Genomic DNA, 57,671 nt, shown 5'->3' with positions numbered 1-57,671 from the left:
ATGAGAGTCTGGTTTGGAACACTATTTATCTCCGGTACGTACCACTACAGAGAGAGTACTGCACGCGGTTATTTTCGAATTTGCTGCTAATGTGCTGGTTTTTATTATCCTGATTAGCTGGGCTTCTGCAGCGCCTGCGCAATCGGCACTTTTAACTATAATCTCATCAACGCTGGCTATGGGCTGGAACTATCTGTTCAACCTGATATTTGACAGTGTTCAGCTAAGAACAGGATTTAAAAAAGACTGGCGAATGAGATGCCTCCATGCCGTTCTGTTTGAAGCCGGTATTTTATTAGTGTTGATCCCATTTGCAGCATGGTGGCTGGATATTACGCTACCCGAAGCGCTGAAACTGGAGTGTGGACTGGTGATCTTTTTTCTGGTCTATGCATATCTTTTCAATCTGATATGGGATTACGGCAGAGCCACACGAAAAAATAAAAATAAATTCATTAAGTTATGAACATTTCAAGGTGGCAATACTGATTTATTAACCTTCCGCTTAGCCGGGTAAGTGAAGCGTCAGATGCAACATTGTGCATCTGAACGCATCCAGTGCGTAAGGATACACGTATATCTGTTGTCAGGATCTTAATTATTTCTCCTGACAGCATCGATATCATAGCGAGTCAGCTTAGATAAAGTTAAGACCGCGCATAAGCCCATTTTAACAGGTTAAATTCAGCAAAAATTATGAATAAGATCTATTATCTGAATAAATTAAGAAACTGCCCATCAACCGATATTCTCGATATAGTGACAAGTTATATGCGAAAAAAACTTCCTTCTGACGATCTCTCATCATTTGAAGGCGCATATGATCATCGCAAAGCCGAGTTGATAATGAATGAGACCTATAGCGAAGTGCCTGCTGAAGTGTGGCGACTGGTATGCTAATCCAGTGAAACTGGTGTCTGGATTAATGACGTTAAATTAATGTTCAGGCGTTAACGTTCCTGTATCTCATTAATAACGATTTCAGATAATATATTTCTGAAGATTACTGCTGAATGATACCGTGCGTTAATAAACAGAGCATCACGCTTTATAACAGTGATGCTCTGTTGTTGAACGATATCAGAAGTGCCAGGCGAAACCGACCTGACCGCTGTAATCCGTTTTAAACTCACCACCAAAACTGGTATCGACTTTCGCGATGAGTGAGAGGTCAGGCGTAATGACACCCTGCAGACCCACGCTGCTGCGATAGCGGTTGTCAGACCAGGCGCTGTATTGGCGATTCGACTGACGGTCTGAAAGCGTCGTGGTTGAGCCGTTTTTACCCGGCGAATATTGATACTCAATGCTCGCGCTCAGGTTCACGTTTGGCAGCCACACACCCAGACCGCGCTTCTGCGCCATAATGCCGGTGGTCGTGAAGTAAGGCGTCGCTGAGCTCAACGCCACTTCTGCATCCTCTCCTTTCAGGGTGTAACCTGACATGATGCCACCGCTGACTCCCACGTAGGGTGAAATAAACAGCGTATCGTCAGCCAGACCGAACTGATATCCCGTCCGCAGACTTCCTGCCAGCATCTGACTATCCTTTTTAATGCCGTTGATATGCAGGGCAGGATCCAGCGTTAGCTCCTGGTTCAGATACATATAGCGACTGGCAGCATCAACAAACCATCCGGCATCAGACTGCCATGAATAATAGGCGCCAACCGTGGCCAGTCGATGTTTTTCACTCCCTCCATCTTTGACTTCGCCCTGGGTATAGCTGGCACTGAAACCGACTGTTTGCGTGTCGCTGCGGGTATCCCAGCCCACATTCAGCGTCTGCTGGTTAGTATTCAGACCCAGAAAACGTCCTTTCCTCTGCTCAATGGTTGCCCATGAACCGCTACTTTCTGGCGAGGCGCGCAGACTGTCGGTGCGGTTATGCAACTGGCTGACCGTTTCACTGAAAATGTACTGCCGCGAGGCGAGTAAGGCTCGTGTACGCTGGATTAGTGGCAGGTTGTCGTAAACAGAGAACCAGTCATCCGGGTTAAACGCCGGTTTTTTGGCTTCATCTTCAGCTTTCGCGGCCTCCTCTTTCGCTTTTTCTTCAGCTTCGGCCTCTGCTTTCGCTTTTGCATCGGCTTCGGTTTTTGCTTTCTCAGCAGCAGCCTGATCAGCAGTACTATCATCCACCGGGTTTTCAGCAGGTGTTACTGGCTCAGGTGTTACTTCCGGCGTCGGTTCTGGTTCAGGCGTCACTTCCGGTGCGGGCGTCGGTTCTGGTTCAGGCGTCACTTCCGGTGCGGGCGTTGGTTCTGGCTCAGGCGTCACTTCCGGCGCGGGCGTCGGTTCTGGTTCAGGCGTCACTTCCGGTGCGGGCGTTGGTTCTGGCTCAGGCGTCACTTCCGGTGCGGGCGTCGGTTCTGGCTCAGGCGTCACTTCCGGTGCGGGTTCTGGTTCAGCCGATTTATTACTTTCGAGCACCCACAGCACGCGGTCGTTATCTTCTTTCACCTGATAATTTGGCGTGTAAACACTGAATCCGCTATAGCTGTCTGCAAAAGAGAAATAGCTGTGCGACGTGCCGACTGGTGCATCAACCATCACCAGATCCTGGGTTAGCGCAACCTGCTCTTCGCTGCTCACTAACAGGCTTACATCCAGCAGGTTATCGCCACCACGCACCGAGTTTTTTACAATCAGTTTGTCGCTCTCCAGCGTTGATGGTTTGACGCCTAACATCAGATTCAATCCGGTCGCATCCAGTGAATCAACGCTCAGCGTTTTAGCGCTCCAGCTGCCTGAAGGAACCATCGAAAGTGTTGATCCACGTTGCGCCAGTAGTGAGGTGACATTACTGTTGCCAGTCATGGTCCAGTTCGCATTAGCATCCAGCGTCATCAGGCTGCTACCGGTAGAAGTCACCGCCCCCTGATAATTAACCTTGCCCAGATAAAGTGAGGCGTTGTTTGCAAGCTGAACGTCCCCTTCCACTTCGCTGGCGGGTAACAGCGCGAGATCATCCGCGTTGCGCACCGGCTGACTGCAGGAAACATCATCAGAATAGATCGCAGAATAGCAGCGCCAGCTCTTCTCCCCTGCCTGAGTGCTGTCGTTATAGCCCAGAGAGAGGGTTGCTGATTCAGCGGCGACAATATTTGCTTTGACACCCGCGTATTCTCCCACCTGGAAATGCGCACCGGTGCCAACATTGATCTGATCGGCTTTGAACAGTGAGGTGTTCCAGTCGTCATCAACGACAACGCCACCTGCATGTGGAACTGGCTGCCCAGAAAGGACTACAGTACCGCTGGCAACATCCAGATTACCATTCAGATTCATACCACCGGTGAGTGCGGTAATAGCCGTGGCGTTGCGTGGCAAAATATTAACGTTCATGACGCCGTTCAGCGCATTCTCCAGCGTTTCACCCAGAAAACCGCGGAACACCTGAATGTTTAGCTGCGTCAGCCGATGATTAATGGCTTCATCGGCATCAGTACCCAGGTAAGTCCAGGTGGACGTCGAGGATTTATCCGTAGGGAAATACCAGTATGACGAGGTATTTAACTGAAAGTACTCGGTATCTTTCGTATAGGGGTTGTTATAGACATAGATTGAACCCGGAGTGCCTTTGGGATTGCTACCCTGGAAGGTATTAAAGGGAACGTCAGCGGCGGTGTAGCCTGTAATATTCAGCGTTGCCGCGGTATCACTGTGGTTGACCAGCGTAGCGCCACTGTCGGTATGATTAATTTTCCTGAAGCTGAGCGCATTGCCATTCAAATCTAATCGGCCACCACGATAGCCAAAGAAGATTTGGTCTGTACTCACCTGAGTGGCATCATTCAGTACTACGGTTGGCCGGCCACTCACTAAAGTGACTGAAGAAAACGCCTGTTTATTGCCTGAAGCATCAGCCTGCTGATCGAGGATAACCGTACCCTCTCCCACATTCAGTGAACCCGGGTTTTTGCCAGTTGCATTGATATGCAGTGTTCCCGCGCCGATTTTATGCATGGCATCGCTGGCCAATCCATTAACCTGCCACAGGACTTCTTTATCTGCGTCAACTTCGATGCCGCCACCTGCCCAGGTCGCATTCACACCCTCGGCTGAAGCCACGGTATAGTTGTTAGAAAACTGAAGTTTGCCTGCGCCCATATTGATAGTTGCATTCAGCGTGATCAGTCCGCCAGCCCCGTTAAAACGGAGATCTTTGGTGGCATCAAGTTCTGCAGTGGTGGCTGTAGAGGGTGCGACTGAGGCGTAAGCCGAACCCAGACCAGCCCATGACCAGGAGGAGCCGTACTGCGTGATTGCACTATCGTCCCAGAAAATCGTGCCGTTGCCTGCCATATCAACGACGTCAGCTGAAGTATTGGCAGCCTGCACCGAAGCAATGAAATCACCCGGGATATAGCCTGCAATTGCACGTTTTTTGTAAAGACCGCTGTCCAGGTCGTAACCAACATGAACCGCGACGAGTTTCCATTGCTGCTCAATGTCATCCCAGGCAAATACCGGGCTGCCGCTATCTCCGGCGTTAGCACCGATTGAAAGAGGCGTGGTATTAGCATCATCAGGACCCAAATTGTAATAACGCAGATAGGTGTTATAAGATATGTCTTGTACGTTAGTTGCGCTGATAGTACCGCCAGTCTTCCAGTCATAAGCACCCGTCAGCCGGACACGCTCAGTCTGGTCATCATTGATTTGCTCCTGCGTACCGGTACCTACTCGGGTATACCATGAATAGCGGGATTTATAATTAGCGATAAAGTCTGATTTGGTCACGTAATTGTAAGGCGAAGCCTCCGTAACCACCTTATTTAACCGCGGCGCATGGAAATCTTGTGTGCTGAGTTCGTTACGATTGATAAGATTGTAGGTTGTGGCATATTGAGCACCATTGCCAAATGCCACCGTTTTATAACCGGAGTTGTGTTTTACACTGACAATATACGAAGGTGAGATAAGCGTTGCGTAGCCCATAGAAGATACGCCGCCAAAATCAGGCATGGGAAAATCAAGATAGTCAGATTGCGATCCATCTTTTCTATAAACTGGGGCATTGATTCTACCCACATTATAACTACCCAGATTTTCTGCAAAATCGCGATAATCCTGAACATCAATGTCGTTAAGCATGATGCCCGCATAAGATTTGGTGCAAATAAAGAAGGTGCAACATAGCGCTGCGCTTCCAAAATATTTCAATGGATTGCCCTCATGATACTTTTATTATTTAAGAAAATACCTTAATTAATTAAATAGTATCATTATGACAATCGGTAACAGAATCTGATTTTTTTATATAAATTGACTCAGATCAAAAAAAAGAGGGAGGTTAGCGCAAAAACCGTGATAACTATATGTATTATAAGATAATAAAAAACCATTGCCAAAATGGATTGAATATTTATTATTTAAAGAACCTCAAAAGCAAAATCAGGTTTATTGCCAAATGAGATCAAAATAAATTGGCAAGCACACACATTGATAAAAAATAACTTATTAATTCGGATTGAAAATATTTTCGTACATCATGCATTTGCATTTACTTAAACACACCTGTGATTGCTCTTATTAAATAACAGTCAAAATCATTCATGCGATTAAAAAATTTAAGATCTGCTGATAAGAAATAGCAAGACTAAGCCTCATTTTCCGGGGCAGGAATGAAGCCACAAAGCCGAGGGCGTACAGAAAAAAGACTGTAATAAAAGAATGAGGTTTTTATCAGTACCCGGACGGGATTGGACGCAAAAAGTGATAGTTAACAATGACCTTCAATTTCATAGACTTCACTCACATCCCGCCTGCTGGCTGGCGAATCGCAAGAAGATTATTTCGGGTGATCGCGATGAAACAATGCCCACTGCTCAATCTTTTCTCCGGATGGTAACAGGCAATAGAGTGTATTTCCGTTCGATGATGCCTCCTCTACCTGCTGTCCGCCACGCTGAGCACACCATTCGCTTGCGGGATTACGCATTGTAAGGCGCGGTGATTCAGCACTATGGGGCGTGCAGGCACTCATTTGCAGAGTAGCCAGCATCAGGGAACAGACCGTTATTCGGTTTACTATTTTCATTTAACCCTCTCTCAACATTAACTTCAGGTCGGTGAGACTACGTTTCTCATGTTCACCAGGCTATGACTCAGCGCGCAATAACGATAATTGTCTTAATTAAGGGGCTCTTAACCACACGTTTGTCAGAAAACCTTTTAGGCCAGTTCACTTCTGAAACCGGGCAGTGTATCTGAGCGTGCAATAATGATAGCAATAACTCGCTAAACTCTCTCTGAACAAGCCGTATTGCTTCTGATAATCTGATAACTTCCGGACAGGAGAGAATAAATAACTCTCAAATGAGAATGACTGTAATAATAAATAACAAACCCTCCCGAGTTACAGCTAACTCATAAGCTTAATTTTCAATGAAAATTCCCGCAGAATGCCGCATACCTTTTAACCTAAAGCTAAAAGATACACACTTTCACTCTCTTTACACAATTCACTTCCACGCTGCATAATCCTGCCACCTTTAGTAAACATGCTGTTATTAATGGATTTAATAAACAATACACTTAATTCGTATCGGGCTAAGACAAATTATGAAGTGAGAGGTAGCAAGCCTATTTAGCGCTATTCATAGGCTATTAGCCCTTTAATAAAACCTTAAGGAAGAGTTACTGATATGAATAAAAATCCTGATAGAAATAAACGCGTAAAAGCGATGATGCTGGCTGGCGGAATGGGTATGTTGCCGCTGGTCAGTTCTGCTGCTGTTGTCGGAAGCCAGAGAGGGGGAGATGTTACTCTGGCTGATGGCACTACATTGATCGCCGATCAGTCAACTGGCGATGGTTATTATGGGATCCTGGTAACAGGTGCAACTGCCGCTGAAATCACTGCCGGTACAGGCAGTACGGTTACCGTGAAAGATGCTGAGCACTATGCTAAAGGCATTTTCATCCAGTCTGCGGGCAGTCACTTTACTGCTGATAAATTAGTGCTCAATGCTTCAGGGATAACCGCAGTCGCTTTTGAGTTGAGCGGAAAACAGGTTTCTGCCAATTTAGGATCGGGCAGCTCTGTCACATCGATTGCGTCAGGTATTGCTTACGCAGAAGGGGTGGTTGTGAGCAATCAGTCCTCACTGCAGGCCGACGCATTACAAATCAGTACTCAGGGCACCAACGGTATAGCATTGCGTGTCAGCGGTTACGGCTCGAACGTTGATTTAGGCAACGGCAGCAATATACAGACCAATGGTATCAACAGTCATGCTGTGCAGGTGGATACGCTGACCGGTGATTCCGGTAATGGCGACGCAACGCTAAAAGCAGATGCGCTGACCATTAATACGCTTGGCAGAGCTTCTCAGGGCATCAACATTCAGGATAACGGCTCAGTTGATCTGGGCAGCAATTCAACCATTATCACCACCGGTGACATTTCTGCAGGCATCTGGAGCTGGGGTAAACTGGTCGCCGATCATCTGACTATCAGTACCTCCGGCGCGACGTCACCCGGCATTTCAGCCCGGGAAAATAGCCTGATCAATATCGGCGCAGGTAGCGTAATCTCTTCAGCACAGACGGGCGGTATTGTTGCGATGGATGATAACGTCACCGTCAACTTTTCAGGCACTGAAGAGGAACGCAACACTATTCAGTCAGTAGGCTATGGTGCATCCGCCCAGTCGGCAGGTGCAGTCATCAACCTGGCAAACACAGATGTTGTGATTAAAAACTCAAACATGGTTGGCAGGGGCCTCTGGTCTCTGCAGGGCGGCATGATCAATGGTGAAGGAATCAGCGTTACAGGCCCTGATACAGCAGCAGGTGCTTTAGCCTGGGATGGTGGCCAGATCAGCCTGACAGGCGATCTCTCTATCAAAATGGATTCTCCGGCTGGCGTAGCCATTGCCACCCTTTACAGCGCAGGTTTTGCGCCGGGCGTTATCACTTCCGAAGGTAAAGCGGAGATCACCGGCAGTGTCATGTCGATGGGCGGACTAATTGATCTTAACTTAGCGCCGGGTTCACTCTGGTCCGGTAGCGCCGCCAGCGATAATGTAAATGGCGGCCATTTAAACGTTAGCCTTACCGACAGCACATGGAACGTTGGTCAAACTTCTAATCTCGATAACCTGACATTAAATAACTCACTGGTAGACCTTTCTGCCGCCACCGACAATACAACCTACTCCACTCTCACCATCGCAAACCTCAGTGGTAGTGGTAACTTTTCCCTGCGTACCAGTCTGGCTGGCGATGGCGAAGGTGTGAACAACATTGGTGACAAGATTGTAGTGACGGGAAGCAGCGCAGGTAATTACGGTCTGAACATTCTGAACCGTGGCAGTGCCGTCACCACAGGTAATGAAGTACTGACCGTTGTTGAAACTGCCGATGGCATTGCGACTTTCAGGGGCAACACCGACGTTGAACTGGGCGGCTATGTTTATTCGGTCAATAAGCAGGGCAACAACTGGGTGCTCTCATCGCCGAAAGCACCTGAAACGCCCCCGGCGGATGAACAGTCCGTAACACCTGCGGATAGTGACGCTCTCCAGCCTGCTTCAACTGAGGATGCCGGGATACCTATCCCCTCAGCAGAACAAAGTAATAATTCAACCATCACCAGCACCGCGAATGCCGGCGCTAACTTTCTCAATGTCGGCTATCTGATGAATTATGCCGAAATGCAGACGCTGATGCAGCGTATGGGAGATGTGCGTCAGGGGAAAACGGCCGGAAATGTATGGCTGCGTGGGATGGATGGCCGATTCAGGGGTTTTGCCAATGGTAAGCTGAGTCACTTCAGCATGAACTACACAGGCTATCAGTTTGGGGTAGATAAACGTCTGTCAGATGAGATGCCGATCTATCTGGGCTTGTTCATGGGTGCAACAGAGGGCTCACCTCATTATCGGGCTGGCGATGGCACCACCAAATCTGAACATTTTGGTATTTACGGCACATGGTTGAATGACGCCGGCTTCTATATGGACGGTGTAGTGAAATTCAACCGTCAGAGGAATCAGTTTGATGTCAGCGATACACAGAATAACCGCATATCCGGCAATGGTGTCTCATCGGGTCTGAGTGGGTCACTCGAAGCAGGGAAAAAATTCAGCTTCTCTGACGATCTCACGGGTTTTTATCTGGAACCGCAGCTTCAACTGACCGCAGGTCATCAGGATGGATCCTCTGTACGGGCGTCAAATGGCCTCAATATTACTCTCTCAAGTTATAAATCGATGATGGGACGAGCAAGTGTACTGGCAGGTTATGAAGTCAATCAGAGCAATTACAAACTCAACACTTATCTCAAAACAGGTGTTTTACGCGAGTTTGAAGGTAACGCTGCGTATGCTCTGAATGGCTCAGATGAGCGTCTCTCGTTTAAAGGCAATGGCTGGAATAACGGTGTCGGTGTCAGCGCGCAAATCAGCAGCCATACCCTTTTTATCGAGGCCGATATGGTTGATGGAAATCGCTTCAACCAGCGCCAGGTGAACGCCGGCTACCGCTTTAGTTTTTAAAAAATAAACGCAGTAAAAGATGCGTGTTAAAGGAGACGAGAATGAAGAAAATATTATGGATGATACTGACCTTGCTCAGCTCGGGCTCGGCGTATGCTCGTCAGGAGGTCACCGTTGCAGAGGCGAAAACGATGCACGACGATCGACAGGTTACGCTCACAGGGACTATCAGTGGCAGGGCCGATGATGATCACTACTGGTTAAAAGATTCGACTGGCCGTATTCGTGTCGATATAGATGATGACGACGATGATGATGACGATCGTTATCTGATTGGCAAAAAGGTCCGGGTTACCGGTGAAATCGACCGCGATGATGGCTATAGCGAAATCAATGTAGATCGAATTTTTATCCTGAAATAATCCTCTACAAAAACACAAAAAGCCAGCGATGACGCTGGCTTTTAAGTTCATCAGCCTATCAGACGGTTCATGTAACTTCGGGCAACTCACCGGCGAAAAGATAAGTGGCATACAACATCGCACTCCGGTACTGGCAATGGCTGATACAACAAGTGACTTTTAATACTGCCACTTCAGATGCTGAAAAGAAGCCCGGTTGATAATTCCCGATTATGTCGGGCTTGCTCCTGCTGACTTTCGTGCGAAGAGTTGAGTGCTGGCACAGACTGAGAGAGATTACGGCTATCCACGCCTGACTGAAACGTATCCGGAAAATGAAGTACGGGTGCAGCAACGACATAGTTACTGTAAATATAAACAGATAGCAGAATAATCATACCTAACATGATTGCTGTCACCATTTTAAAAGTAATGGCCAAAGATTTATCTTTGTTTAGTGGCTCTTTCTTCACAAAAACCTCTTTACACCCTGAACACGAAAGGCAGTCTGTGCATCACAGGGAAGCAGTTCATCAGAAATGACTAATAACTTCAGAAACCACTCCAATATGGACTGAGTAAATAGCTAAAATTTTGCAGATTCAATAACGCCTTTATAAAGTTCCAGCAGGGTGACATCATTAATGAAAGCGTTAAACTGCTTATCACCACTTAGCGAAAACTTCTTCATCACATTATACTTATGTGCGTAGATCGTTTTAGCCGAAAGATTCAGACGTTTAGCTGTCTGCCCCACGCTGTACCCTTTCTTTAAAAAGCTTAGCACCTGCAGCTGGACAACCGTGATACGCGCAAAATAACAATGTGAGCAATCCGAGGGTACAAATCCTTTGACGCTTTCCTGATTTTCCAGCCAAAAATGGACGATTTTTTCAGAAATAATACGGACAGAATCGCTGCGCGAGATAGTAATTAAAGAACGATAGCAGAGAGGCAGTTGTTCCGTAACGATGTCTGCAACCTCATCAACAAACACCATTAAAATGCTACCGGGCTTCCGTTCCCGGTAGGCAGGTTGACACATATAAAGGCGCCACTGTGCAACACTGATTAGTATGAAATCCGCCTGATATAAATTTTGTGCGTCATAAGCGGGTAAAAATTCTACTGGCGTGTCACATAACAGTGCTTGCTCAATAATTTTTGAGATGCCCAGCCGAAAGAAGTAGTTTTCATTTGTACAAATGACTTTAAAATCCATTTTTCCCTTAAGCATCTCAAAGTTTAGACAAAAATCATCAGGTAAACTTGCCATTAACCAGGGTAAGTTCACCTTTCTCTTTTAATTCTTTCAGCACTCTGCAAATGGAGCTTTTTGAAAGATGAGAACTGTTTTCAATCAGATAAAGTGCCGAAAATCTCTTCTTAAGGTGCGGTGGCAGTTTCCCCCAGCGGCCAATCAACGAAATCACTTCATCATATGAGTTATTTTTAGGTAGCTGGATGTAGTTCATCAGGTCAGAGTACTGGCCAGATAGAATGGACATGGCATCATTGAAAAGGTCTTTCTCAAACACCAGGCGCCAGAACACATCATAATCAATGAAACTGACCTTTCCATAATCAATTCTTTCCAGATAGACAGGTGGTTCATCGAGTGCCGGAGTGACACCGACAACAAAAGGCGCCGATAAGATATTTAATACCTTATTTTCGCTCTTTAATTTGAGTAAGAAATCACCATCAAGAATGAACATAACCCGGCGCACATTGTCTTTAGTGAGATGATAACGACGCTTGCCGCGCGAAATCTCATCTGGATTAGCAACCTGGGTATACCCGGCTAGCGCATCGATGATCCGCTCATGATTTTCAGTCACTCTATACATAATAATTAACTCAATCTAACTAACACAAGGTTAGTGATTAGTAGAAAAATTAGCAAAAATCCGTTTGTTATAGTCTCTTTTTTTCGCCTGGTGTATTGATGATCTTTGACTCTCCCCCAAATATGAGCCATAGAAAGGTTGCTACTGGTTTCACTATAGTAAAACCATACTGATAAAATTCAACACCATAAACGCGCAAAAAGGAAGAGCATCACGCCACTATTAGACGTCATAACCAGATATTTCACCGCTCAAAAGCCAATTAATCAGTATATCAAACTAACAAGTAGAGACTTACTGATAGTGTTATAACTTTTTTCTTAAAAAAGGAATCAATCATAATCATATGAACATTGATGTTATAATCCCGCTATATTAAGCACACAAAAAGGCGCTGCAAGTTTAAATATGCGGCATAATTGATAAACCTTTAATCATTATGGAACCATTGTTAATTCCTCTCTAAAAATAAAAAAACACGACAGCATTTGATGGCACAAATTAAACCACACCGGCCCCAAAACAGACATTTAAATAACAAATTATAAGATATATAGTTTTATATACTAATTTTTAGTAAAACCGTAGATAAAAATACCAAAAAAATATATTTACCTTACCTCTGCAACATTCACCTTAAATTGCATATGAGGACCGATTTCTCATTCTCTGGACTTTTAACCAAGCTGCACCCCCTCCCTCTGAAGCTTTTTCGCCGCAGAATGCGTAGCATTTTCTTCATTCAGAAAAAGCTGGTTACAGGTAAAATTAAATCACCTCATCAATAGTCGGCAGAAAAAAACATATAACGATGTGAATATATTCACTCCGGCACTCTAAATTACTACGAATGTAAATGCATTGTAAATAAAACACATCTTCAGTCATTAATACCAATAGCACGTAATATTAATTATGGATATTTTACTATTTTATTTTTTATGGTCTACGAATCTAATAGCGCCGTTCGCTTGAAGCGGCATTTTAAAAATTCAATACTGAATAATTGAATAAGTGATTAATATTGGAGATGTAAATGAGAGAGTTAACACCTGTAGAAATGCGAAATGTTTCAGGCGCAGGTTTTTTTGATTTTGTTGGTGCTGTCGTTGTAGGTGGTGTTACCGGTATAACTGCTTTCGGTTTGAAATGGGCCATGAGCGGCGGTAGCGCAGGTGGCATCGTAGGTGCAGGTATTATCTCTGGCGGTGTCGGCCTGATTGTCGGCGCAGTTGTTGGCCTGGTTGATGGCGCACTTTATGGTGCCATCAATGGCTGGGATTCAACTGTGGGCTGGTTCAATCAGATTGTTGAAAACCAGTTTGACGCCACTGCTCCAGTAATTACTGCATAAGGAAATATCATGCGTGAATTAAACAATCGAGAAATCGAAGGCGTTAGTGGAGGTTCTTTAACTTCAGTAATTTTAGATTTCTTCAGCCAATTAGGCGCAAGTTCAAAAGAAAAAACTGAATGGGTACGCCCTGACTCAGTGCCTGCTGCAAATCCAATCAGTGGATCTGCATTTGGCATGGGTATTGTCGGCATCGCTGCAGCCGTAGTTTTCGGCCTGCTGGCGTTTTAATTTTCCTGGAAAAAATAATTTTTCCAGGAAGGAATGAGCCATTGCTATAAAGTGCAAACGCTCATAATGACATGTTGTTCATTATTTTATACAAAGGAAAGTATATGAAAAAGGTATCTATGGTTGCTATGGGTCTGCTGCTGGCTGCAGCTCAGGTTAGTGCAGCGGAAGCTTCAGATGGCACAATTAACTTTACCGGCACCATTGCATCTCAGACCTGTACTGTCAGCGTTAACGGTGCGGGCAGCACAGCAACCGTAACCCTGCCAAAAGTTGCTGCAGGCGTGCTGAACACTGCAGGTGCCGTAGCAGGTAATACCCGCTTCACTCTGGCGCTTAGCGATTGCTCTGCAACAACCGGTGATGTCTACGCTTACTTTGAACAGGGTGCGGGTGTGAACGCTAACGGTCGTCTGACCAATACCGGTACTGCAACAGGAGTTGATCTGCAGTTACTGGACAACAATAACAAAGCTATCAATGCCGGCAGCAGCGAGCAGTCAACCGCTCCAGCAACAGTGGCTCTGACAGCGGGTGCGGGTACCCTGTCTTACTCTGCTGAGTACTACGCAACTGCTGCTGCAGTAGCGGGTACCGTTGCATCAACAGTAAATTATTCAATCAATTACCTGTAATTGATTAGGGTGAGGGCTACGCCCTCACCACTCTTCCTCTTCATCATTTCTGTTAATATCATGAAAAAAAAAAGTTTTAACTTTCTAGTCTCTTGTCTGCTCGCCTGTGCAATGACCACGTCTGCATTTGCCAGCGTAACTATCATCGGCACCCGGGTAATCTACCCAGCTTCCGAGAAAGAAGTTACCGTTCGGCTGGATAACCGGGGCGATCAACCCGCGCTTGTTCAGGCATGGATTGATAACGGAAATCCTAATGAAGCCGTAGATAAAATAAATGTTCCCTTCGTTTTATTACCTCCGGTTTTCCGGATGGAGGCTAATAAAGGGCAAACGTTACGTATTGTCTTCACTGGCGCGAATCTGCCTGCCGACAAAGAATCTATTTTCTGGCTTAATGTGCTGGATATTCCACCTCGTGACAAAAGTCTGGCCAACCAGAATCAACTGCAAATGGCGATCCGAAGTCGTATTAAGCTTTTTTATCGTCCAGCTCAGTTCGATCATGCGCAGGCCAATGAAGCAGCGTCAGGTATTGTGTGGCGTCATGGTTCAAAATCTAACTCTCTGTCTGCAACTAACAATTCCTCTTTTTACGTTAACGTTTCACAAATTAATGCAGAAGACAGTGTGGGTCATAAATTAGTCAGTGAAAAAGGAGAGATGCTGGCACCAGGCGAAACAAAAGAATTTTCGCTGAAAGGCATGAGTAATAATCAAATAAAAACGACATTTAATTATCAATATCTGGATGATTTTGGCGCCGCACGTAAGGTTGAAAGTAAAATAATCCAGTAGCTTTTGGTCTTTAACCAGGGGAATTATGATGGCAAGGACGGTATCTCTAAATAAAAAAACTGGCAGAATTTTTTATCGCTCTTTTATGGCTCTCTTTCTGACCGCAGCAACTCAAACCGCGTTTGCTGAAAAATCTTATGATTTTGATGAATCTTTTGTGAAAAATTTGCCAGGGGTAAAAGTAGATGTTGCCCGCTATGCAACAGGCAACCCCATTGATCCCGGCATCTATACGCTGGATATCTTTTTAAATGGTCGTCAGATTAGTCGTGAAAATGTTCAGGTTGTACGTGAAGGAGCAGGTACTAAGGCCTGTCTTTCCTACGATCTGGTAAAAAGTCTCTCCATTAAAGACACCGTTTTCAGTTCTCAACAAGCTGAAGAGTTACGCTCGGGTAAGCAATGTATCGCCCTTGAAGATGTGGTTAAGGAGAGCCATGCCGCCATTAACTCTGCTGATATGCAGATGGACATCTCAATTCCACAGATTTATCTGCTGCGCTCAGCACGTGGCTATGTCGCCCCCGAGTTCTGGGATAAAGGTGAAACAGCATTTACGCTCAACTATGACACTAACTATTACCGCTCTGTTAACGATGGGCGTGAATATGACTCTTTTTATGGCAGAGCGCTGGCAGGTTTTAACCTTGGCGGCTGGATGTTTCGCCATGAGGGTTCACTGAGCTGGCGACGCCAGCAGGGTGATGAGTCTCATCATTACAACGCTATTAACACCTATGTTCAGCGTGATATTCCACAACTGAAGTCACGCTTACTGCTAGGTGAAGGAAATACCAGTGGCGAACTGTTCGATACCCTTTCGTTCCGCGGTGCGCAGATATCAACTGTCGATCAAATGTGGCCTGATTCACAACGCGGTTACGCGCCTGAAATTCGTGGTGTTGCCCGTACCAGTGCTCAGGTAACCGTATCGCAAAACGGTAGTAAAATTTATGAGACAACAGTATCGCCAGGTCCCTTTAATATCACCGACCTCTATCCTACAGGCTACGGCGGCGATTTAGATGTTACTGTAAAAGAAGCCGACGGCAGTGAAACACGTTTTTCAGTGCCTTATGCAGCCATGACGAGGCTGAAGCGTCCTGGTATGACATTCTACTCTGTGACGGGCGGTGTATCGCGTAAAGACAATATGGCCTACACGCCTTCCGTATATCAGGGCACCATTCAGCATGGCTTTACCAATAGTCTGACTGGCTATACCGGTATTCTGGGATCAGATAACTACATCTCAGCCCTGTTGGGGGGAGCATTTGGTTTACCTATTGGCGCTATCTCACTCGATATCACCGGTGCTCAGACAAAATATGGCGATGAGAAAAAGCAGGGTGTGAGCTATCGCGCAACGTACAGTAAAAAAGTGGCTCAGACTGACACAAACTTCACCCTCGCAGCGTACCGATTTTCATCATCAGGCTATTACAGCTATGACAATGCATTGCAAATTAATAACTACTATAAAAAGAATAAAAGTGACGGAATAAATTATCTTTCCCGTCCTAAACAACGTTTTTCAATGACTGCCAGCCAAAATTTTGGAGAGTCATATGGGAACATCTATCTTACTGGTTTCATTCAAAATTACTGGAACAGCACCGGTACAAATACCCAATTTCAGTTAGGTTACAATAATAGAATTGGTCGCGTATCCTATACATTATCAGCAAACCGATTATTATATTCAACCGGTGGACATGACACACAGCTTTCACTCGATTTCTCAATACCACTTGGTAGCGAAAGTAAAAATTATGTAACCGGAAGCGCAACCCATAATAAAGAGGGTGTAACCGCGCAAACTGCGGTTAATGGTGTCCTGGGTGAGAATGATCAATACAGTTATAACGTAGGTGCTTCTCGCGATATCGATAATAAAAAATCAGGTTCCGTCAGTGGACAATATCGTTCGCCTTACAGCATGCTGACAGCGTCATATACCAAGGGAGAGAATTATTACTCAGCTTCCGGAGGTGCAAGCGGCGCTGTTGTTGCTTTGCCTGATGGCATTAACTTTAGTGCTTATCAGTCGACAACATATGCTGTCGTAACAGCAGCTGATGCCGAAGGTGCCCGGGTGCTTGGTTATCCAAATATCGTGTTAAACGGAAGCGGCAGAGCGGTAGTTCCTAATCTTAATCCATACAGGATAAATGAGCTGGCGATCGATCCAAAAGGCATCCCCCTTGATGTTGAGCTGGAATCAACCCAACAACGCGTTATACCTGTTGAAGGTGCTGTTGTGAGACTGGATTATAAAACCAGTAAAGGCAAACCACTCCTGATACGGGCAAACCAGCCTGATGGAAATGCTTTGCCATTTGGCGCGTCAGTTAATGATGAAAATGGCAATCTTGTTACTACTGTTTCACAGGGCGGTCAGATTTACGTCAGGCTGAATAAAGATGTCAGCCGTCTGCATGTTTCATGGGGAAAAGCAGAAAATGATAATTGTCTGGTTAATCTTGAGTCGGGTGTAGTTCAGTCCAGTGACAATCAGACGCTGGCGAGACTGACGACAACATGCAGCAATGATCAAATGCAGCCGGTACGTTACGCTTCTAATAACGAAAATAAAGATAACCAGGGTTAATGAGGTGACATCATGCTCTTAATTTCAGGAAAGAAAATATTGCGCCTCATTGGCTCAGTATCATTAACATTCAGTCTGATGCTGATGGCTATTTTTAACGTTAATGCCGCAGGCTCATCAACCGATGTGACATTAACGTGTAAAATGACCTCTACCCGGACATTGGTCGACATAAAGTCATTAGGCATCAATATTTCAGCAGCCGTACCGGTAGGTACGATCGTTTATAGTGGCACAGCCACGGCTAACTTTAAATGTGCGCTGGATAATTTGCAGCAGTACGCAGATGGATTGATCGGCGAAGTCTATTTTAAACGTAAGGCGATTGACGCGGATGCCCTTGGCTATGGATTGACGTTATATACTGGCTATGGTGGGGAGATGGGCACCGAAGTCGCAAATATTCCAACAGGTATAATGATCAGCACATATGCTTTAACCAGCGGCGGAACTGTGGGCGCTTATACGGATGTTTCTCTGAGCGTGCCTTATCAGATCGTCAAAACATCTAACTCTATGACACCGTCATCTTACCTTAAAAGTTATGTAAACCCATTTGATGTCGGCTCGTTAGTCACAGGGAAGGATGAGACATTTAACTTTACCAATATTAAAACAGGTATCACCGTAAAAGATCAGACCTGCTCAGTGGCAGGAGATGTTAATCAGAATGTACCACTGGGTAGTTATACCACGAACCCTACTAGTGGCTTAGGAGCAGGCATAGGCCAGACCAGTGCGGCCACAGCATTTAACATCCAGTTTAACTGTGAGGCCTTACTCTCAGGCACATTTGACGTGATGATGCAGTTCGATGGAGACGCGCCCAGCGGGCTCTCCGATGTGGGTGTGGTGGCGCTTAACTCCGCCTCAACGGCCAGTGGTGTCGGCGTGCAAATCCTTAATGGAAACCAGCAGCCGATAGCACTCGCTACACCCTTTAACATTGCGAGTTATCCGCTCTCTTCTGCCTTAATTTCGGTGCCACTTTATGCACGTTATTATCAGACGGCTGCGAAAATAAATCCTGGTACGGCAAATGCCGTCGCAACGTACACGCTTAGTTACCAGTAGTCAGCAGGGCTCTGCGGAGCCCCGCTTCAGATTTTATCTACAGAAAAGGATCATCTGTGAATATATCCCAGGGAAAAAGGAGGCTTAGCATTGGTATTTCTGATGAAAGTCCATTTATTCTTTATTCCGTCCAGACTATACTTATAAAAGAGTTCTCAAATCTGAACATCAATGCTTACCCGGTTGAAGCAGAAGGTTTACTGTCAATAATCAGGGAGGAGATGCCAGATATATTGATCACAGATTTTTGCTTTACCTTTGAACGTAACGATTCAAATGGCGTGAAAAAACTCGAACAGATACACAAGCAAAATCCGAATTTAAAAATTATCATTTTCACTGCACAGAAGAGTCAGGCTATTTTGAAAAGTATATTACAAGTCCCGGTCAATGCTATCGTACATAAACGCGATGACATTCGTGATTTGGTCAGGGCATTCAATTGGGTTTGCTCATCTAATTCAGGAATATACTACTCAGAACAGATGAAAAACTTAGTGCTATCTGCACCAGCAGATACGGCACAAACACTGCTATCCCCCTCAGAAATAGAAGTTATCCGGTTGTTCGCCATTGGCTATAGCTTAATGGAGATAGCCAAAGTGCGTAAACGCAGCATAAGCACGGTTGCAACACAAAAATATAATGCTATGCGTAAGCTTCAGCTTCAATCTAATACAGATTTGATTAAGTATGTTTTTGCACAGGAACTTGTTTAACCACTTAGTATTTATTTTTTATATACAGCGAAGATCATGAAACCCCATAATTTTAATATTGTACTACTGGCACTAATTTGTGCTCCATTTTGCACATCTGCAACCAGCCTGGAGCAAGCTGCTCAGGCCGCATTAATCTATGACTCAGCATTACAATCCAGTCAGATGACCAGTGCAGCAGATAAACAGAAATATTGGCAAGGCATGGCCGGAATGCTGCCAACATTAACACTTGAAGGAAACTGGGATCGTCAGGAGCAACCTGATAAAAAATATCAGAGTGGGGTAACGAACCATAGTTATGATCTTAGCGTCAGGCAACCTCTGTTTGATATGAGTAAATATGCCGGATGGCGTAAAGGTGTTGCTATTGCAAATACAGCTGAGGCGCAGGCAAAGCAGGCTGAAGAAAAATTATTAAACGCTATAAGTAACGCTTATTTTACTGTGCTTTATCAGCAGGAAGTTTTGCAGGCAGCAAAAGCCGCCAGCCATAATTTTAAACAGCAACAGCAGAAGCTTCAGGCCGGATTAGTCAATGGCCAGAATACCCGCACGGAACTGGATGAAGCAAAAGCTAATTACGCTCTGGCACAGGCTAAAGAAATAGAGGCAGGCAATCAGTTGTTGCTGGCAGGCGAAGCATTTCGTCGTTTATCCGGTATCAGCCCTGACACCGTTGAACCAGTGAATTTCCAGTGCCTTAAAGCATCGCCTTATTCTTCACTCACCGATGCGATTAATGCCAGCCAGCAACGCAACACGGAGATTAAGATTGCTCTGTTTCAGAATGATCAGGCAGACGCAGATGTTCTGGCGGCTGATGGCGCGCATATGCCGGTCGTCTCACTCTATGCCCGATACGGCAAAAACTGGAGCCGTAACGACAATGACGACAATATCCTTTATGACGCAATTTTCGGGACGAACTCGAAGAGTAATAACCTGCAGTATGGCGTAAACGTTTCTGTCCCGTTATTTGCTGGTGGCAGTCAGGTTTCACAATCTTTTGAAGCGGCCTATCGTCGTCAGGCGGCAAAGTATTCCACGATGGAAGCTCAACGCAAAGCGGCAACCGATACGCGCTCGGCCTGGCTTAGCCTGACCAATGGTAAAGCCTTAATCAGTGCTCAAAAGAACGCTGTCGACTCAGCACGTGAAAAAGTTGTGTCGGTCCAGTATGGCCGTGAAATGGGCTTCCGCACCGTTAATGATGAACTTGATGCCCAGCAGAAATATTACACCGCGCTCAAAGACCAGGCTGAAGCCCGCTTGAGTTACCTCAACGCCTTAATCAATCTGGCGCAAAGTACCGGTTCGTTATCACTCGACATGCTGAAATTTTTTCAGTGCCGTTAATCCCTTAATCATGATGAATCTATAAATGGAACAGTCACTTTTTCGCCAGGAGGCGCTTGATGCCGCTAACCGGGGTAACCTGGGCATCGTGGCACTTTATTGTCCGCCCTACCGCTGGCTTGTTATTTCTGTGGTGATTTTTATTACTGCCGTCACAGCCCTCTTTTTCATTTTTGGCAGCTATACGAAATATGAATCCTCTACCGGCGAACTGCTGCCTGAAAAGGGCATGTTGATTGTCCCTCCTCCGGTGAGCGCAACAGTCGTGGATATCCCGGTTAAAGAGGGACAGCTGGTCAAAAAAGATGACGTTCTCATGGTGTTGTCATCGGAAGTCTCAACACAAATGGGACAGACGCGTCAGGTCATTGCCGAAAATCTGGTGGGTCAGCGTGAACGACTTCAGCAGGATCTGCAGACGCTGGCCAAATTGCATGATGTCGAAATGAAAGGATTATCCGACACCATCGCCAGTCTGAAACTCCAGCAGGAACAGCTGAGACTACAGCTGACACACCGTCGCAAACAGGTGGCGTTAGCGAAACTGCAACTGGATAAACTCAACGCTATGCACCAGGAGGGGTACGCCTCAAACCGTCAACTGGAAGAGCAGGAATCCAATCTGCTCGACAGCCAGGCACGCTATCAGGAGTACCAGCTTCAACTGCTGGATACGTCGCAAAAAATTGTTCAGGCAGAGCAGCAACTGCATGAAAAGCCACTGGATGATGAGAAAAAGCGCAACGATATCGAACGTCAACTGGCAGATAACCGTCAGTCAATGGCAGAGAACGAAGCACGCCGATCCATTGAGCTTCGCGCACCAAAAAGCGGCTATGTCGGCATGATCATGGTTAAAAATGGTCAGATGCTGAATGCCGGCCAGTCGGCAATTGCGATTTTGCCCAACAATACCGATCTTGTTGCCCGCATCATGGTGAACACGCAATCCATCGGCTTTATCCAGCCGGGTCAGCGTGTCGTGCTGCGCTACAAAGCCTTCCCTTACCAAAAATTTGGTCAGCAATATGGCAAGGTGATCGAGGTCTCGCGAACCGCCCTCTCTCCTCAGGAAGTCACCAACTTAACCGGTAAAAACAATGTTCAGGAACAGCAGTACCGGGTACTGGTCTCTCTGGATAAACAAACCATTACTGCTTATTCGCAGAATGAAAAACTGAAGCCAGGTATGGCGCTGGATGCCGACTTTATTGTCGACAAACGTCGTCTCTATGAATGGGTACTGGAGCCGATTTTCGCGCTGGGACACAAAATTTCTCTCTGATTTAGAAGGTCTGTTCTGTGTTGTTATTAGAGAAACTCAATTTTAAATGATTTAACCGCTTACCAATGATTCGACAGTCGCAGGCAGCGGAGTGCGGGCTGGCTTGTCTTGGCATGGTGGCTAACTATCACGGCCACGAGATCGACATGATCACGTTGCGTCGCCAGTTCGCCACATCACTCAAAGGCGCCACACTGGCTGATGTCATCGCGATGGCACAACAACTCAACATGACTTCCCGCGCACTGCGTGTGGAAATGGAAGAGCTGTCTAAACTGCGCATGCCCTGCATTCTGCACTGGGAACTGAACCATTTTGTGGTATTGAAGAAAGTTCGCGGCAATAGGATCACCGTTCACGATCCCGCGCGTGGCATTCGCGAACTGACATTTAAAGAAGCGTCGACTGCCTTCACCGGTGTCGCACTGGAACTGGTTCCCTCTTCTACCTTTGAAGTGAAAGAAGAGAAAGAAAGCATCTCTATGATGAAGCTGGTGGGCAGCGTGACCGGGGTTAAGTCTGCCTTTGCTCAGGTGCTCATCCTCTCAATCGCTCTGGAATTTTTCGGCGTCCTCGGCCCCTTCTTTATGCAGTGGGTTATGGATATGGTGCTGGTTTCTGCTGACTATTCTTTGCTGTCGTTGCTCGGTGTGGGCTTTATCATGATCGCGCTGTTTCAGACAATTGTCACAGCCCTGCGCTCATGGGTAATGAGCTGGTTCTCCAGCCAGCTTAGTGTGCAGTGGACCATAAACGTCTGCCATCACATGTTAAAACTGCCGCTGGAATGGTTCGAATCACGCCATGTCGGTGACATTCTCTCTCGTTACGGTTCGCTTAATACTATTCAGAGCACGCTGACTTCCCGCTTCATCAGCACCGTGCTGGATGGAGTTATGTCAATCGTCACAGTAGTGATGCTTTTCATCTACAACGCGCAACTGGCATGGCTGGTCATTGGTCTTTTTCTCGCCTATGCACTGTTGCGCTTCATGGCCTACGATCCGGTTCGCCGCGCCAATGAGGAACAAATCATCAGCTCGGCACGCACCCAGTCTTCTCTGCTTGAGACGCTGCGCGGGATCCAGGCGGTCAAAACGAATAATAAACAGGTGCCGCGACTCTCGGCTTACATGAACTTTCTGGTAGACACCACCAATAAAGGTATTGTGATACAGAAGCTCAATATCCTGTTTGGTTCGGCTCAGGGATTACTAACCTCAGTGGGCCGGGTGGTTCTGGTCTGGCTGGCTGCGCTGCAGGTACTGGATGGCAACTTCTCTGCCGGTATGCTGACCGCCTTTATCAGCTTTTCCGATCAATTTATGAGTCGGGGTGCCGGCTTGATCAACGCTATTATCGATTTCCGTATGCTGCGAATGCATGGCGAACGTCTGGCCGATATTGTGCTATCAGAAACAGAAGCCAGCTCTGAGGCCAATCCAGGCCTGGTGAGTAAAGCAACCGACCAGGAGACAGAAGCCCCGCAGGATATCAAACTGATCGATATTCGTTTTCGCTATGCGCCGACGGAACCCTGGGTGGTTGATGGTGCGAATCTGGAGATCAAAGCGGGTGAGAGCCTCGCAATTGTAGGGCCATCCGGCCAGGGAAAAACCACGATGGCCAAAATCATTCTTGGCCTGTTGCACCCGGAAGGTGGCACGATCACTGTGGGCGGTATGGATATCACCCAGACCGGGCTTGAACACCATCGTAATCGGATCGGCTGCGTTATGCAGGATGATATTCTCTTTTCAGGCTCAATCAGCGAGAACATCTGCTTCTTTGATAACGAACCCGACCACGCAAAAATTACCCGCGTGGCCCGCCTGGCTCAGATTCATGGCGATATCATGAAAATGCCGATGAATTATCAAAGCCTGGTAGGCGATATGGGATCGTTTTTATCGGGTGGTCAGTTGCAACGTATTCTGCTGGCACGCGCACTGTATCGTGAACCTCAAATTCTGGTTCTGGATGAGGCCACCAGTCATCTTGATATCTACAACGAAGCGCAGATCAACAACGCCATTAAGCAGATGAAGATCACCCGAATCATCATTGCACATCGTCCGGAAACTATCCGAAGCGCCGATAAAATCGTCCTGTTAAATAACGGCACACTCAGCGAAGTCACGGCAGAGCAGTTATTTGGCCAGGCAGCAACCCACAATGACACGGAGATTACCCATGGATAAGACTATTTGCCGCTTCACTGAAGGCATGATTACTTTGCCGCAAGGTTACTGCGAGCGAACGCTGAATACGCTGGCTGGCACGCGATCTACTCTGCCGCCAATCACCATCTCTCGCGATAAGTTAGGCGACCATAATAATCCGGAAGAGTATATTCTTAGCCAGCTCGCTATTCTGCAAAAGCAGATGAAAGACTGGCAACAGGAAGTCCATCAGCCAGTGGTGCTGGGTAATAATCTCACTACAGGCATCATGATTACCTATGATTTTCTTCGGCCAGATAATCTTCGTCTTTACCAGAAACAAGCGGTATTCACACTTAACATGGACGACCTGTTGATTTTCTCTCTGTCGAAGGCGAGTCCCATTAGCGCTGCAGATCTTCAGATTTTCTCAGATACCCTGGAAAGCTTCCGTACTGCGTAACAGACACGCTGTCTGCAATGCGCATTTAAAAGCAAACCGGAAGAGCATTTGCTCTTCCGGTTTATATTTCAGCTGAAAGTCTCTTCATTTAATAACGCTGGCAGGTAAAGAGATAGGCGAGCGGCCCACCGATCAGATAGGTCTTTTTATCGACCTGAGTCGTATCTAGCTGCAGATAGCCAGGATCGAGCGTGATCTCCGCCAGCAGCAGATCAAACACGGCATCTGGCGTCGTATCGTTTGTTGCGGTAATGACCGTTCTTATTTTATAGCGATAAGTGTCCCTATCAATTTTATTCCCTGCGCTCAGCGCAATGCGTCGATTAAGCGTTGTTTCTTTATCACCAAAAGTTACCTGCCCGTTCAGCAAGAGATAGCCCAGTTTAGAATCAATAAAGCGAAGATCCTGGGAAACAGCAAACTTAATCCTTTCACCATCATTGCGGCTAAGATCATAGCGGCTGAACGCTGAGCAGCGGAAAGGAAAATCGTCAGGCCGGGGCTTAAGATAATTAATTCCGGCAAAAAGCACCAGCAGCAGCGCAGCGAGTGTTAGCGTCAGCATTAATGTGGCGTTACGTTTCAAAACGTTCTCCAGTCAAGATAATAGAAGCTGTCGCAGGAAACGATATGGCCACTGCTGTTAAGGTTACATGCGGAGAGAATAGTCCTGCCATAATCCGTTGTTGTGAATGGAGTATTTTTATCGAAATAGATGCGTCGTCCCGGCACACAGGATTGATTATTCTCTTTGAGAATTTCAAGAATTTGCTTATCCAGTGACTTTTGCTCAAACACATCCAGTCCCTGAACAATCACCGCCTCACAGCCGCCTTGCAGCTTGATAGTACTCATAGAGGAATTCTTTTCAGCAGGCTCACTTATAATGAAGTACCAGAAAGCGCTTCCCAGCAACATTAGCATGAGGACAAATATGCCCTGCCTGACGCTGAGGCCAGATTTTTTGACAACCTTATCCGCCATAACAGGATCGGGGCGTATCGCCGGGCTATCCTGGCTGGAAACAGGACTCTCCGCAGGCTCTTCATCACTCTGAACCTCTGTCACAACAAAAGCCGGGGAAGATTCACGTTCAATTTTGATGTCAGTATTGAGTCGGATGCCGATTTTCGGAATGGTGATAATCAGATTTTCACAACCATAAGCCGCGAGCGCTCTGCGCAGAATACTCAGATACTGATTCAGATTACTGTTTGATCCGCGCAGGCCATATTTATCCCAGACTTCGGTCAGCAGGGTTTCACGTGCCAGTATTTCTCCCTGGGAATTCAGCAACTGCTCAAACAGCCGACCCGATGAAATACTCAGACTCAGCGTTTCATGGGTAGGAATATGACTCAGCGTACAGTCATCTGAATTGTAGGTAACCTGATCATCGATAATGTAAATCATTAAGAAATCACTGAATTTGCGCCCATTTCCGACAGTATAATTCAGCTTATTTAAAGAAGCACTAAAGAGCCCTGAATCTGTCAACTCACTCAGGTGATGTTAAGTTGACATTCAAATTCTGCACGCAGGCGAACGTAGACTCTTTTATCCTGTTTCAGGCTTTATAACCGGCCTTAAAGGCGAACTCCCCGGAAAAATGCAGGCTTTAAAATCACCTTAATGCTAACCAGCAAAGTCAATATCAGTCTCGACCTTGCCAGTTTGCCATCTGTGCGGGTTAAGTGGCGTCAACTCTCTTAATTCGTTGCGAACCATGGATTTTAATCGCATCAGGGCCTAAAATGTGACCACCCCTAACAGTGGTCACTGAATTTTTTCACCCACCTTTGATCTGCCAGGTTCTGACAATGACTCAATCCGTAACGGAAAATGGCACACGCGGCCCGGCCGGGCACAATGTGCGTGACCAGATTGTCGATGCTGCCATGCAGCACTTCGCGCATTATGGTTACGAAAAAACCACCGTCTCCGATCTCGCCCGTGCTATCGGCTTTTTCCAAAGCCTATATCTACAAATTTTTTGAATCGAAACAGGCGATTGGCGAAGTGATCTGCTCCACCCGGTTGGCGATGATTATGCAGCGCGTCGAAGCCGCGATCGCCGATGCGCCTGGAGCATCGGAGCAACTGCGGCGACTGTTTCGCACGCTTTCCGTCACCGGCACTGAACTCTTTTTTCACGAACGTAAACTGTATGACATTGCTGCCGTCGCGTCGCGTGACCGCTGGCCGTCAGCGATGGCACACGAAGTGCGACTACTGAATCTGATCCAACAGATCCTGCGACGGGGTCGTGAATCCGGTGAGTTTGAACGTAAAACTCCGGCAGACGAAGCGGCGGAGGCAATCTATCGGGTGATCAAACCCTACGCCAGTCCGGTACTGCTGCAGTACAGCCTTGATGATGCTGAAGAAGCCTCTGCACAACTGGCAGCGCTGGTGTTACGTAGCCTTGCGCCCTGAGCATTACGCATGATGTGACTATTGACTTATTTAGTCACAAGATCAACGATAGCACTCTGTCTGGTTATCGCTCAGGATTCTGATGCTGCTAAGCTTAACTCTGTCTGCTGTATTCCATCCCTGCGTTCATCTATCGCACCACCCTTCGCAGGGCCTCACCTTTCGCCCTCAAGGCGTGTATCTATTCTCCGCAGCAGCATTTCACTCACTGTCCGGACTGTCTAAGGGAGCAAAATTATGAGTCACTTAGCCTCATCACAACGCATTGTCATTACCGGCGCGGGCATCGTCTCGCCACTCGGTTGTGGCGTTGAATCCGTCTGGCGGCGATTAACGGCAGGGGAATCAGGTATACGTACCCTGCCCGACACGCTTACTGCTGGCACCGGTATTTCAGTGGGTGGCAGCGTGCCCGGCATCGATGAAGATCCGCTGGCAGGTTACGACCCGGAGGCGTTCATTGCGCCGAAAGAGCGTAAAAAGATGTCGCGCTTTATAGAATTCGCGCTGCTGGCAGCAGAAGAAGCGCTGAATCAGGCGGGCTGGCATCCTGAAGATGAGGCAGCGCGTGAACGCACCGCGACGATTATTGCTTCAGGTGTCGGCGGCTTTGGTGCCATTGCCGACGCGGTGCGCACTACCGATGCACGCGGCCCGCGCAGGCTCTCACCCTTTACAGCACCTTCGTTTCTGGCCAACATGGCTGCGGGTCATGTCTCGATCAAACACGGCTTCACCGGTCCGCTGGGCGCGCCCGTTACTGCCTGTGCGGCGGGGGTTCAGGCGATTGGTGACGCCGCAAGGTTAATAAGAAGCGGTGAAGCGGACATTGCTATTTGTGGCGGCACAGAAGCGGCGCTGGATCGCGTCACGCTGGGCTGTTTCGCGGCTGCACGTGCGCTATGTGTGGGCTATGAAGATCAGCCGCACCATGCCTCACGTCCGTTTGATCGCGACAGAAACGGCTTTGTGATGGCCGAAGGTGCCGGCCTGCTGGTGATTGAGTCGCTGGCCCATGCCGAAGCACGCGGCGCGACGCCGCTGGCGGAGATTGTCGGCTATGGCACCAGCGCCGATGCATACCACTTAACCGCGGGTCCGGAGGATGGCAGCGGGGCTGCGCGGGCGATGAGGACCGCCCTGCGCCAGGCGGGCATCAGCCCGGACGACGTCCAGCATATCAACGCACACGCTACCTCAACTCAGGTTGGCGATCACGGTGAGCTGGCGGCTATTCGCGCAGTGTTTGGCGATGATTCGCAAGTCGCGATCGCTTCAACGAAATCCGCCACCGGCCATCTGCTGGGTGCGGCAGGCGGCGTTGAGGCGATATTCACCCTGATGGCGCTGCAACAGCAGCTTATTCCGCCGACGCTGAACCTCCATCATCCCGATGAAGCCGCAGGTAATCTGGACCTGGTGGCGCTCAATGCACGTCCCGCCGCGCTGACTTATGCCATGTCGAACGGTTTTGGTTTTGGCGGCGTCAACGCCAGTCTCCTGTTGCGTAAGTGGTCATGACGGCATAGCAACTATTAAGCCCGCGCTGCCAGGCACCCTCTCAGCGCGGGTGATACATCAGCCATCCTGAAAGAACTTACTCAGTTCTTCCCTGAGTGTCGGGGTTATCAGAACGCCCTCTTTGCCACACCCATCATATAAATCTGTACCTTTCCTGACAAAATTGCCTCCGACAGACCTCCTGCCCTTTTTCTTTCAGCACTACAATTAATCGGATGAAAACAACCTCAGAGAACGTTAATGAAGATTGCAGCTTTCGATATTGGTGGTACCTCTTTAAAAATGGGCGTGATTGATGAGCAGGGAAATATTCTGACCAGTGACAGTGCTGATATTTCCCATAATTCACGCGACAAAATACTTGATGAGATCCTGGCCTGGCTGGAGAAAAATCCCGGCTGTGCTGGCATCGCCGTCAGCACGCCCGGTTATATTGATGCAGAAGCCGGATATATCGCCATGGGCGGTACCATTCGGGACTTCGACCAGTTTCATCTGAGCCAGTGGCTTACGGAAAAAACCTCACTGCCTGCCACGGTCGAAAATGATGCACACTGCGCCTTACTGGCTGAACAGTGGCTGGGTAAAGCAAAAAAGCTCAGTGATTTTCTGATGTTAACCATCGGCACGGGATTAGGCGGAGCGGCCTTCTGCAACGGCGCGCTGATTCGGGGCGGTCGTAATCGCGCGGGCGAATTTGGCTGCCTGCTGACTTCGCGCCCTGACAGCAGCAATATTGAACGCCATACCATGAGCCAGAGTTGTACCATGACGGCGCTTCGGGAGAATTACAGCCAGCTCATCAAAAAGTCTTCCGACGACGTTACCGGTAAAGATGTCTTTGACGCATACGATCGCAAAGAAGAAGCCGCGCAGCAGGTGGTGAATAAATTCTACCAGGATCTTGCGGCCTGCTTATATAACCTGTTCAGCGTGTTCGATCCGCAGATGATATTTATCGGTGGGGGAATTACCGAGCGGGAGCCGTTCCTCGACGAACTGGCAGAGCAGCTGGCAAAATATGATCTTGATATCCGCATTGATACCGCGACCTACGGCAACGACTCCGGCATGCTGGGCGCAACCTGGAACTTCCTGCAGCGCCAGCAGAGCAATATCGCTTAACCACTGGCTTAATTAGCGCTGCCGCCAGTCGGGAATAATCAAATCACCCCGTAATACCGAGCTACCCAGCATCTGCTGGGTAGTGGCGGTTAACCAGCTGACGATACGGGATGCAAGCGCATCAAGGGAATATTCAATCGCCGGTATAGCAGGTAAACCTGGTAAATTAACTGAACCCGCCAGGCTAAAGACCATTATGTCGTCAGGCACCGCTTTATTGAACGCCTGTAACTGCGTCATTACGCGCTGTGCTTCCTGCTCATTAGCCACCAGTAATGCATTAAAAATACGACTACTGGCGTTATTCAACAGCATCTGAATAGCCACCGATGATGAGACCGCATCAGTGATGACCAGATTGCGGTTAAAGGGTAAAACATTATTTTCCAGCGCCAGTTTATAGCCATCTAACACCTGCCCGGCCGTACTGCCATTCTCTGGCTGGATTAATGCAATTTGACGCCGGCCCTGGTTAATCAGGAAATTGCAGGCTGTCTCAGCGGCAAAGGCGTGATCGAACTGAATACTGTTTGGCCCTTCTGCTTCAGCACAGTCAACCAGAATGACATGTTCATCATCAATGTTAAGCGGTAAGTGCGCACCAATGATTAGCACATCATCGCACAGGCCACAACTCAGCTCATCGAGTGCGGTGAGGATTTCACTTTTACTGCGCGCAAAGCGTAACAACAGATGTTTTTGATGCTGGCGCAGTTGTTTTTCCAGCGCGAAAAGCCAGGCGGTAATCTGGTTAACATTTTCCTGCGCACAGATTACGCCAATACAGTGGGTTGTCTGACTGAATAATGACTGGGCTATAACATTAGGCCGGTAATTCAGCTCTTCAGCGGCTTTGAGTACCGCCAGACGACTGGCTTCCTTCACGCCACGTGAGCCGCTCAACACCCGGGAAACTGTGGCTTTAGAGACCCCAGCCAGCCGCGATACATCGTTGATAGTAGACATCGTTCTCCCCTGAAAATGGCGCTACGCCAAAAAAAGCCAACCCTGTCCTGCTGTACATTAATTCGCAGCTCAAAGTATAACTTTTTCACTATGCTGTGGAAACCGTTTTCCCATATACAGGTCTTACCCTGGCTTTTCAGTCATTTTTGTGATCGTTATCTAATTAAAAAAACCTGTAGATAAGGGTTTCTGACAGTCATCACACTTCTTATTGATCGCAATGGAAACCGGTTTCCATATGTTATCCAATCAGCCTCACTTGAGTGTAAAGGGTGAGGAACAGTGACCATGTACAAAATCATGTTGTGTTGTTCAGCAGGTATGTCTACCAGCATGCTGGTGCGAAAAATGGAGGAAGCGGCCGCTCAGCAAGGGTTATCCGTTGAGATCAAGGCATTTGGCGTGGCGGAGTTTGATGAGCAATTTTCCCACTATCAGGTGGTTCTGCTTGGGCCACAGGTGAAGTACATGCTGCAAAGCCTGACGGAAAAAACAGCTGGCCAAAATATTCCGATACAACCGATCGATATGATGGATTACGGCATGCAGCGGGGGGACAAGGTGCTGCATTTTGCCCTGTCACTGATCGCAGCAGCACATGACAAGGCGGCCTTATGAGTTCCCTCTATCAATCGATGATTACGGTGATCGAGCAATCAATTACGCCACTTGCTGGTCGGCTGGGTCAGCAGAAATATGTGATAGCCATCCGTGATGGCTTTACTGCGGCCCTGCCGTTTATGATTATTGGCTCGTTTATGCTGGTATTTATCTTTCCTCCCTTTTCCGCCACCAGCACCAACAGCCTGGCCCGTGCCTGGCTCGATTTTTCCGCCACCTACCGTGACCAGCTGATGTTGCCGTTTAATCTCAGCATGGGAGTCATGACTTTCTTTATATCAGTGGGTATCGGGGCCAGTCTGGGACGGCAATTCGCACTGGATCCGGTGATGTCTGGTCTGCTGGCCTTTATGGCCTTTTTACTGGTGGCAGCACCCTACTCAAATCACACTATTTCAACCGAATATCTTTCAGGTCAGGGGATTTTCACCGCGTTGATTACTGCCATTTACGCTACCCGCGTTTACGCCTGGCTGAAGCACAACAACATCACTATCCGTCTGCCAAAAGAGGTACCGACCGGCGTCGCACGATCGTTCGAGATCCTGATTCCGGTGATAGTGATTATCGGCACTCTTCACCCGCTGAACCTTTTTATTGAAGCCCGGACCGGAATGATCATTCCACAGGCCATCATGCATCTGCTGGCACCGCTGGTCTCCGCGTCTGACTCTTTACCTGCCATTCTGCTGTCGGTGCTGCTATGTCAGATCTTCTGGTTCGCCGGCATTCACGGAGCACTGATTGTGACCGGCATTATGAATCCGTTCTGGATGGCTAATCTCTCTGCTAATCAGGCCGCCCTGGCGGCAGGCACGGTGTTGCCGCATATCTATCTCCAGGGCTTCTGGGATCACTATCTGCTGATTGGGGGTGTCGGCTCTACTTTGCCTCTCGCTTTCCTGTTACTGCGCAGCCGCGCTACCCATCTGCGAACCATCGGCAGGATGGGCATTGTGCCAAGTTTTTTTAATATCAACGAGCCGATCCTGTTTGGCGCGCCGATCATCATGAATCCTCTGATGTTTATCCCCTTTGTCTGCGTGCCGATGCTTAACGCAGTACTGGCTTATACCGCAACCCGGCTGGGCTGGCTGGCTCAGGTGGTTTCTCTCACGCCATGGACGACGCCAGCGCCGATTGGCGCCTCGTGGGCAGCTAACTGGGCGATCAGTCCTGTGGTCATGTGCCTGGTCTGCATGGCGTTTTCAGCGCTGTGTTACCTGCCGTTCCTGCGGGCCTACGAGCGATCGCTGATGAAAAATGAGCCGGAAAAGTCGCAGTCACCTGCTCCGCTGGCAAAAACCGCCGGTACCCCCTGATTCTTCTGAAGAGAGGCATTATGCACTATATATTTCCTGATACGTTCTGGTGGGGCAGCGCCAGTTCCGCTTTGCAGACCGAGGGCGATAGCCTGAACGGTGGCAAAAGCGCCACCATTTGGGATTACTGGTATTCGCAGCAGCCATCCCGCTTTCATCAGCAGGTTGGCCCAGGTGAGACGTCCACTTTTTACCAGCACTGGCATCAGGATATCGCTCTGCTGAAGCAACTGAATCACAACAGTTTCCGCACCTCCATCAGTTGGTCGCGGTTGATCCCTGATGGCACCGGCGACGTCAATCAAGAGGCAGTGGCGTTCTATAATCGGGTGATTGATGAGCTCCTGGCACAGGGCATTACCCCATTTATTACGCTGTTTCACTTTGACATGCCGATGTCGATGCAGGATCAGGGAGGCTGGGAAAATCGCCAGGTCGTTGCAGCTTTTAGTCGCTACGCTAGCCTCTGCTTTGAGCTATTCGGTGATCGCGTGCTGCACTGGTTCACTTTTAACGAGCCGATTGTGCCAGTGGAAGGCGGGTATCTGTATGACTTCCATTATCCTAACGTGGTGGATTTCCGCCGGGCAGCTACGGTGGCTTACCACACCGTACTGGCTCATGCCTCAGCGGTCCGGGCTTTCAGGACCAGCCGCTCAGCGGGAGAGATCGGCATTGTGCTTAATCTCACGCCTTCTTATCCGCGGTCACAGCACCCGGCGGATCTCATGGCCGCTCATCATGCAGACCTGCTGTTTAATCGCAGTTTTCTCGACCCGGTTTTACGGGGTGAATTTCCGGCGGATCTGGTCGCGCTGCTCAGACAGTACGACCAGTTACCGTTAACGCAGGCTGAGGACAAGGCGCTGATCGCTGACGGCATCATTGACCTGCTGGGGGTCAATTACTATCAGCCGCGGCGGGTCAAATGCCGCGATAGCGCTATTAATCCTGCCGCTCCGTTTATGCCTGAATGGTTTTTTGAAAGTTATGAGATGCCGGGCCGAAAAATGAATCCATACCGTGGCTGGGAAATTTACGAACCAGGCATCTATGACATTCTCACTAATCTGCGGCTGAATTATGGGAATCCACGCTGTTTTATTTCAGAAAATGGAATGGGTGTCGAAGATGAACAACGTTTTGTTCAGGCCGGACAAATAGACGATCAATATCGAATCGACTTTGTTGCTGAACATCTTAAATGGGTTCACCGGGCGATCGACGAGGGCAGTCAGTGCCTCGGTTACCATATGTGGACCTTTATTGATAACTGGTCATGGTGTAACGGCTATAAAAACCGTTACGGTTTTGTCGAGCTTGATATCACTACTCAGAAACGCACGGTGAAAAAAAGCGGGGAATGGTTTGCTGCAACTGCTGCCCGTAACGGTTTTAACCATCCGGAGAATTTAGCATGATCGATCAGGAAGAGGCGGTAATGGAAATTATTGTTAATGCCGGGCAGTCGCGCAGCCTTTGCTTTGAGGCGTTACGGGCGGCGCGTCAGGGTGAAATCGAACAGGCCCGGGTTCTGCTGCACGAGGCGGATACCTTCACCCGACAGGCGCATAAAATGCAAACACGGCTGATTGAACAGGATGCAGGCGAAGGCCGTCAACCCATGACATTAATTATGGTTCACGCGCAGGATCACCTGATGACCTCGATGCTGGCTCGCGAACTCTCTGAAGAGATTATTCATCTTTACCAGCGAGACCAGCGTGCCTGATATCTGTAGCAGAAAATGAACATGCCTGGCGCAGTCACTCTGCGCCTTAAAGCGACGAACAACTGCAGCAGTGCGCTACCCCCGTCCCGGCGCATCCAACAGACTAAGCGCCACGCCTGTCAGTGTATAGACCACGACATACAACAGAATCAGTGCCGCAAGCAAAAGGCGGTGGCTGCGCATCTCACTTTTCTTCATGGTGCCATTCAGAAGGTGTAGCTCAATGCCAGGGTGGCCGATGCGCCGTTGTGCCGTGCAACGATGGGGCTATCTGAAGCATGCTTATCCAGCCAGCTGTAGTCACCTATCACACTGGCGGCCCAGGCAGGCGTGAACTGATGGCTCCAGGTCAGGCTGGTGTCGGTGCCATAAAATCCACCCGCGGCGTCGTACCGTTCAAATCCGCTGCGCGCACTTTGCTTGCTGTTAACGCCATACCAGGTATTCATATAACGCCCGTCGCCAAACAGACCCGCCACCTGCAGTGCCACGGTATCGTCACTGGTCTGCCAGGGGATCAGGGTTACGGAAGTCCGGTACTGCACACCCTGACTATCACTTAATGGCAGCGTCGCTTTGCCCTCCAGCACCAGCCACGGCGTTACCGACCATCCCAGCGCCAGCGCGGTGTTCATCGTTGCGTCGATATTCCCCATGCCCCTGAGCCGGTCATCCCCGTCACGCCAGGATGAATTCCGGTCAGATCGGCCCAGCCCGTAGCCCAGCGTATGTTCAAGATAAAGCCCGTTATCTGCCTGCAGGTCGTAGCCAATCCCTTTCTGCGAGTCTAAAAAGAAGGCCCCATCGCGCGCCTGGATCACCGGCATCAGTTGCCAGTGCTGCTTATCGGCGCCGCTGTAGCGTGGTGCATTGATACCTGCAATGCCCAGCGTCAGGCTGGGCGGTGGCGTGGTACTCTCATCAGCCATGGCCGCAGCGGCACTTAATGCCAGCGAAAAACAGACCATGTGCAGCGTTATTTTTCCGGTTATCATCACGTTTCCTCATTATCACATCAGGTGCGGAGCTGAGGGGTTCAGAGCCGCGTCAATGGCCGGAGTATGCGAGGCGAGTGTCAATGAACGACCAGGGATTTATGAAGAAACAGTCAAGGTGATCCGAAAATGCAGTCAAAACGTGTACTGATTATTGAAGATGATGCTGATGCGGCGGGCGTACTTGAGGCCTACCTGAAACGTGAAAATTATGAGGTCATGATTGCCGGTGACGGGCCAGGCGGGCTGGATGCCGCCAGACGCTGGCAGCCCGATCTGATCCTGCTGGATATCATGCTGCCCGGCATGAACGGTACTGAAGTGCTGGCAGCGCTGCGACGTCGTGACGATACGCCGGTAATCATGGTGACCGCGATGGGTGATGCGCCGGACCGCATCGGCGCACTGCGCTATGGCGCGGATGACTACGTGGTCAAACCCTATCATCCGGGCGAAGTGGTGGCGCGCGTTCAGGCAGTACTGCGCCGCAGCCAGCAGAGTCAGGTTCCCGCGGCAGAAACCCTGCGCTGGGCGGGTTTAGTGGTGGACCCGGTGGCACTTACCGCAGTGGTCGATAGTGACGGTGCTTCACCGCGCCGCCTCGATCTGACACCGACCGAATTTTCCCTGCTGGTCACCCTGATGCGTGCCCCGACACGTCCGTTTACCCGCCTGTTTCTGCTGGAGCACTGTCTGCCGGAAAGCGATGCGCTTGAGCGGGTGGTCGATACCCACGTCTATAACCTGCGTCGCAAACTGGAAGCCGCAGGCATCTCTGATGTCTTACCGGCAGTGCGCAGCGTCGGTTACCGGTTCAGACAGCCATGAAGAACGATACGCATACCTCACTGTGGCGCTGGATCTGCATCCGGGTGCTGTTTCTGGCGATTGGCAGCGTGGTGCTCATCGCCATCTGTATGTGGCTACGCTTTGCCGTGCAGGCGTACTGGGTCTATTACCGAATGCCGCCCGCGCTGCTGGATGAGTTCACCCGGTTGCGCCAACACCCTGCCAGCGATCCGGCACGCTTTCATCAGATTATCGACCAGTGGTGGGGCATCAACTTCTCCGATCCGTCGCTGGCCTCGTCGGACTGGCTTACCGTGATCGTGCTGGTCGTAGTCATGATTCCGTTTATGGTGCTGATGGCGCTGCGTTTCGCCCGCCCGCTGTCGGCGCAGTTCAGCCAGCTGGCTACCGCAGCGCGAGCGGTGTCGAAAGGGGAATTTGGCCGATCGGCAGTAATCGTAAAAGAAGCCCCACAGGAGCTGGTACGTTTTACTGAAGACTTCAATCAGATGACGCAGCAGCTGGCGCGTTACGAGCGTGAGCTGCGCACCTCGCATGTGGCGATGGCGCATGAACTTCGCTCGCCGCTGACGGCGGCGATGGGTCGCCTGCAGGGGATTCTGGATGGCGTCTTTCCTGCCGAACCGCAACAGCTGGCGATGATCATGAAGCAACTGACGCAGCTCAGTCGCCTGACAGACGAACTGCATCTCTTGTCGCTGGCGGATGCCGGGCAGCTTACCCTGAACCGCGAGTGGTTTAATCTCTGCGAATTACTGCGCGAGCGCTCCGGCTGGCTGATGCCGCAGGCAGAACAGGCGGGTGTGAATATCAGTGTCATAGCACCGGAGGAGCTGCGACTGTATGCCGATACCTTCCGGCTGGGCCAGGTGGTGACCATCATTTGTGAAAATGCGCTGCGCTATGCTGCCGACGGTGGCGCATTGCTGATCACCGCCAGCCAGAGCGTTCAGGCGATCACAATGACCTTCCGTGATTACGGTCAGGGTGTGGAACCGGACTTCCTGCCGTAGCTGTTTGACCGCTTTACCCGGGCTGACTCCTCACGCGCCCGCCACTCCGGCGGCAGCGGTCTGGGACTGTCGATCGCCAAAGCGATCGTCGAGGCGCACGGCGGGTCGCTTCACGCCACGCTGCCCGCCGACGGCGGTCTGTTGATCGGGATAACGCTGCCAGCGAGATAAATTGTTCTGGCTTGACCATTTCTTGATGGTTCATAAAACGTTTCTGGACACAAGCCGGGTTCAATGAGCACAACTCATTAAAGGAACCCGGTTATGACAGACTTCTTATCGGATGCTGCCCGCCAGGTGTGGCGTCATCTCTTTGGTATTCACATCTTTGCACCGATCATCTTCGTGCTGCTTGGGGTATTCATCATGACCGGCTGCCGGGACAATAGTTCTGCTCCGCCTGCCGCCCCGCTCCGCCCGGTTAAATCAGTGATTGCCCCACCGCTCAGCAGTGATGCGTCGCTGGTGCTGACTGGCGAAATCCGTGCTCATGAAGAGGTTGCGCTGGCCTTCAGACTGGATGGCCGGGTGGTGAGCCGTGCGGTTGAGCTGGGCGATCGCGTCAGCGCCGGGCAATCGCTGGCAGCGCTGGAAAATGATCAGTCACGCAATCAGCTAAGCAGCGCGCGGGCCGATCTCGACAGCGCACGCGCCGCCGAACGGGTCGCCGCGCTTAACCTGCATCGGATGCGGCTGCTGATGCCTGGTGGGGCCATCGCCCGCAGCCAGCTGGACAGCGCCCAGGCGGACTGGCAGAGCGCACAGTCCCGCCGTCTCAGCAGCGAAGCGGCACTGAAAAATGCCCAGGATAACCTCAGCTGGACTCAGCTGACTGCGCCTGCAGCAGGTCGGATCACCGCCATCACGGTTCAGCCAGGTCAGGTGGTCAGCGCCGGACAAAATGTGATGACGCTGGCAGCAGGAGATGCACGCGATGCGGTGTTTGACCTGACAACGCCTGCGCTGCTGCGCCCTGATGACCGGACACCGCTAAAAGTAACGCTGCTCGCCGATCCCGGCGTGCAGGCCAGTGGCACAGTGCGTGACATCAGCCCGCAGGCCGATCCGCAGACCCGCACATGGCGGCTGCGCATCTCGCTAAATCAGCCGCCTGAGGCGATGGCTCCCGGTGCCACGGTCATTGTCAGCCTTCCCGATGCGCAGCCGCCGGTCATCGTCCTGCCCGCCAGCGCCCTGACCCGCTCCGCAGACAAACCCGCGCTGCTGGTCGTTGATGCGGCGTCACGCCTGCAGCTTCGTCCGGTAGTGCTGGCCCGCTTTAACGCGCAACAAATCTTCGTTACTGCCGGGATCCGGCCGGGGGAGCGCGTCGTCACCGCCGGGGTCAGCACCCTGCAGCCTGGCGAAAAAGTGACGCTTTCCCAGGAGGCTCCATGAAAAAATCGTCTGGCTTTAACCTCTCCGGCTGGGCGCTGGCGCATCAGCAACTGGTGATCTTTTTCATGCTGCTGGTCATGGCGGCGGGTGTGCTGAGCTATGAAAATCTGTCACGCAACGAAGACCCGGCGTTTACTATCAAAACCGCCGTAATCTCAGCCCAATGGCCAGGCGCTGATGTGAACACCACTGTGCAACTGCTCACAGACGTACTGGAACAGAAGGTGCAGGAGATCCCGTCTCTGGATGCGGTTGAGAGCGAAACCCGCGCCGGACAAACCGTCATCTATGTCAACCTGCGCGATGACACGCCGCCCTCTCAGGTGGCCGGCATCTGGTACCAGCTGCGTAAAAAGATGCAGGACGTTGCCCCTTCACTGCCGCAGGGCGTGCAGGGTCCGGCCGTTAACGACGAGTTTGATGACACCTTCGGCACCATTTATGGCTTCACGGCGGATGGTTTTACCGCCAGAGAGCTGCGCGACCGGGTTGATAACCTGCGTCGCAACCTGGCCAGTCTGCCCGACATCGGTAAAACCAGCCTGTTAGGTGTACAGGAGCAGCAGGTGGTTATCGCCTTTTCGCCGCGCAAGCTGAACGGCATGGGTCTCGATTTACAGCAGGTCAGCGACGCCATTAAAGCCCAGAACGATGTCGTCCCGGCGGGCAGCCTGCGTACCGACCGCGAGAATATTGCGCTGCGGGTCAGCGGCACCCTGACTTCGGTTGAAAATCTGCGGGCGATTACCCTGCATATCGGTGAGCGTTTTATTCCGCTGACCGATCTGGCCACCATCAGCCTGCAACCTGCCGAACCACCAGCCCCGACGTTCCGGGTTAACGGCGTTCCGGCTATCGGGCTGGCGATCTCCATGGCCGGCAGCGGCAACATGCTCGATTTCGGTCAGCAGCTCAGTCAGCGCATGCAGATGCTGGCCGGTCAGTTACCACACGGTATTACTATGACCCGTGTGGCCGACCAGTCTTCGGTGGTGAAAAACGCGGTCAGCGGCTTCGTCCGGATACTGGGCGAAGCGGTCGTCATCGTGTTAGCCGTCTCCTTTGTTTCGCTGGGACTGCGTGCCGGTCTGGTCGTTGCGGCGGCGATCCCGCTGGTACTGGCAATGACCTTTACCGGCATGTTAATGGCAGGCATCGGACTCCAGCGCATCTCGCTTGGCGCGCTGATTATCGCGCTGGGGCTGCTGGTGGATGATGCCATGATCACTGTCGAGGCGATGGTGGCGCGACTCGAGGCAGGCGACAGCAAGTGGCAAGCCGCGACTTATGCGTTTAAAACCACCGCCTTTCCGATGCTGACCGGTACGCTGGTGATGATCGCCGGTTTCATTCCGGTCGGGTTCGCCGCCTCCAGTGCCGGAGAATATTGCTACTCGCTGTTTGTGGTGATCGCCCTGGCGCTGCTCTGCTCGTGGGTCGTCGCTGTCATCTTCTCTCCGCTCACCGGCTGCTGGCTGCTGTCGGCCAGGCACATAAAGGCCGATAAGCCGCCGGGCGTGCTGACGCGGAGCTACCATCGGCTGCTGGAGGTGATTCTGCGCAACCGGCTGGTGACGATTGGCACAGCGATGGCGGTGCTGCTGGTCAGCCTTTACGCCACCACTTTTATGCAGGGTGAATTTTTCCCTGCGTCGGATCGCCCCGAGCTGCTGGTCAGCCTGACGCTTCCCGCCAGTGCAGCGCAGGCTGAAACCACCCGCCGGACCGCACAGCTGGAACAGATGCTACGCAACGATCGGGATGTGGCGAACTTCACCAGCTACGTTGGCTCGGGCGCAATACGCTTTTATCTGCCGATGGATGTGCTGCTGGATAATGAAAACATCGCGCAGCTGGTGGTGGTGGCGAAAGATCTGGCGGCACGCGATCGGCTGCGCAGCAGGCTGGAGCAGAAGCTGGCGGTGGATTTCAGTGATATTACTACACGGGTATCGCCGCTGGAGCTGGGTCCACCGGTCGGCTGGCCGCTGAAATATCGCATCACCGGCCCGGATAATGCCAGGGTGCGGCAGGCGGCCGATCGGCTGGCGGCGCTGATCGCCCGCTCACCGCTGACACGCGAGGTCAATCTTACCGCCGGAGAGCCAGAACGGGTCATGACGCTGGCGGTGAACCAGACAGCAGCCCGCGCAGCCGGACTCTCTTCCGAAACGATAGCCACCGCGCTGAATACTCTGATGTCCGGCAGCGTGGTGACCACCCTGCGCGATCGTAACCGCCTGATCGACGTCGTGCTGCGCAGCAATGACCCGGAGCGGCAGGACACTGACACACTGGCAGGATTGATGATCACCAATGCCAGCGGACAGAAAATCCCACTGCGACAGGTAGCAACGCTGAACTGGGGAGTGGATGACCCGGTAATATGGCGACGTCAGAGGCTGGCTTACATCACCGTACAGACCGATATTGCGCCCGGTCAGCGGGCTGAACAGGTCTCGCAGCAGCTCGCACCAACCGTCGCCGCCCTGCGCGCCTCGCTGCCTGCCGGATACGGTATTGAAGAAGGTGGCGTGGCAGCCGAATCGGATAAAGGCAACGGTTCAGTGTTTGCTCTGCTGCCGGTGACGATCTGCGTCATGCTGGTCTTGCTGATGATTCAGCTGCAACGCTTCTCCGGCATGCTGCTGGCGCTGAGCATGGCACCCTTTGGCCTGCCCGGCATCGTATCCGCAATGCTGCCGGCTGGCACACCGCTGGGGTTCGTGGCGCTGCTGGGGATTATTGCCCTGGCGGGGATCATCATCCGCAACGCGGTAATCATGATCAGTGAAGTCGATGCGAATAGCCGGGCCGGACTGCCCGCGGGTGAGGCAATCCGGCAGGCTGCCCATCACCGTGCGCGTCCCATTCTGCTGACCGCCTGTGCGGCAATACTCGGCATGATCCCCATCGCCCATCAGGTTTTCTGGGGGCCCATGGCACTGGCGATTATTGGCGGTCTGGTCAGCGGTACGCTGGTAACGCTCACGGTGCTGCCCGCCGCGTTAAGTCTGTTGATGCAACGCGGTTCACGTTAAAACAATACCCGGCGATCCCATGCTGAGAAGTGCGAGATCGCCGGAAAGGATCAGTTCATCACCTCGACCAGAATCAGCGGGCACTTTCTGACTTTGCAGGCCTGACTGTAGGCCAGCGAGCAGACCGAACAGAGATCGCGCACGTCAGACTGGTACTCATACTCCATGAAATAGCGGAACTGGCCGCCCGCCGAATCTGTTCTCCAGAATCGCTGCGGCTCCAGAATTTCATCCAGTTGCCTGAATGTCAGGGCTGACGGGTTGTGAAACCCGACTCTTACGCGGTATGTAGTCATGCACCGATTATTGGCATCCCGGTCCCTGGCCGCCAGTTGGTTATTGTTTTCAGTTCAATAGCTGGCGCTTATCAACCCGCTTCGCCTGGTGCCGCAGGCTGTTCTGCCAGCAGCGCCAGCAGATGCAGCACCGCTTTTGACGGATGAAGCCGACGCCAGGCAAAGGCAACATCAGTAAACAGCGTGTTGTTTTCGATATCGCAGAAGCTGACCCCGGGGTTATCGACGCAGCGCATCGACTCCGGCACCAGCGCAATCCCGCAGCCCGCCGCCACCATGCCCAGCGACGTAGTGATCTGCGGAGCCTGTTGAAAAGTGTGGCGCGAAAAGCCCGCCCGCAGACAGGCAGTGACAATCAACTCATACAGGCTGGGCGAGACGTCGCGCGGGAAGATCACCAGGGTTTCCCCCGCCAGCGCGGATAGCGCCACGGTGGGTGTGCCGCTGAGGGGATGGCAGCGCGGCAGCGCAATCAGCATCTTTTCGGTGGAGATGACGCGCAGATTAAATGCTTTGCTGCTTTCACACGGCAGCCGGATAAAAGCGGCATCCAGCAATCCCTCCTGTAAATCCTGCATCAGCAAAGACATATTCTCTTCGCGGGTCAGCAGCTCCATCGCCGGATAACGCTCTTTAAACTGGCGGATCAGGGTGAAGATGCGTGGATTAAACGCCACCGAGCTGGCAAAGCCCAGCGACAGCTGACCACTGATCCCGCGCGCAATACCGCGTGCGTTCTCCAGCGCCTGATCGGCAAGTTGCACTATCTGCCTGGCATCCGCCAGAAACGCTTCGCCCGCTTCGGTGAGTTCCACTCCACGCGTCAGGCGCTTCAGCAACGGTGTGCCAATTTCCTGCTCCAGTCGCAGTATCTGCTGACTCAGCGGCGGCTGCGAAATCCCCAGCATTTCAGCGGCCCGGGTGAAGTGAAGCGTCTCGGCTACGGCAACAAAATAACGCAGGTGGCGAAGTTCCATATCAAAAACGTCTCAAAGTTAACAGGTTTCGCTATTGGACCCACCGACTGAATCGGTTCACCATTAGGTTAACACGGCTTAACGGTTAATCGACGAGGCATCAAATGAGCAATTATGTAACTGATTGTTCCTGTGAGGATCAACTAAAACATACTGTCTTAACGCTTTCCCAGGATGCACCAGAAAGCGTTATCTATCAGACCTCTTTAATGAGTGCGCTGCTGAGTGGCGTTTACGACGGCAATGTTCGTATTGCCGATCTGTTGCGTAAAGGGGATTTTGGCCTGGGTACCTTTAACCGGCTGGATGGCGAGATGATCGCGTTTGACAGCAAGGTGTATCAGCTGCACGCCGACGGCAGCGCGCACCCGGCCGATCCGGCGCAGAAAACCCCGTTTGCTGTGATGACCTTTTTTAAACCGCAGCATCTGTATGAATTTGACCGGCCGATGTCGCGTGAGGCGATCCATCAGGTGATCGACAACGAAATCACCTCCGATAACCAGTTCTGCGCACTGCGCATCAGCGGTCGTTTCAGTCGCGTCGAGACCCGCACCGTGCCATGCCAGTGCCGTCCCTATCGCTCAATGCCGGAAGTGCTGGGCGATCAGCCGACCTTTGCCTTCAGCCAGCGTGCGGGCGAACTGATCGGATTCCGTACGCCGCAATATATGCAGGGCATTAACGTTGCGGGCTATCACGAACATTTTATTACCGACGACCGCGAAGGCGGCGGCCACATTCTCGATTATGCGCTGGAACAGGGCACCCTGACCTTTGGTGCCATCAGCAAGCTGGTCGTGGATTTGCCGCAGGACAGCGATTTTCTCAATGCCGACCTCAACCCCGCCAATCTTGACGCCGCGATTCGTGCGGTAGAAAGCTAATCAGAGGAATGACGATGAAAACTCCAACCGATACCACACTCTGGACCTGTGGCGCTGACCTGGTGGTGGCGCAACTTGAGGCACAGGGCGTCCGCCACGTCTTTGGCATTCCTGGCGCAAAAATTGATAAAGTCTTCGACTCACTGCTGGATTCCTCCATCCAGACCATCCCGGTTCGCCACGAAGCAAACGCCGCATTTATGGCCGCCGCAGTGGGCCGCCTTACCGGCAATGCGGGCGTGGCGCTGGTCACCTCCGGGCCGGGCTGCTCCAACCTGATCACCGGCATGGCCACCGCCACCAGCGAAGGCGATCCGGTGGTGGCTATCGGCGGTCAGGTGAAGCGCTCCGACAGCGCCAAGCAGGTTCATCAGAGCATGGACACGGTTTCAATGTTTCGCCCAATCACTAAATATGCAGTTGAGGTCACAGACCCCGCTGCGCTTTCTGAATGCCTGTCGAATGCGTTTCGCCACGCCGAACATGGCCGGGGCGGCGGTGCCTTTATCAGCCTGCCACAGGATATTGTCGATCAGCCGGTTACCGGCAAAGCGTTGAGCAGCAAAGGCCGCCCGGTACTGGGCGCCGCACCTGACTCAATGATCGACGCCGTCAGCGAGGCCATCGCCGGGGCTAAAAATCCGGTCATCCTGCTGGGATTAATGGCGAGCCAGACAGAGAACAGCGAAGCGATTCATGAGCTGCTGACACGCAGTCACATTCCGGTCACCAGCACCTATCAGGCAGCGGGAGCGGTCAGACAGGATCACTTCTCACGCTTCGCCGGGCGCGTCGGGTTGTTTAACAACCAGGCGGGCGACAGGCTGCTGCAACAGGCTGACCTGATCGTCACCATCGGCTACAGCCCGGTGGAATATGAACCGGCGATGTGGAACAGCGGTAACGCCACCCTGATTCATATCGACGTAATACCCGCTGAGACCGATAACCGCTATCTGCCGGACGCAGAACTGGTGGGTGATATCGCCGCCACGGTGCGTAAACTCGCCGCGCGCATCACCGCCCCACTCCAGTTGACCCCGGAAGCCGCCACCATCCTTGAGGATCGTCAGCAGCAGCGCAAATTGCTCGCGATGCAGGGTGCCAGCCTCAATCAGTTTGCTCTGCATCCGCTGCGCATTGTGCGCGCCATGCAGGACATCATTAACAGTGACGTCAGCCTTACCGTCGATATGGGCAGCTTCCACATCTGGATCGCCCGCTATCTCTACAGCTTCCGCGCCCGGCAGATCATGATCTCCAACGGTCAGCAGACGATGGGTGTGGCCCTGCCGTGGGCGATTGGTGCCTGGCTGGTCGAGCCGCAGCGCAAAGTGGTTTCAGTTTCCGGTGATGGCGGCTTCCTGCAATCCAGCATGGAACTGGAAACTGCCGTCCGCTTAAAAGCCAACATTCTGCACATCGTCTGGGTCGATAACGCCTACAACATGGTGGCGATGCAGGAAGAGAAAAAATATCACCGCGTCTCGGGCGTCAATTTTGGACCGGTCGATTTCAAAGCCTACGCCGAAGCGTTTGGGGCAGCGGGCTTTGCGGTGACCAGCGCGGCAGAGCTGGAGCCGACGCTGCGTAAAGCGATGGATGTTCAGGGACCCGCCGTGGTGGCTGTGCCGGTCGATTACACCGACAACCCGCTGCTGATGGGTCAGCTGCATCTGAGCCAGCTTCTTTAATTTCTCAAAAAGGAAATCATGATGAAAAACAGAGTGGCATTTGTGACCGGCGCAGGCCAGGGCATTGGTGAAGCGATCGCCCTGCGTCTGGCGAAAGATGGACTGGCGGTTGCGGTAGCCGATTTTAATCAGGAGACCGCACGCCAGGTCGCGGAGAAGATCAATAAGCAGGGCGGCAAAGCGATTGCGCTGAAAGTCGATGTCTCGCAGCGTGATCAGGTGATGGAAGCGGTAGAAGAGGCGCGCCGCACGCTGGGCGGCTTTGACGTCATCGTCAATAATGCCGGTATTGCGCCCTCCACGCCGATTGCTGAGATCACCGAAGCGGTGGTCGACAAGGTCTACAACGTCAATGTCAAAGGGGTGATCTGGGGTATGCAGGCCGCGATTAAAGCGTTTGCTGCAGAAGGTCACGGCGGCAAAATCATCAACGCCTGTTCTCAGGCGGGTCATGTCGGTAATCCGGAGCTGGCGGTTTACAGTTCCAGTAAGTTTGCCGTGCGCGGCCTGACGCAGACCGCCGCGCGCGATCTGGCACCTGCCGGCATCACGGTCAACGCCTTCTGCCCTGGCATTGTCAGAACACCGATGTGGGAAGAGATCGACCGGCAGATCTCTGAAGCAGCCGGCAAGCCTGCCGGTTACGGCACCGAGGAATTTGCGAAACGCATTACGCTGGGACGTCTTTCTGAGCCGGAAGATGTGGCAGCCTGTGTCGCCTACCTCGCCAGTCGCGATTCCGATTACATGACCGGTCAGTCGCTGTTGATTGATGGCGGCATGGTTTTTAACTGATCTTCGTTCGCCTGCTGCGTCATCGCGTAGCAGGCGTGTTTCCTGCCATCCTTGAACCGTTAATTTTTTTTATCTGAAAAGCGGTTAGCCATCAGACTGTTGACCGTCCGGCCCCGTATTCCCTGCCTTTTTGTCGCCACAGAGATTAAAGCTGCTTATCACCCTGCCGATAAAACAGAGACTCCTCTCCCTGTTCGAAGCGACCATGTTAACGATCAACCATAACGAAACCGCCGCGATTACGAACAAAACGCGGTACAACACTGACTCTGTTCTGGGACGAACGGTTGAACGGTTATCATCAGGGATGAGAATTAACAGTGCCAGAGATGACGCGGCAGGTCAGGCGATTGCCAACCGCATGACGGCCAATATCAATGCCGATGCGGTGGTAGCGCGTGGCCTCAATGACGCCATCAGCTATTCCCAGACTGCCAGTGGCGGCCTTGGCAGCATCGTCGATCTGCTGGTCCAGGCGCGTACCCTGTCGGTCCAGGCAGCCAACGGCACGCTGTCAGACGCGGATCGACAGAGCGTCAACAGCCAGTACCAGCAGATTCTGGCAGGCATCAATGAAGTCGCTGACCACACCGAGATTTTCGGGCGTTATCCGCTGGCGACTAATAATCCCGATCTGCCTCCTGCGAAACTGGGTAACGTTGACCCTATCAACACGAAGTTTCCGGTGCCGGGCAAGAATTACTCCTTTACCTCGGGCGTGATCCCGCTGGCCTATATCCCGGCAGGCTCGACGGCGATAAGCATCACGATTGATTCGCTGGGTATGGATGACGATCTCCAGCTTTTTACCCGCGACGGTAAGCACCTGGTCGGTACACCACTGGACGGCAGTGCGCCTGATTACACCTGGGCCAGCAAAAGCATCACTAATGCGGCTACCGCGGATAGTCGCCTCCTGACCAGCAGTAACGGATTTGCCAGCGGTGCGACTTATGACAGTTCTCAGTTGCTGGAGGGCGGCCCGAGCTGGACGCTGGCGGGCAGTAACAGCAGCACCTACAACGGCATGAACATCACTTACAGCGGTGACGGTGATCGCTATGAGGATGTCGCCAGCGGCGATTTCAACAACGGCACCATCACCAGTAACCGGCTTGAGCGCATCACGCTGGATACCGTCAGCGAGGATTTGATTGTTGTGGTGGTGGGCAATGGCTCCTTCACCGGCAATCTGACCTGGGGAAAGCTGCCGGAACCCAAAGGCGTGCCTGCAACGCCGCCACATGAGAGTCGCCCTCTGGAAGTGGTCACCAGCGCCGATTATGGTCAGCCAGTGCAGTCGGATAGCATCCCCGCTACGCCGTCAGATACCAAAACGCTGGGGCTGAACAACACCACACTGCTGAACAGTGATGACATCTCCACCACCATGAAGGCGCTCGATAGCGCGCTGGAGAAGATCAGCGGCTATCAGTCGACCTATGGCGCGAAGATAAATCGTTACGAATCGAACCGTAATGTGCTGGCGCAGCAGGGCGTGGATACGTCAACGGCTCGCAGCCGCATACAGGATGCGGACTATGCTGAAGAAGCAAGCCAGCTGGCACGCAGCCAGATTATTCAGCAGGGTCAGACGGCCGTCAGCAAGATGGCGAACAAGACTCCTGAGATGATTCTCCAGCTGTTAAGTAACTAATCCCTCTGCCCGGCTGAGCAACCTGACTCAGCCGTTCCCCCTGTTTCTCCTGTACCCAGCACCTCTGATTCCATTTCCAGCTGGCCCGAAATGCATGGTTGCACGTGGCCCCCTTTGATCCCAGTCACACAAACTCGTTTAAGATTCGTTTAAAGATGATCGTGATCACTCTTTTTTGTTAAATAAATGCTAAATCCTGACAGCGATTTAATATCATCTTTCTGAGCAGGGTTAATTAAAACAACAGGTTAATCATTATCACGCTAAGTACTTACCTGAATTTTCCTGCCGACATGTAACTTTTTCATTACTTTTACGCCATTGCGAGGGCTGTTAATTTGCTGACGATACTGGGTTTTTCCATGGTTGTTTGCTTCATGTATCTGATCATGACCAAACGCATGTCAGCCTTGATTGCGCTGATCCTTATACCCACCCTATTTGCGCTGATTGGCGGGTTTTACCAGGGCCTGGGTACCATGATGCTGGATGGCGTCAAAACGCTGGCCCCTACCGGCGTGATGCTGACCTTCTCCATTCTCTATTTTGGTCTGATGATCGATGCCGGACTGTTTGACCCGCTGGTACGCTTCATTCTCCGGCTGGTGCGCGGGGATCCCCTGAAAGTGCTGGTCGGAACGGCGGTGCTGACGCTAATGGTCTCGCTGGATGGTGACAGCTCTACCACTTACATGATTGCCATTGCCGCATTCCTGCCGCTCTATCACCGGCTGGGTATGAACGTGCTGATGATGACCTGTCTGGTCAACCTTGCCAGCGGCATCATGAACCTCTCCCCCTGGGGTGGCCCGACGGCCCGTGCTGCAGCGGCACTGCGCATCGACGCCCTCGACATCTTTATTCCGATGCTGCCTGCCATGTTGCTGGCCTGCGCCAGCCTGGTGGCGATGGCGGTGCTGTTTGGCCTGCGTGAGCGTAAGCGTCTTGGCGTAATGACCCTGAAAGATCACCATATCGACAACATTGAGCTGGGACTGGGCGATGCTGAAGAGTGCGCAGCTAATCGCCGTCCGAAGATGTTCTGGCCTAACTTCATCCTGACCACCGTGCTGCTGGTGCTGCTGGTGATTGGTTTACTGCCGATTCAGATCCTGTTTATGCTGGCGTTTGCGATTGCGGTGATGCTCAACTATCCGACGCTGGAGGAGCAGAAAGCGCGCATTGGCTCCCATGCCGGTAACGTCCTGGCCGTCACTTCGCTGATTTTTGCCGCCGGTATTTTCACCGGCATCCTTTCCGGCACCGGCATGGTTGATGCCATGGCGAAGAGTCTGCTGGCGGTAATTCCACATAGCTTCGGGCCTTACCTTGCGGTGTTTACCGCGCTGGTCAGTCTGCCGTTTACTTTCTTTATGTCGAATGATGCGTTTTATTTCGGCATCCTGCCGGTTATCGCCCAGACGGCAGCCAGCTACGGCATCACCGCGGAAGAGATTGCCCGCGCGTCTATTGTTGGCCAGCCGTTCCACCTGCTGAGCCCGCTGGTGCCGTCAGTCTACCTGCTGGTGGGTCTGGCGAAAGTCGACATCGGCGACCACCAGCGCTTTGCCATCAAGTGGGGGATTCTGGTCAGTCTGGTGCTGATGGCGGGCGGTCTGCTGACCGGTGCTTTCCCGCTGTTCCACACCTGATAATCCTCTGCTTTCTGGCGGATAACCGGCAATTTTGCCCGGTTATCCGCTTCACCGCTCCGCCTACTGCGTCATCCCTCTCTACACTCTATAGCCAGGCTGATGTGCTGCGCGCCGGACATGCCGTAGCTTCTCAGAGATATCCCCATTTACCCTATGGAGGCCCGATGAAAATTCACCACCTTAACTGTGGCTGTATGTGCCCGCTGGGCGGCGCGTTCTATGATGGATTCAGTAAAGGCCTGAAAGCACATCTGGTCTGTCACTGTCTGTTGATTGAGACGGATCGCGACGGGCTGGTGCTGGTGGATACCGGCTTTGGTCGCCAGGATATCCATGCGCCCGGCAGCCGCCTGTCCGGCTTTTTCCGCGCATTAAACAATATTCAGCGCCGCGATGAACTGACCGCACTGTCGCAGGTTACGTCACTGGGTTTCCGGGCTGAGGATGTGCGGCATATTATTCTGACCCATCTCGACTTTGATCATGCTGGCGGACTGACCGATTTTCCGCAGGCGCGAATCCATCTGTTGCAGCAGGAGGTTGATACCGCGCATCAGCGCCATAGCTGGCTGTCACGGGAACGTTACCGGCCTGGACAATGGGGTGGGATCAGCAACTGGGAAACCTATCAGCCGCAGGGAGAAAAGTGGTTTGGTTTTGAGGCGGTTAATCGCCTGCGTGACTTACCGCCGGAGATCTTGCTGGTACCGCTGGCGGGCCATACACCGGGTCACGCGGGTATCGCGATTCAGCAACCCGATGGCTGGCTACTGCACGGCGGCGATGCCTGGTTTTACCGCGGCGAAATGCGGCAGCAGACGCGGCACTGCACGCCAGGACTGCGCTTTTACCAGTGGATGATGGGCATGGATAACGTGGCGAGACGGCACAATCAGCAGCGACTGCGTGAGCTCTCCTGCCAGCGCGGCGGCGAAATCACCTTTTTTTGCAGTCACGACGCCCGTGAGCTGGATGCGTTACAGGTTAATGCGCCGCTGCGCTGATGAGATAAAAGGTTTGTATTGGCGATTAGGAAAGCCGCTACGGGGCGAGGACTATACCGTCTCGTCCCGCAATGACGATGCTACGATCCCAGGATGCAGAGGAACGCCGGAAACATCTGTAGTTTCTCGCGCCTTATGCAGATCACATGCGGCCTGCATGGATAACCAGAGCCGTGCTGCAATACCCAGGCCCGCCTCCAGCCGTACAGCCATTTCCGGGCTGACGGAGGCTTTACCGCTAGCCACTTTGCTCAGCGAAGCTGCGGAAACGCCCAGCTGTTTAGCCAGACTGCGCAAGCTGATGTCGTTATCTTCGAGATATTCCGCTATCAGGCCACCAGGGTGTGGCGGATTAAACATTGCCATCAGTGATAATCCTCAAGGTTGAGAATGAATGCGTCGCCGTCTGTAAATTCGAACGTGATGTGCCAGTTTGCTCTGACCGTAATTGAATAGAGGTTCTTTCTTTCACCCTTCAGTGGGTGAAAGCGAAAGCCCGGATAGTTTCTGAATTCATCCGTTGATACGGCTTCATCAATTACAAGCAGGCGCAGCCTGATACGTTCTGCGTCCTGAGACTGCACGCCGCTTGTGTCGCCTTTCTCATAAAGCTTTTGTAATCCCTTGTGCTTCCAGCTTTTAATCACGATCAGACTCCCTGTTTCGCCATAAGAAACACTACATCATCTGTTTCGCAAAAGGAAACACTTTCGCGATTTCATCTCCAGAATTCTCACCTAAACTCCCCTGCCAGCAGTCGTCATTGTAAAATGAGCTGTAATACCCACTGCGGAGGTTCCATGAGAGCAATCAGTTACAGCGAAGCCCGACAGAATCTGTGTGACATTATGGCTCAGACCGTTGAAGATAAATCGCCGGTATTGATCACCCGCCAGAACGGTGAATCCTGCGTGCTGATGTCGCTTGAAGAATATAACTCACTGGAAGAGACGGCCTTGCTGCTGCGATCGCCTAAGAATGCCCGCAGGTTGATACATTCCATCGAAAACCTGCAAAGCGGTAATGGGAGTGACAGGGATATTATTGAGTAAAGTCCGTACAAGCCGGGAAGGTCATTTCTACTGGCAGAATACCGATATCATTCCTGACCAGAAGGCTTCTCCTCTGGTAATAATAAGAGCTTGCGGGTTCAGGAGCCTCCATATTGCCCCTGAGCCCTCAGACTACATCACCTTAAGCGGTAGATACCTATACCGCCCGATTACTCCGGATCGCCCGCCCTCTTTTTTAGCTGCGCGGAAAGCCAGGGCGCAGTCAGACTCTCTGCAGATGCGCTGACCTCTTCCGGTGAGCCGGAGGAGACAACCCTTCCTCCTTTAAGACCCGAGCCGGGACCCAGATCAATCACCCAGTCCGCCTCTGCCACTATGCGCATGTTGTGTTCCGCCATGATGACGGTATGACCACGCTTCACCAGTTCATCCAGCACTACCAGTAGCTTATCCATGTCTGATGGATGCAGGCCTGTCGACGGTTCATCAAGCAGATAAAGCGTGGAGGTTCGCTGGACCCGCTGCAGCTCCCAGGCGAGCTTGATACGCTGGCACTCGCCGCCCGACAGTTCAGTGGCGGGCTGACCCAGCGTCAGATATCCCAGCCCCAGCGACGTCAGTGCTTTCAGCGAACGCTGGATCCCGTCATGTCCATGAAACACCTCAGTGGCGTCGTCCACGGTCAGATCAAGCACATCCGCTATCGTCAGGTTGTTCCACTTCACCTCCAGCGTTTCGGGATTATAACGGCTTCCCGCGCACACGGAACAGGTGGCGGTAGCGCTCGGCATGAAGAGCAGCTCAATCGAAATCTGTCCCTGCCCTTCACAGGCAGGACAGCGTCCGGCTGGCAGATTGAAGGAAAACCGGCTGGCGCTGAAGCCTTTGGCTTTCGCCGCGTCGGTGTCTGCAAACAGCCTGCGGACAATGTCGAAAAATCCGGTGTAAGTGGCCAGATTTGAGCGTGGTGTCCGTCCGATAGGACGCTGATCGATTCGGACCAGACGGCCGATGGCGTCACTTCCGCTGACAACCTGACCCTTAACGTCCGGCACCAGATCCTCTTCCTCGCCCTCCTCGATGTCAGGGGTTTTGTCAAAACGTCCGAGCATTTCCGGAAGCACGCGATTCAGCAGCGTCGATTTTCCGGAGCCGGACACGCCGGTGACGGCCGTCATTCTCCCCAGTGGGATGGCGATATCCACTCCGGCAATATTGTTGCAATAGACCTGTTCAAAGCTGAGCCAGCTCTCTGCGGGCCGGCGCTGGCGCAGCCCGGTATAGCTTCGTGAGAAAAGATAGCCCGAGGTGGGTGACGCACTGACTTCTTCAAGCCCTGCTGGTTCGCCGTTATAGACAATCTCACCGCCATTTTTTCCCGGGCCTGGGCCGACCTCGATAAGCCAGTCCGCCTCGGCGATGAGGTCAATATTATGTTCGACGACCACCAGCGAATTACCGGCACGCACCAGGTTCTTCAGGGATGCGAGCAGCGATTTGACATCATCTGGATGCAGCCCGGCTGACGGCTCATCCAGCACATAAAGCACGCCAAAAAGCCGCGATATCAGCTGGGTGGCCAGACGTACGCGCTGCAGCTCGCCGGATGAGAGTACGGTGGTACGGCGTCCCGGCGCCAGATGACCCAGACCCAGCGTTTCCAGCTGCTCAAGCCGCATACAGATATCCGACGCCATTCGGATAACCGCCTCACGCAGTGCTGCCTCTGCCGGCAGGTCTGGCGATGCGCCACGTGCATAAGGCTTCAGCAGTTCAGCAAGCTCTGAGACCGGCAGCTCACTCAGGCTGGCAATGTCATGCCCGGCAAAGGTGACGGACAGCGCATCCCGGTTTAGCCTTTTACCGTGGCATTCAGAACAGGGAGTGACTGTCACAAAGCGTGCCAGTCGTTTCTTTGTCGTCTCGCTGCCACCCGAATAACTCTGCAGCACGATTTTTGCTGCACTGGTGTACGTGCCGGTATAAGCCGGCTCTTCGCCCGCCGCCAGCGCTTTTTCACGCTGCTCAGCGTTCAGACCGACAAAAATCGGCACCGAGGGCTGTTCGTCAGTCAGCAGTATCCACTGCTGATCCCGGGCTGAAAGCGTATGCCAGGGCGCATCGACATCGTAGCCGAGCGTCTCAAGGATGCTGCGCAGATTTTTGTTATGCCAGCCTCTGGGCCAGGAAGCGATAGCTCCCTGGCGGATGCTCAGTGAGACATCCGGCACCATCGACTCGGTTTTAACGGTGTGCACTCTTCCCAGTCCCTGGCAATGGGGGCAGGCACCTTCAGGATTGTTAGGCGAGAAATAATCGGCGGTCATAAAGGGAACGCCTTCAGGCCTTACGCCCGCCCGGGAAAACAGCAGGCGCAACGTGACAGAAATTCGGGTGAGGCTGCCCACCGTTGAACGCTCCTGCGCGCCAGCCCGGCTCTGCTGAAGCGCCACCGCGGGCGGAAGTCCGTCAATATTATCCACCTCCGGCGCAGCAGCCTGATCGATCAGACGACGGGCATGTGGCGACACCGACTCGATAAACCGGCGCTGGGCTTCCGCATAGAGGGTATCAAAGGCAAGGGACGATTTACCGGAGCCTGAAACCCCGGTGAACACCACCATGGCGTTGCGGGGAAATCGCAGCGAAACATCTTTGAGATTATGTGTTCTTGCACCCTGTACCGAGATATAAGGATCAATGTGCTCATCAGCGCGGTAATGATCGGCGTTGCGTTGTTCTGTCATGATTTCCCTGATTGATAATGCACGGCAGATTCACGATCGCCTGCCGTTAATGACTAAAAATTGCAGATGCTAATCCGGCGTTCAGGCTATCCGGCCCGTTTTGGGATAAAAACAACAGCAAGGGTAGTCAGGGATCGCGGTCAGCACAACGCGAGGGGGGTTCATCGCTTCGTGGCAGCACAGACTGGTAACCAGCATGTACAGAAAGCCTCCTTATCTCTTAAGAAAAACCTTGGAGCAAACTTAAATAAAGCAAAGCCGTCACTAGCAAATCGCTTATGTGACTCTAATGTAAATTCCTGTGGTATCGATAAATGCAGGTCTATGTAAGGTATGGATATAAACAATGGGAAATGTTTAATACCCCACGAACCTTTCTATAACCTTTATCTCTCTATGGCCAGGTATGCACTCCAGAGTGCCTGGTGCCGTCCCGCTCCCGTTATTCAGCGTGCTGACGGCATAAAAAATCATTTAAGACATAAGGATAGCGAAACCATGCCCATTTCTGAAATGATGCCGCGAGTGCCTGCAGGGAGATGAGGTAAAATTACCGTTTTTTATTATCCTGTCGCAGACCGTCAGGTTGTCAAGCATGAACGCGCGAGGTATTGTTTAAAAAGCATCAGGATGATGAATGAAGTGAACTTGTGGGAGCTGGCAGTGGATACGACTGAAGAACTCAATAACACCTATTTCTACGCGGGCAGACCGAACCTCACCGCTGGTGAGCTCTTTTTCATGATTTTCTGTGAAGAAGTCGCTGAACAGCTGGGCATTGATGACTTCGGAGCGATCGTGGCCATCCTGTCTGGACGTAATGTCCTGACTACCCGCACCAAACCGCGCGATGCTCTCAAGGGTACCTCCTATGCCTCACGGGCAGCACGCAGAGTATTCCCTAACGCCAAGTTTCCTTTCGGCATACAGCTCCCCACCATCGTAGGGGGATACCCGCCCCGGACCGCGCGTATCCTTTTTACGCATAAGCTCAGCACCTTTGTCGGTCGGGCGATACCCGTCGTGGGCTGGGTGATTCTGGCAAGAGACGTTGCCGATATCAGTTTCAATTCGGTCAGACTGTACAATGCCATCGCTCGCGGGGAGGATAAGTTATGGTAGATGACACACAGGCACGCGTAATGGCACTCATTGAGCCGTGGAACGGCCGATCGCTGCTTACGTTCCGGAAAAAAACACTCACGCCAGAGATGTCGCTTAATCAGGACATGAAGCTTGACCCGGAGGACGCTGCGGAATGCCTTCAGAACGTCTTCGATGCGTTTGGAATGGATTCTGATCTGGTGACTTTCAGCCTCTACTATCCAAAAAACCCGCGCGAGGCCATCCCTCTTACTATCGGGATGGTAATCGAGTCAGCCCGTGCCAGGCGATGGTGCTATGACTGATATGACCTGCTCCCCGTTGATTAGTACACCCCGATGTTAGTAATGTCTTCATAAGCCACATGAGGGCATCCCCATGAAGAAGCGTTTTCCGACGAACAGATCATCAGTATCCTCCGCGAGGCCGAAGCCGGGGTTTCTGCACGGGAACTCTGCCGTAAGTATGCTATTTCAGACGCTACTTTCTACACCTGGCGCAAGAAGTTTGGCGGCATGGAAGTCCCTGAGGTAAAGCGGCTTAAGTCACCTGAAGAGGAGAACGTCCGCCTTAAGAAGCTGCTCGCCGAAGCCATGCTGGATAAGGAGGCGCTTCAGGTGGCTTTGGGTCGAAAGTTCTGACGACAGACCAGAAGCGGGTATACCGCATTTATCACCTTAACGGCCTGAGTGTGAAGCGCAGACGACGTCGTAAGGGTCTGGCGACTGAGCGGCTTCCGCTGCTTCGCCCGGATGCGCCCAATCTGACCTGGTCAATGGATTTCGTCATGGATGAACTGGCCACCGGTCGCAGGATCAAGTGCCTTAACTGCGTCGATGACTTCACAAAGGAATGCCTGACTGACACTGTTGCCTTTGGGATTTCAGGCGTGCAGGTCACGCATATTCTGGACAGTATTGCGCTGTTTCGCGGATATCCGGCTACGATAAGAACTGACCAGGGGCCGGAGTTTACCTGTAGAGCACTTGACCAATGGGCCTTTGAGCATTGCGTGGAGCTGCGGCTTATTCAGCCCGGTAAACCGACACAGAACGGATTTATTGAGAGTTTTAACGGACGCTTTCGCGATGAATGCCTGAATGAACACTGGTTCAGCGATATTGTTCATGCCCGGAAAATCATTAATGACTGGCGGCAGGACTATAACGAGTCCAGACCTCATTCATCGCTGAATTACCAGACGCCGTCTGAATTTGCAGCAGGCTGGAGAAATGGAAAATCAGAAGGTAAACAAACCGACATTACTAACTGATCGTTGTATCTAATACTGGGGGGCTGGTCACTAATAACGTACATACACTTAAGACGAGAGGTCTATATAACTTTCAATGTGGCCATTCACCATTAACGGGTGCCAGGTCTAAGTGATTCCATTAAATTGCCTTCGGAATTTCAGTGTGATTTATGAAAAAAACCCGTCTGCGACGGGTTTTCAGGCATAGAAGGCGACAATTACCGCTCCGGCATTACGGCTTTTTAAACTTGTCTTCAACCTTCTCTTTCGCTTCCGCGATTTTATCACCGGCCTTCTCCGCGAAACCCTCTTTATGCGCTGGCTCGCTGCCTGGCGTTACCGGACGGGAGTCGTGGTCAGCGCGGGCCTGACGCGTGCTTTCAAGTAACGGATCGGCCACAGTACGATTCCCGGTCAGCCGGTCTGCTCCGAGAGGATCTGTACTGGCATGGTCAATATCCACTTCCTGACGACGTACCGAATCGTTGATGGTTTCAACCCGATCGCTTGTCTCTTTACGTAACACCACCTCTTCAATGATCTCTGCGGTCTTATTAATGACGGGCTGCTCATGCGTCTCTTCCACTTCGACAGTTTTTTCAGACCAGTCAACATGAGTGGGTGAACCTGATTCATTCACCGGACGACGGAAGATTGCGGCGTGCTGCTCATGCAGCGAGACATTTTCTGACACCTGATCGGTGACAGTGTAGCGGCGAACGCGGGTTGACCCTTCGCTGACCAGACGTTTACCCACTTCCAGTCGCTCCTCTGCCAGACGCAGTACATCCTCGTCACTTTCGTCACCGGTCAGGGCAGTACGGGCAGCGCCACGATGGGCAGGAGCGGTAGAGAGCGGATCGACGGCGGCATTATCCTGAAGCGTTCCACTGGCAGGTGCAGTCAGACCATCACTGGTCGCGTAACCGGGCGCGTAATCATCGGGCAGCGCCGCACTGCGCTCGGTAAGCTCTTCATGTGCATCAAGGATGCCCAGGGCGCGAGGTAATTCATCTTCATCGGCCCGCAGCGACAGCACTACTCCGCCGGTTCGCATCGCGTCTTCATACACTTCGGCCTGATCCTCCTCCAGCGTATTGCCGAACAGGCGTTGCCAGAAGCCAGGGTGACGGGCCTCCTGACCTTCGGTACGCAAACGATCACCGGAGATGATATCAATGTCATCATCCAGGAACCCGGCCTTGATCAGGTTACG

General features: G+C 51.6%; 48 protein-coding genes and 3 pseudogenes (1 of these 51 cut by a window edge). 36 read left to right on the top strand and 15 right to left on the bottom strand.

All coding sequences use genetic code 11. The features are described 5' to 3' along the window. Positions 1–13 precede the first annotated feature (13 nt). Together FOV68_RS21245 and FOV68_RS21240 are read left to right on the top strand one after the other, a co-directional pair. On the top strand, positions 14–466 hold the full coding sequence (locus FOV68_RS21245) for a PACE efflux transporter (protein WP_143991510.1): 453 nt from the start codon (positions 14–16) through the stop codon (positions 464–466). 230 nt (positions 467–696) lie between these two features. Further along, positions 697–900 carry an Hha/YmoA family nucleoid-associated regulatory protein gene (locus tag FOV68_RS21240; RefSeq protein ID WP_031593862.1) on the top strand — a complete coding sequence of 68 codons (204 nt, stop codon included), beginning with the start codon at positions 697–699 and terminating at the stop codon, positions 898–900. 180 nt (positions 901–1,080) lie between these two features. Here FOV68_RS21240 and FOV68_RS21235 read toward each other — a convergent pair whose 3' ends face one another. Then, entirely contained in the window at positions 1,081–5,100 is a 4,020-nt protein-coding gene (locus tag FOV68_RS21235) for a S6 family peptidase (RefSeq protein WP_143991509.1), read from the bottom strand. Between the two features lie 697 nt (positions 5,101–5,797). Beyond that, positions 5,798–5,947, bottom strand: a complete 150-nt coding sequence (locus tag FOV68_RS24450) for a DUF333 domain-containing protein (RefSeq protein ID WP_242462236.1) — start codon at positions 5,945–5,947, stop codon at positions 5,798–5,800. Between the two features lie 706 nt (positions 5,948–6,653). Between FOV68_RS24450 and FOV68_RS21225 the strand changes: the two genes are divergently transcribed. After that, entirely contained in the window at positions 6,654–9,509 is a 2,856-nt protein-coding gene (locus FOV68_RS21225) for an autotransporter outer membrane beta-barrel domain-containing protein (RefSeq protein ID WP_143991507.1), read from the top strand. Positions 9,510–9,550: 41 nt separating this feature from the next. Then, on the top strand, positions 9,551–9,871 hold the full coding sequence (locus FOV68_RS21220) for a NirD/YgiW/YdeI family stress tolerance protein (RefSeq protein ID WP_109653701.1): 321 nt from the start codon (positions 9,551–9,553) through the stop codon (positions 9,869–9,871). Positions 9,872–10,044: 173 nt separating this feature from the next. Here the strand turns inward: FOV68_RS21220 and FOV68_RS21215 are convergent, their stop codons facing one another. From FOV68_RS21215 to FOV68_RS21205, 3 genes are all read right to left on the bottom strand, one after another. After that, complete coding sequence (locus tag FOV68_RS21215; protein ID WP_143991506.1) at positions 10,045–10,323, bottom strand: hypothetical protein; 279 nt, start codon at positions 10,321–10,323, stop codon at positions 10,045–10,047. 113 nt (positions 10,324–10,436) lie between these two features. Next, positions 10,437–11,144: a LuxR family transcriptional regulator gene (locus FOV68_RS21210; protein ID WP_231115724.1), complete on the bottom strand. Its 708-nt coding sequence runs from the start codon at positions 11,142–11,144 to the stop codon at positions 10,437–10,439. Next, positions 11,110–11,700, bottom strand: a complete 591-nt coding sequence (locus FOV68_RS21205) for a helix-turn-helix domain-containing protein (RefSeq protein ID WP_031594259.1) — start codon at positions 11,698–11,700, stop codon at positions 11,110–11,112. The genes FOV68_RS21210 and FOV68_RS21205 overlap by 35 nt, the downstream gene beginning before the upstream one ends. Positions 11,701–12,736: 1,036 nt before the next feature. Between FOV68_RS21205 and FOV68_RS21200 the strand changes: the two genes are divergently transcribed. The 11 genes from FOV68_RS21200 to FOV68_RS21150 all read left to right on the top strand — a co-directional run bounded on the left by FOV68_RS21200 (position 12,737) and on the right by FOV68_RS21150 (position 24,391). Further along, on the top strand, positions 12,737–13,054 hold the full coding sequence (locus FOV68_RS21200) for a hypothetical protein (protein WP_143790082.1): 318 nt from the start codon (positions 12,737–12,739) through the stop codon (positions 13,052–13,054). Positions 13,055–13,063: 9 nt separating this feature from the next. Beyond that, the gene (locus FOV68_RS21195) at positions 13,064–13,285 is read left to right on the top strand and encodes a hypothetical protein (protein ID WP_143991505.1); all 222 of its coding nucleotides are present in this window, start codon (positions 13,064–13,066) and stop codon (positions 13,283–13,285) included. Between the two features lie 104 nt (positions 13,286–13,389). Next, entirely contained in the window at positions 13,390–13,920 is a 531-nt protein-coding gene (locus FOV68_RS21190; RefSeq protein ID WP_143790136.1) for a fimbrial protein, read from the top strand. 60 nt (positions 13,921–13,980) lie between these two features. After that, the gene (locus FOV68_RS21185) at positions 13,981–14,718 is read left to right on the top strand and encodes a molecular chaperone (protein WP_064703070.1); all 738 of its coding nucleotides are present in this window, start codon (positions 13,981–13,983) and stop codon (positions 14,716–14,718) included. 25 nt (positions 14,719–14,743) lie between these two features. Next, entirely contained in the window at positions 14,744–17,329 is a 2,586-nt protein-coding gene (locus tag FOV68_RS21180) for a fimbria/pilus outer membrane usher protein (RefSeq protein WP_143991504.1), read from the top strand. Between the two features lie 12 nt (positions 17,330–17,341). Next, positions 17,342–18,403: a fimbrial protein gene (locus FOV68_RS21175; RefSeq protein WP_143991503.1), complete on the top strand. Its 1,062-nt coding sequence runs from the start codon at positions 17,342–17,344 to the stop codon at positions 18,401–18,403. Between the two features lie 56 nt (positions 18,404–18,459). After that, entirely contained in the window at positions 18,460–19,122 is a 663-nt protein-coding gene (locus FOV68_RS21170; RefSeq protein ID WP_083070639.1) for a response regulator transcription factor, read from the top strand. A 36-nt stretch (positions 19,123–19,158) separates the two neighbouring features. After that, positions 19,159–20,481, top strand: coding sequence for a TolC family outer membrane protein (locus FOV68_RS21165; RefSeq protein WP_143991502.1), 1,323 nt, complete (start codon positions 19,159–19,161; stop codon positions 20,479–20,481). Positions 20,482–20,506: 25 nt separating this feature from the next. Then, positions 20,507–21,766 carry an HlyD family secretion protein gene (locus FOV68_RS21160; RefSeq protein ID WP_143991501.1) on the top strand — a complete coding sequence of 420 codons (1,260 nt, stop codon included), beginning with the start codon at positions 20,507–20,509 and terminating at the stop codon, positions 21,764–21,766. Between the two features lie 65 nt (positions 21,767–21,831). Further along, positions 21,832–23,967, top strand: a complete 2,136-nt coding sequence (locus FOV68_RS21155; protein ID WP_143991500.1) for a peptidase domain-containing ABC transporter — start codon at positions 21,832–21,834, stop codon at positions 23,965–23,967. Further along, entirely contained in the window at positions 23,960–24,391 is a 432-nt protein-coding gene (locus FOV68_RS21150; RefSeq protein ID WP_064703076.1) for a DcrB-related protein, read from the top strand. The genes FOV68_RS21155 and FOV68_RS21150 overlap by 8 nt, the downstream gene beginning before the upstream one ends. An 88-nt stretch (positions 24,392–24,479) precedes the next feature. On the opposite strand, the gene FOV68_RS21145 is transcribed toward FOV68_RS21150, so the two are convergent. Further along, positions 24,480–24,977 (bottom strand): FidL-like protein, encoded by a 498-nt coding sequence (locus tag FOV68_RS21145; RefSeq protein WP_143991499.1) that lies wholly within the window; start codon positions 24,975–24,977, stop codon positions 24,480–24,482. Then, complete coding sequence (locus tag FOV68_RS21140; RefSeq protein WP_186289769.1) at positions 24,974–25,804, bottom strand: winged helix-turn-helix domain-containing protein; 831 nt, start codon at positions 25,802–25,804, stop codon at positions 24,974–24,976. The genes FOV68_RS21145 and FOV68_RS21140 overlap by 4 nt, the downstream gene beginning before the upstream one ends. A gap of 407 nt (positions 25,805–26,211) precedes the next feature. Between FOV68_RS21140 and FOV68_RS21135 the strand changes: the two are divergent. The 3 genes and pseudogenes from FOV68_RS21135 (at position 26,212) to FOV68_RS21125 (ending at position 29,473) form a co-directional block, all read left to right on the top strand. Then, positions 26,212–26,827, top strand: a pseudogene (locus FOV68_RS21135) (TetR/AcrR family transcriptional regulator). A gap of 237 nt (positions 26,828–27,064) precedes the next feature. After that, positions 27,065–28,348 (top strand): beta-ketoacyl-ACP synthase II, encoded by a 1,284-nt coding sequence (gene fabF, locus FOV68_RS21130; RefSeq protein WP_143991498.1) that lies wholly within the window; start codon positions 27,065–27,067, stop codon positions 28,346–28,348. A 240-nt stretch (positions 28,349–28,588) separates the two neighbouring features. Then, the gene (locus tag FOV68_RS21125) at positions 28,589–29,473 is read left to right on the top strand and encodes an ROK family protein (RefSeq protein WP_143991497.1); all 885 of its coding nucleotides are present in this window, start codon (positions 28,589–28,591) and stop codon (positions 29,471–29,473) included. A 12-nt stretch (positions 29,474–29,485) separates the two neighbouring features. Here the strand turns inward: FOV68_RS21125 and FOV68_RS21120 are convergent, their stop codons facing one another. Next, positions 29,486–30,439, bottom strand: coding sequence for a LacI family DNA-binding transcriptional regulator (locus FOV68_RS21120; protein ID WP_143991496.1), 954 nt, complete (start codon positions 30,437–30,439; stop codon positions 29,486–29,488). Between the two features lie 288 nt (positions 30,440–30,727). Here FOV68_RS21120 and FOV68_RS21115 point away from each other — a divergent pair, with 288 nt between their 5' ends. From FOV68_RS21115 to FOV68_RS21100, 4 genes are read left to right on the top strand one after another with little or no spacing between them, the layout of a single operon-like run. Beyond that, entirely contained in the window at positions 30,728–31,057 is a 330-nt protein-coding gene (locus tag FOV68_RS21115; protein WP_031594544.1) for a PTS sugar transporter subunit IIB, read from the top strand. Continuing rightward, positions 31,054–32,382: a PTS sugar transporter subunit IIC gene (locus FOV68_RS21110; protein WP_031594545.1), complete on the top strand. Its 1,329-nt coding sequence runs from the start codon at positions 31,054–31,056 to the stop codon at positions 32,380–32,382. Before FOV68_RS21115 ends, FOV68_RS21110 begins: the two co-directional genes overlap by 4 nt. 20 nt (positions 32,383–32,402) lie before the next feature. Next, positions 32,403–33,803, top strand: a complete 1,401-nt coding sequence (locus FOV68_RS21105) for a glycoside hydrolase family 1 protein (RefSeq protein ID WP_031594546.1) — start codon at positions 32,403–32,405, stop codon at positions 33,801–33,803. After that, entirely contained in the window at positions 33,800–34,114 is a 315-nt protein-coding gene (locus FOV68_RS21100) for a PTS lactose/cellobiose transporter subunit IIA (RefSeq protein ID WP_039387287.1), read from the top strand. The genes FOV68_RS21105 and FOV68_RS21100 overlap by 4 nt, the downstream gene beginning before the upstream one ends. A gap of 206 nt (positions 34,115–34,320) precedes the next feature. Here the strand turns inward: FOV68_RS21100 and FOV68_RS21095 are convergent, their stop codons facing one another. Beyond that, positions 34,321–35,109: a MipA/OmpV family protein gene (locus FOV68_RS21095; RefSeq protein WP_031594549.1), complete on the bottom strand. Its 789-nt coding sequence runs from the start codon at positions 35,107–35,109 to the stop codon at positions 34,321–34,323. Positions 35,110–35,238: 129 nt separating this feature from the next. On the opposite strand from FOV68_RS21095, the gene FOV68_RS21090 reads away from it, so the two are divergent. The 4 genes and pseudogenes from FOV68_RS21090 to FOV68_RS21075 all read left to right on the top strand — a co-directional run bounded on the left by FOV68_RS21090 (position 35,239) and on the right by FOV68_RS21075 (position 41,371). Beyond that, positions 35,239–35,937 carry a response regulator gene (locus FOV68_RS21090; protein WP_083070645.1) on the top strand — a complete coding sequence of 233 codons (699 nt, stop codon included), beginning with the start codon at positions 35,239–35,241 and terminating at the stop codon, positions 35,935–35,937. Continuing rightward, positions 35,934–37,103, top strand: a pseudogene (locus FOV68_RS21085) (sensor histidine kinase). Before FOV68_RS21090 ends, FOV68_RS21085 begins: the two are co-directional and overlap by 4 nt. A gap of 93 nt (positions 37,104–37,196) precedes the next feature. Beyond that, positions 37,197–38,330, top strand: coding sequence for an efflux RND transporter periplasmic adaptor subunit (locus FOV68_RS21080; RefSeq protein WP_143991495.1), 1,134 nt, complete (start codon positions 37,197–37,199; stop codon positions 38,328–38,330). Then, the gene (locus FOV68_RS21075; RefSeq protein WP_115764962.1) at positions 38,327–41,371 is read left to right on the top strand and encodes an efflux RND transporter permease subunit; all 3,045 of its coding nucleotides are present in this window, start codon (positions 38,327–38,329) and stop codon (positions 41,369–41,371) included. Before FOV68_RS21080 ends, FOV68_RS21075 begins: the two co-directional genes overlap by 4 nt. A 50-nt stretch (positions 41,372–41,421) precedes the next feature. Here FOV68_RS21075 and FOV68_RS21070 read toward each other — a convergent pair whose 3' ends face one another. Both FOV68_RS21070 and FOV68_RS21065 read right to left on the bottom strand, forming a co-directional pair. Further along, complete coding sequence (locus FOV68_RS21070; RefSeq protein ID WP_010256845.1) at positions 41,422–41,667, bottom strand: hypothetical protein; 246 nt, start codon at positions 41,665–41,667, stop codon at positions 41,422–41,424. A 71-nt stretch (positions 41,668–41,738) separates the two neighbouring features. Further along, the gene (locus tag FOV68_RS21065; RefSeq protein WP_069027166.1) at positions 41,739–42,644 is read right to left on the bottom strand and encodes a LysR family transcriptional regulator; all 906 of its coding nucleotides are present in this window, start codon (positions 42,642–42,644) and stop codon (positions 41,739–41,741) included. 104 nt (positions 42,645–42,748) lie between these two features. Here FOV68_RS21065 and budA point away from each other — a divergent pair, with 104 nt between their 5' ends. The 6 genes from budA (at position 42,749) to FOV68_RS21035 (ending at position 50,336) form a co-directional block, all read left to right on the top strand. Then, entirely contained in the window at positions 42,749–43,531 is a 783-nt protein-coding gene (budA, locus tag FOV68_RS21060) for an acetolactate decarboxylase (RefSeq protein WP_086906840.1), read from the top strand. A gap of 14 nt (positions 43,532–43,545) precedes the next feature. Further along, a complete protein-coding gene (alsS, locus tag FOV68_RS21055; protein ID WP_010256852.1) occupies positions 43,546–45,225 on the top strand; it encodes an acetolactate synthase AlsS in 1,680 nt (559 codons plus the stop codon). Positions 45,226–45,246: 21 nt separating this feature from the next. Beyond that, a complete protein-coding gene (locus tag FOV68_RS21050; RefSeq protein WP_143991521.1) occupies positions 45,247–46,020 on the top strand; it encodes a (S)-acetoin forming diacetyl reductase in 774 nt (257 codons plus the stop codon). A 205-nt stretch (positions 46,021–46,225) separates the two neighbouring features. After that, complete coding sequence (locus FOV68_RS21045) at positions 46,226–47,677, top strand: flagellin (RefSeq protein WP_031593742.1); 1,452 nt, start codon at positions 46,226–46,228, stop codon at positions 47,675–47,677. Positions 47,678–48,015: 338 nt separating this feature from the next. Then, complete coding sequence (locus FOV68_RS21040) at positions 48,016–49,329, top strand: CitMHS family transporter (protein ID WP_031593743.1); 1,314 nt, start codon at positions 48,016–48,018, stop codon at positions 49,327–49,329. A 167-nt stretch (positions 49,330–49,496) separates the two neighbouring features. After that, on the top strand, positions 49,497–50,336 hold the full coding sequence (locus tag FOV68_RS21035) for an MBL fold metallo-hydrolase (RefSeq protein WP_039387306.1): 840 nt from the start codon (positions 49,497–49,499) through the stop codon (positions 50,334–50,336). 51 nt (positions 50,337–50,387) lie between these two features. Here the strand turns inward: FOV68_RS21035 and FOV68_RS21030 are convergent, their stop codons facing one another. Together FOV68_RS21030 and FOV68_RS21025 are read right to left on the bottom strand one after the other, a co-directional pair. Further along, positions 50,388–50,702, bottom strand: coding sequence for a HigA family addiction module antitoxin (locus FOV68_RS21030; protein ID WP_039387307.1), 315 nt, complete (start codon positions 50,700–50,702; stop codon positions 50,388–50,390). Further along, the gene (locus FOV68_RS21025; RefSeq protein ID WP_031593746.1) at positions 50,702–50,983 is read right to left on the bottom strand and encodes a type II toxin-antitoxin system RelE/ParE family toxin; all 282 of its coding nucleotides are present in this window, start codon (positions 50,981–50,983) and stop codon (positions 50,702–50,704) included. The genes FOV68_RS21030 and FOV68_RS21025 overlap by 1 nt, the downstream gene beginning before the upstream one ends. A gap of 153 nt (positions 50,984–51,136) precedes the next feature. On the opposite strand from FOV68_RS21025, the gene yefM reads away from it, so the two are divergent. Continuing rightward, a complete protein-coding gene (gene yefM / locus FOV68_RS21020; RefSeq protein ID WP_143991494.1) occupies positions 51,137–51,388 on the top strand; it encodes a YoeB-YefM toxin-antitoxin system antitoxin YefM in 252 nt (83 codons plus the stop codon). Positions 51,389–51,558: 170 nt separating this feature from the next. Here the strand turns inward: yefM and FOV68_RS21015 are convergent, their stop codons facing one another. Then, positions 51,559–54,096: an excinuclease ABC subunit UvrA gene (locus FOV68_RS21015; protein ID WP_143991493.1), complete on the bottom strand. Its 2,538-nt coding sequence runs from the start codon at positions 54,094–54,096 to the stop codon at positions 51,559–51,561. 663 nt (positions 54,097–54,759) lie between these two features. Here FOV68_RS21015 and FOV68_RS21010 point away from each other — a divergent pair. The 3 genes and pseudogenes from FOV68_RS21010 to FOV68_RS20995 all read left to right on the top strand — a co-directional run bounded on the left by FOV68_RS21010 (position 54,760) and on the right by FOV68_RS20995 (position 56,473). After that, positions 54,760–55,218, top strand: coding sequence for an STM2901 family protein (locus tag FOV68_RS21010; RefSeq protein WP_031292265.1), 459 nt, complete (start codon positions 54,760–54,762; stop codon positions 55,216–55,218). Beyond that, on the top strand, positions 55,212–55,505 hold the full coding sequence (locus FOV68_RS21005) for a DUF1493 family protein (protein ID WP_022624214.1): 294 nt from the start codon (positions 55,212–55,214) through the stop codon (positions 55,503–55,505). Before FOV68_RS21010 ends, FOV68_RS21005 begins: the two co-directional genes overlap by 7 nt. 99 nt (positions 55,506–55,604) lie before the next feature. Next, positions 55,605–56,473, top strand: a pseudogene (locus FOV68_RS20995) (IS3 family transposase). A gap of 214 nt (positions 56,474–56,687) precedes the next feature. On the opposite strand, the gene FOV68_RS20990 reads toward FOV68_RS20995, so the two are convergent. Beyond that, positions 56,688–57,671: the 3' portion of a YsnF/AvaK domain-containing protein gene (locus tag FOV68_RS20990; protein ID WP_143991492.1), read on the bottom strand. The gene runs 495 nt beyond the window's last position; 984 of the gene's 1,479 nt are visible here — the last part of the coding sequence; the start codon falls outside the window, past its right edge — the gene reads right to left on this strand; the stop codon is at positions 56,688–56,690.

Source organism: Pantoea sp. paga, from assembly GCF_007558755.1.
GTDB classification, from domain to species: domain Bacteria; phylum Pseudomonadota; class Gammaproteobacteria; order Enterobacterales; family Enterobacteriaceae; genus Pantoea; species Pantoea agglomerans.
The sequence above is the reverse complement of the archived record's forward strand: the minus strand, read 5'-3'. Positions and strand labels throughout refer to the sequence as shown.

Excerpts from the sequence above, each read along its gene's own strand:
- FOV68_RS21240 (WP_031593862.1), top strand. The coding sequence starts at position 697 with ATGAATAAGATCTATTATCTGAATAAATTAAGAAACTGCCCATCAACC.
- FOV68_RS21235 (WP_143991509.1), bottom strand. The coding sequence starts at position 5,100 with ATGCTTAACGACATTGATGTTCAGGATTATCGCGATTTTGCAGAAAAT.
- FOV68_RS24450 (WP_242462236.1), bottom strand. The coding sequence starts at position 5,947 with ATGCGTAATCCCGCAAGCGAATGGTGTGCTCAGCGTGGCGGACAGCAG.
- FOV68_RS21225 (WP_143991507.1), top strand. The coding sequence starts at position 6,654 with ATGAATAAAAATCCTGATAGAAATAAACGCGTAAAAGCGATGATGCTG.
- FOV68_RS21220 (WP_109653701.1), top strand. The coding sequence starts at position 9,551 with ATGAAGAAAATATTATGGATGATACTGACCTTGCTCAGCTCGGGCTCG.
- FOV68_RS21205 (WP_031594259.1), bottom strand. The coding sequence starts at position 11,700 with ATGTATAGAGTGACTGAAAATCATGAGCGGATCATCGATGCGCTAGCC.
- FOV68_RS21200 (WP_143790082.1), top strand. The coding sequence starts at position 12,737 with ATGAGAGAGTTAACACCTGTAGAAATGCGAAATGTTTCAGGCGCAGGT.
- FOV68_RS21195 (WP_143991505.1), top strand. The coding sequence starts at position 13,064 with ATGCGTGAATTAAACAATCGAGAAATCGAAGGCGTTAGTGGAGGTTCT.
- FOV68_RS21190 (WP_143790136.1), top strand. The coding sequence starts at position 13,390 with ATGAAAAAGGTATCTATGGTTGCTATGGGTCTGCTGCTGGCTGCAGCT.
- FOV68_RS21185 (WP_064703070.1), top strand. The coding sequence starts at position 13,981 with ATGAAAAAAAAAAGTTTTAACTTTCTAGTCTCTTGTCTGCTCGCCTGT.
- FOV68_RS21180 (WP_143991504.1), top strand. The coding sequence starts at position 14,744 with ATGATGGCAAGGACGGTATCTCTAAATAAAAAAACTGGCAGAATTTTT.
- FOV68_RS21175 (WP_143991503.1), top strand. The coding sequence starts at position 17,342 with ATGCTCTTAATTTCAGGAAAGAAAATATTGCGCCTCATTGGCTCAGTA.
- FOV68_RS21165 (WP_143991502.1), top strand. The coding sequence starts at position 19,159 with ATGAAACCCCATAATTTTAATATTGTACTACTGGCACTAATTTGTGCT.
- FOV68_RS21160 (WP_143991501.1), top strand. The coding sequence starts at position 20,507 with ATGGAACAGTCACTTTTTCGCCAGGAGGCGCTTGATGCCGCTAACCGG.
- FOV68_RS21155 (WP_143991500.1), top strand. The coding sequence starts at position 21,832 with ATGATTCGACAGTCGCAGGCAGCGGAGTGCGGGCTGGCTTGTCTTGGC.
- FOV68_RS21150 (WP_064703076.1), top strand. The coding sequence starts at position 23,960 with ATGGATAAGACTATTTGCCGCTTCACTGAAGGCATGATTACTTTGCCG.
- FOV68_RS21140 (WP_186289769.1), bottom strand. The coding sequence starts at position 25,804 with ATGATTTACATTATCGATGATCAGGTTACCTACAATTCAGATGACTGT.
- fabF (WP_143991498.1), top strand. The coding sequence starts at position 27,065 with ATGAGTCACTTAGCCTCATCACAACGCATTGTCATTACCGGCGCGGGC.
- FOV68_RS21125 (WP_143991497.1), top strand. The coding sequence starts at position 28,589 with ATGAAGATTGCAGCTTTCGATATTGGTGGTACCTCTTTAAAAATGGGC.
- FOV68_RS21120 (WP_143991496.1), bottom strand. The coding sequence starts at position 30,439 with ATGTCTACTATCAACGATGTATCGCGGCTGGCTGGGGTCTCTAAAGCC.
- FOV68_RS21115 (WP_031594544.1), top strand. The coding sequence starts at position 30,728 with ATGTACAAAATCATGTTGTGTTGTTCAGCAGGTATGTCTACCAGCATG.
- FOV68_RS21110 (WP_031594545.1), top strand. The coding sequence starts at position 31,054 with ATGAGTTCCCTCTATCAATCGATGATTACGGTGATCGAGCAATCAATT.
- FOV68_RS21105 (WP_031594546.1), top strand. The coding sequence starts at position 32,403 with ATGCACTATATATTTCCTGATACGTTCTGGTGGGGCAGCGCCAGTTCC.
- FOV68_RS21100 (WP_039387287.1), top strand. The coding sequence starts at position 33,800 with ATGATCGATCAGGAAGAGGCGGTAATGGAAATTATTGTTAATGCCGGG.
- FOV68_RS21095 (WP_031594549.1), bottom strand. The coding sequence starts at position 35,109 with ATGATAACCGGAAAAATAACGCTGCACATGGTCTGTTTTTCGCTGGCA.
- FOV68_RS21090 (WP_083070645.1), top strand. The coding sequence starts at position 35,239 with ATGCAGTCAAAACGTGTACTGATTATTGAAGATGATGCTGATGCGGCG.
- FOV68_RS21080 (WP_143991495.1), top strand. The coding sequence starts at position 37,197 with ATGACAGACTTCTTATCGGATGCTGCCCGCCAGGTGTGGCGTCATCTC.
- FOV68_RS21075 (WP_115764962.1), top strand. The coding sequence starts at position 38,327 with ATGAAAAAATCGTCTGGCTTTAACCTCTCCGGCTGGGCGCTGGCGCAT.
- FOV68_RS21070 (WP_010256845.1), bottom strand. The coding sequence starts at position 41,667 with ATGACTACATACCGCGTAAGAGTCGGGTTTCACAACCCGTCAGCCCTG.
- FOV68_RS21065 (WP_069027166.1), bottom strand. The coding sequence starts at position 42,644 with ATGGAACTTCGCCACCTGCGTTATTTTGTTGCCGTAGCCGAGACGCTT.
- budA (WP_086906840.1), top strand. The coding sequence starts at position 42,749 with ATGAGCAATTATGTAACTGATTGTTCCTGTGAGGATCAACTAAAACAT.
- alsS (WP_010256852.1), top strand. The coding sequence starts at position 43,546 with ATGAAAACTCCAACCGATACCACACTCTGGACCTGTGGCGCTGACCTG.
- FOV68_RS21050 (WP_143991521.1), top strand. The coding sequence starts at position 45,247 with ATGAAAAACAGAGTGGCATTTGTGACCGGCGCAGGCCAGGGCATTGGT.
- FOV68_RS21045 (WP_031593742.1), top strand. The coding sequence starts at position 46,226 with ATGTTAACGATCAACCATAACGAAACCGCCGCGATTACGAACAAAACG.
- FOV68_RS21035 (WP_039387306.1), top strand. The coding sequence starts at position 49,497 with ATGAAAATTCACCACCTTAACTGTGGCTGTATGTGCCCGCTGGGCGGC.
- FOV68_RS21030 (WP_039387307.1), bottom strand. The coding sequence starts at position 50,702 with ATGGCAATGTTTAATCCGCCACACCCTGGTGGCCTGATAGCGGAATAT.
- yefM (WP_143991494.1), top strand. The coding sequence starts at position 51,137 with ATGAGAGCAATCAGTTACAGCGAAGCCCGACAGAATCTGTGTGACATT.
- FOV68_RS21015 (WP_143991493.1), bottom strand. The coding sequence starts at position 54,096 with ATGACAGAACAACGCAACGCCGATCATTACCGCGCTGATGAGCACATT.
- FOV68_RS21005 (WP_022624214.1), top strand. The coding sequence starts at position 55,212 with ATGGTAGATGACACACAGGCACGCGTAATGGCACTCATTGAGCCGTGG.